Annotated in this window: 51 protein-coding genes and 2 tRNA genes; 24 read left to right on the top strand and 29 right to left on the bottom strand. The window is 71.9% G+C overall.

The features are described 5' to 3' along the window. Positions 1-123 precede the first annotated feature (123 nt). From ACZ4TR_RS42950 to ACZ4TR_RS42940, 3 genes are read right to left on the bottom strand one after another with little or no spacing between them, the layout of a single operon-like run. Complete coding sequence (locus ACZ4TR_RS42950; protein ID WP_465294041.1) at positions 124-894, bottom strand: alpha/beta fold hydrolase; 771 nt, start codon at positions 892-894, stop codon at positions 124-126. A 58-nt stretch (positions 895-952) separates the two neighbouring features. After that, a complete protein-coding gene (locus tag ACZ4TR_RS42945) occupies positions 953-1630 on the bottom strand; it encodes a uracil-DNA glycosylase (RefSeq protein ID WP_465294039.1) in 678 nt (225 codons plus the stop codon). Positions 1631-1660: 30 nt separating this feature from the next. Then, a complete protein-coding gene (locus tag ACZ4TR_RS42940; RefSeq protein WP_364529378.1) occupies positions 1661-2191 on the bottom strand; it encodes a gamma carbonic anhydrase family protein in 531 nt (176 codons plus the stop codon). 34 nt (positions 2192-2225) lie between these two features. Here ACZ4TR_RS42940 and ACZ4TR_RS42935 point away from each other — a divergent pair, with 34 nt between their 5' ends. Then, entirely contained in the window at positions 2226-3440 is a 1215-nt protein-coding gene (locus ACZ4TR_RS42935; RefSeq protein ID WP_465294037.1) for a glycoside hydrolase family 27 protein, read from the top strand. Here the strand turns inward: ACZ4TR_RS42935 and ACZ4TR_RS42930 are convergent. Both ACZ4TR_RS42930 and ACZ4TR_RS42925 read right to left on the bottom strand, forming a co-directional pair. Then, positions 3427-3906, bottom strand: coding sequence for a GNAT family N-acetyltransferase (locus ACZ4TR_RS42930; protein ID WP_465294035.1), 480 nt, complete (start codon positions 3904-3906; stop codon positions 3427-3429). The two genes, ACZ4TR_RS42935 and ACZ4TR_RS42930, sit on opposite strands and share 14 nt — an antisense overlap. A gap of 16 nt (positions 3907-3922) precedes the next feature. Continuing rightward, positions 3923-4879: a thiamine-phosphate kinase gene (locus tag ACZ4TR_RS42925; protein WP_364529387.1), complete on the bottom strand. Its 957-nt coding sequence runs from the start codon at positions 4877-4879 to the stop codon at positions 3923-3925. A 124-nt stretch (positions 4880-5003) separates the two neighbouring features. Between ACZ4TR_RS42925 and ACZ4TR_RS42920 the strand changes: the two genes are divergently transcribed. Both ACZ4TR_RS42920 and ACZ4TR_RS42915 read left to right on the top strand, forming a co-directional pair. Then, positions 5004-5237: an Lrp/AsnC family transcriptional regulator gene (locus tag ACZ4TR_RS42920; RefSeq protein WP_125306405.1), complete on the top strand. Its 234-nt coding sequence runs from the start codon at positions 5004-5006 to the stop codon at positions 5235-5237. 19 nt (positions 5238-5256) lie between these two features. Continuing rightward, the gene (locus tag ACZ4TR_RS42915) at positions 5257-5796 is read left to right on the top strand and encodes a DUF3515 domain-containing protein (protein WP_465294033.1); all 540 of its coding nucleotides are present in this window, start codon (positions 5257-5259) and stop codon (positions 5794-5796) included. Between the two features lie 7 nt (positions 5797-5803). On the opposite strand, the gene ACZ4TR_RS42910 is transcribed toward ACZ4TR_RS42915, so the two are convergent. Together ACZ4TR_RS42910 and pdxR are read right to left on the bottom strand one after the other, a co-directional pair. Next, positions 5804-6898: a D-alanine--D-alanine ligase family protein gene (locus tag ACZ4TR_RS42910; RefSeq protein WP_465294031.1), complete on the bottom strand. Its 1095-nt coding sequence runs from the start codon at positions 6896-6898 to the stop codon at positions 5804-5806. Positions 6899-7634: 736 nt separating this feature from the next. After that, positions 7635-9005: a MocR-like pyridoxine biosynthesis transcription factor PdxR gene (gene pdxR / locus ACZ4TR_RS42905; protein WP_465294029.1), complete on the bottom strand. Its 1371-nt coding sequence runs from the start codon at positions 9003-9005 to the stop codon at positions 7635-7637. 80 nt (positions 9006-9085) lie between these two features. Between pdxR and ACZ4TR_RS42900 the strand changes: the two genes are divergently transcribed. Next, complete coding sequence (locus ACZ4TR_RS42900) at positions 9086-9730, top strand: pyridoxamine 5'-phosphate oxidase family protein (RefSeq protein WP_465294027.1); 645 nt, start codon at positions 9086-9088, stop codon at positions 9728-9730. 24 nt (positions 9731-9754) lie between these two features. Here ACZ4TR_RS42900 and ACZ4TR_RS42895 read toward each other — a convergent pair whose 3' ends face one another. Together ACZ4TR_RS42895 and ACZ4TR_RS42890 are read right to left on the bottom strand one after the other, a co-directional pair. Next, entirely contained in the window at positions 9755-11182 is a 1428-nt protein-coding gene (locus ACZ4TR_RS42895) for a sensor histidine kinase (protein ID WP_465294026.1), read from the bottom strand. Then, entirely contained in the window at positions 11179-11895 is a 717-nt protein-coding gene (locus ACZ4TR_RS42890; RefSeq protein ID WP_364524959.1) for a response regulator transcription factor, read from the bottom strand. The genes ACZ4TR_RS42895 and ACZ4TR_RS42890 overlap by 4 nt, the downstream gene beginning before the upstream one ends. Positions 11896-12043: 148 nt before the next feature. Here ACZ4TR_RS42890 and ACZ4TR_RS42885 point away from each other — a divergent pair, with 148 nt between their 5' ends. The 6 genes from ACZ4TR_RS42885 (at position 12044) to ACZ4TR_RS42860 (ending at position 16893) form a co-directional block, all read left to right on the top strand. Next, positions 12044-13390 carry a ferredoxin reductase family protein gene (locus tag ACZ4TR_RS42885; protein WP_465294138.1) on the top strand — a complete coding sequence of 449 codons (1347 nt, stop codon included), beginning with the start codon at positions 12044-12046 and terminating at the stop codon, positions 13388-13390. 12 nt (positions 13391-13402) lie between these two features. Next, positions 13403-13855 (top strand): FMN-binding protein, encoded by a 453-nt coding sequence (locus ACZ4TR_RS42880; RefSeq protein WP_465294024.1) that lies wholly within the window; start codon positions 13403-13405, stop codon positions 13853-13855. Beyond that, entirely contained in the window at positions 13852-14631 is a 780-nt protein-coding gene (locus ACZ4TR_RS42875; RefSeq protein ID WP_465294022.1) for an FAD:protein FMN transferase, read from the top strand. Before ACZ4TR_RS42880 ends, ACZ4TR_RS42875 begins: the two co-directional genes overlap by 4 nt. 63 nt (positions 14632-14694) lie before the next feature. Beyond that, on the top strand, positions 14695-15075 hold the full coding sequence (locus ACZ4TR_RS42870) for a VOC family protein (protein ID WP_465294020.1): 381 nt from the start codon (positions 14695-14697) through the stop codon (positions 15073-15075). Further along, the gene (locus ACZ4TR_RS42865; protein WP_465294018.1) at positions 15072-15896 is read left to right on the top strand and encodes a class I SAM-dependent methyltransferase; all 825 of its coding nucleotides are present in this window, start codon (positions 15072-15074) and stop codon (positions 15894-15896) included. The genes ACZ4TR_RS42870 and ACZ4TR_RS42865 overlap by 4 nt, the downstream gene beginning before the upstream one ends. Positions 15897-15909: 13 nt before the next feature. After that, positions 15910-16893, top strand: coding sequence for an asparaginase (locus ACZ4TR_RS42860; protein ID WP_465294016.1), 984 nt, complete (start codon positions 15910-15912; stop codon positions 16891-16893). A gap of 103 nt (positions 16894-16996) precedes the next feature. Here ACZ4TR_RS42860 and ACZ4TR_RS42855 read toward each other — a convergent pair whose 3' ends face one another. The 3 genes from ACZ4TR_RS42855 to ACZ4TR_RS42845 all read right to left on the bottom strand — a co-directional run bounded on the left by ACZ4TR_RS42855 (position 16997) and on the right by ACZ4TR_RS42845 (position 19413). Next, the gene (locus ACZ4TR_RS42855; protein WP_465294014.1) at positions 16997-17476 is read right to left on the bottom strand and encodes a cysteine dioxygenase; all 480 of its coding nucleotides are present in this window, start codon (positions 17474-17476) and stop codon (positions 16997-16999) included. Positions 17477-17677: 201 nt separating this feature from the next. Further along, positions 17678-18694 (bottom strand): NAD(P)H-dependent glycerol-3-phosphate dehydrogenase, encoded by a 1017-nt coding sequence (locus ACZ4TR_RS42850; protein WP_465294012.1) that lies wholly within the window; start codon positions 18692-18694, stop codon positions 17678-17680. Then, positions 18694-19413 carry a lysophospholipid acyltransferase family protein gene (locus ACZ4TR_RS42845; protein WP_465294010.1) on the bottom strand — a complete coding sequence of 240 codons (720 nt, stop codon included), beginning with the start codon at positions 19411-19413 and terminating at the stop codon, positions 18694-18696. The genes ACZ4TR_RS42850 and ACZ4TR_RS42845 overlap by 1 nt, the downstream gene beginning before the upstream one ends. Before the next feature lie 536 nt (positions 19414-19949). Between ACZ4TR_RS42845 and cofC the strand changes: the two genes are divergently transcribed. From cofC to ACZ4TR_RS42830, 3 genes are read left to right on the top strand one after another with little or no spacing between them, the layout of a single operon-like run. After that, the gene (gene cofC, locus ACZ4TR_RS42840; protein ID WP_465294008.1) at positions 19950-20561 is read left to right on the top strand and encodes a 2-phospho-L-lactate guanylyltransferase; all 612 of its coding nucleotides are present in this window, start codon (positions 19950-19952) and stop codon (positions 20559-20561) included. Positions 20562-20603: 42 nt separating this feature from the next. Continuing rightward, on the top strand, positions 20604-22976 hold the full coding sequence (locus ACZ4TR_RS42835; protein WP_364524979.1) for an RNA degradosome polyphosphate kinase: 2373 nt from the start codon (positions 20604-20606) through the stop codon (positions 22974-22976). Next, complete coding sequence (locus ACZ4TR_RS42830) at positions 22973-23926, top strand: NUDIX hydrolase (protein WP_465294006.1); 954 nt, start codon at positions 22973-22975, stop codon at positions 23924-23926. The genes ACZ4TR_RS42835 and ACZ4TR_RS42830 overlap by 4 nt, the downstream gene beginning before the upstream one ends. A gap of 554 nt (positions 23927-24480) precedes the next feature. On the opposite strand, the gene ACZ4TR_RS42825 is transcribed toward ACZ4TR_RS42830, so the two are convergent. The 4 genes from ACZ4TR_RS42825 to leuC form a co-directional block, all read right to left on the bottom strand. Then, a complete protein-coding gene (locus ACZ4TR_RS42825) occupies positions 24481-27339 on the bottom strand; it encodes an AfsR/SARP family transcriptional regulator (protein ID WP_465294004.1) in 2859 nt (952 codons plus the stop codon). Positions 27340-28123: 784 nt separating this feature from the next. After that, positions 28124-28816, bottom strand: a complete 693-nt coding sequence (locus ACZ4TR_RS42820) for an HU family DNA-binding protein (RefSeq protein ID WP_465294002.1) — start codon at positions 28814-28816, stop codon at positions 28124-28126. A 229-nt stretch (positions 28817-29045) separates the two neighbouring features. After that, positions 29046-29648, bottom strand: coding sequence for a 3-isopropylmalate dehydratase small subunit (gene leuD / locus ACZ4TR_RS42815; protein ID WP_465294000.1), 603 nt, complete (start codon positions 29646-29648; stop codon positions 29046-29048). 22 nt (positions 29649-29670) lie between these two features. Beyond that, on the bottom strand, positions 29671-31104 hold the full coding sequence (leuC, locus tag ACZ4TR_RS42810) for a 3-isopropylmalate dehydratase large subunit (protein ID WP_465293998.1): 1434 nt from the start codon (positions 31102-31104) through the stop codon (positions 29671-29673). Positions 31105-31247: 143 nt separating this feature from the next. Between leuC and ACZ4TR_RS42805 the strand changes: the two genes are divergently transcribed. Continuing rightward, on the top strand, positions 31248-31949 hold the full coding sequence (locus ACZ4TR_RS42805) for an IclR family transcriptional regulator (RefSeq protein WP_051183801.1): 702 nt from the start codon (positions 31248-31250) through the stop codon (positions 31947-31949). A gap of 89 nt (positions 31950-32038) precedes the next feature. Here ACZ4TR_RS42805 and ACZ4TR_RS42800 read toward each other — a convergent pair whose 3' ends face one another. After that, a complete protein-coding gene (locus ACZ4TR_RS42800; protein ID WP_465293996.1) occupies positions 32039-32353 on the bottom strand; it encodes a nuclear transport factor 2-like protein in 315 nt (104 codons plus the stop codon). 99 nt (positions 32354-32452) lie between these two features. Between ACZ4TR_RS42800 and ACZ4TR_RS42795 the strand changes: the two genes are divergently transcribed. Together ACZ4TR_RS42795 and ACZ4TR_RS42790 are read left to right on the top strand one after the other, a co-directional pair. Further along, positions 32453-32704 (top strand): hypothetical protein, encoded by a 252-nt coding sequence (locus ACZ4TR_RS42795; protein ID WP_364524994.1) that lies wholly within the window; start codon positions 32453-32455, stop codon positions 32702-32704. 58 nt (positions 32705-32762) lie between these two features. Beyond that, complete coding sequence (locus tag ACZ4TR_RS42790; protein WP_465293994.1) at positions 32763-33338, top strand: hypothetical protein; 576 nt, start codon at positions 32763-32765, stop codon at positions 33336-33338. Between the two features lie 6 nt (positions 33339-33344). Here the strand turns inward: ACZ4TR_RS42790 and ACZ4TR_RS42785 are convergent, their stop codons facing one another. Next, positions 33345-35408: a glycoside hydrolase family 3 C-terminal domain-containing protein gene (locus ACZ4TR_RS42785; RefSeq protein WP_465293992.1), complete on the bottom strand. Its 2064-nt coding sequence runs from the start codon at positions 35406-35408 to the stop codon at positions 33345-33347. Between the two features lie 161 nt (positions 35409-35569). Between ACZ4TR_RS42785 and ACZ4TR_RS42780 the strand changes: the two genes are divergently transcribed. Further along, complete coding sequence (locus tag ACZ4TR_RS42780) at positions 35570-35995, top strand: hypothetical protein (RefSeq protein WP_465293990.1); 426 nt, start codon at positions 35570-35572, stop codon at positions 35993-35995. A 118-nt stretch (positions 35996-36113) separates the two neighbouring features. Here the strand turns inward: ACZ4TR_RS42780 and ACZ4TR_RS42775 are convergent, their stop codons facing one another. Genes ACZ4TR_RS42775 through ACZ4TR_RS42760 form a run of 4 tightly spaced genes read right to left on the bottom strand, consistent with a single transcriptional unit; the run spans position 36114 to position 43494 of the window. Then, on the bottom strand, positions 36114-37091 hold the full coding sequence (locus ACZ4TR_RS42775) for a hypothetical protein (RefSeq protein ID WP_465293988.1): 978 nt from the start codon (positions 37089-37091) through the stop codon (positions 36114-36116). Further along, complete coding sequence (locus tag ACZ4TR_RS42770; protein WP_465293986.1) at positions 37088-40555, bottom strand: AAA family ATPase; 3468 nt, start codon at positions 40553-40555, stop codon at positions 37088-37090. Before ACZ4TR_RS42770 ends, ACZ4TR_RS42775 begins: the two co-directional genes overlap by 4 nt. 1 nt (position 40556) lies before the next feature. Further along, complete coding sequence (locus ACZ4TR_RS42765; RefSeq protein ID WP_465293984.1) at positions 40557-41717, bottom strand: exonuclease SbcCD subunit D; 1161 nt, start codon at positions 41715-41717, stop codon at positions 40557-40559. 34 nt (positions 41718-41751) lie between these two features. Further along, complete coding sequence (locus ACZ4TR_RS42760; RefSeq protein ID WP_465293982.1) at positions 41752-43494, bottom strand: ATP-binding protein; 1743 nt, start codon at positions 43492-43494, stop codon at positions 41752-41754. 676 nt (positions 43495-44170) lie between these two features. Between ACZ4TR_RS42760 and ACZ4TR_RS42755 the strand changes: the two genes are divergently transcribed. The 3 genes from ACZ4TR_RS42755 to ACZ4TR_RS42745 all read left to right on the top strand — a co-directional run bounded on the left by ACZ4TR_RS42755 (position 44171) and on the right by ACZ4TR_RS42745 (position 46120). Then, positions 44171-44833 carry an HU family DNA-binding protein gene (locus tag ACZ4TR_RS42755; RefSeq protein WP_465293980.1) on the top strand — a complete coding sequence of 221 codons (663 nt, stop codon included), beginning with the start codon at positions 44171-44173 and terminating at the stop codon, positions 44831-44833. Positions 44834-45306: 473 nt separating this feature from the next. Then, the gene (locus tag ACZ4TR_RS42750; protein WP_364525013.1) at positions 45307-45498 is read left to right on the top strand and encodes a hypothetical protein; all 192 of its coding nucleotides are present in this window, start codon (positions 45307-45309) and stop codon (positions 45496-45498) included. 208 nt (positions 45499-45706) lie between these two features. After that, positions 45707-46120, top strand: a complete 414-nt coding sequence (locus ACZ4TR_RS42745) for a histone-like nucleoid-structuring protein Lsr2 (protein ID WP_364525015.1) — start codon at positions 45707-45709, stop codon at positions 46118-46120. 294 nt (positions 46121-46414) lie between these two features. Here ACZ4TR_RS42745 and ACZ4TR_RS42740 read toward each other — a convergent pair whose 3' ends face one another. Both ACZ4TR_RS42740 and ACZ4TR_RS42735 read right to left on the bottom strand, forming a co-directional pair. Beyond that, positions 46415-46939: an RICIN domain-containing protein gene (locus ACZ4TR_RS42740; RefSeq protein ID WP_465293978.1), complete on the bottom strand. Its 525-nt coding sequence runs from the start codon at positions 46937-46939 to the stop codon at positions 46415-46417. Between the two features lie 284 nt (positions 46940-47223). After that, the gene (locus tag ACZ4TR_RS42735) at positions 47224-47877 is read right to left on the bottom strand and encodes an HU family DNA-binding protein (RefSeq protein WP_465293976.1); all 654 of its coding nucleotides are present in this window, start codon (positions 47875-47877) and stop codon (positions 47224-47226) included. A gap of 519 nt (positions 47878-48396) precedes the next feature. Here ACZ4TR_RS42735 and ACZ4TR_RS42730 point away from each other — a divergent pair. The 3 genes from ACZ4TR_RS42730 (at position 48397) to ACZ4TR_RS42720 (ending at position 49512) form a co-directional block, all read left to right on the top strand. After that, on the top strand, positions 48397-48684 hold the full coding sequence (locus ACZ4TR_RS42730) for a hypothetical protein (RefSeq protein ID WP_465293974.1): 288 nt from the start codon (positions 48397-48399) through the stop codon (positions 48682-48684). Positions 48685-48901: 217 nt separating this feature from the next. Continuing rightward, on the top strand, positions 48902-49315 hold the full coding sequence (locus ACZ4TR_RS42725; protein WP_465293972.1) for a histone-like nucleoid-structuring protein Lsr2: 414 nt from the start codon (positions 48902-48904) through the stop codon (positions 49313-49315). Between the two features lie 2 nt (positions 49316-49317). Continuing rightward, a complete protein-coding gene (locus ACZ4TR_RS42720; RefSeq protein WP_465293971.1) occupies positions 49318-49512 on the top strand; it encodes a hypothetical protein in 195 nt (64 codons plus the stop codon). Between the two features lie 89 nt (positions 49513-49601). Here the strand turns inward: ACZ4TR_RS42720 and ACZ4TR_RS42715 are convergent. The 4 genes from ACZ4TR_RS42715 to gltX all read right to left on the bottom strand — a co-directional run bounded on the left by ACZ4TR_RS42715 (position 49602) and on the right by gltX (position 52325). Further along, a tRNA-Glu gene (locus tag ACZ4TR_RS42715) sits at positions 49602-49677 on the bottom strand. 101 nt (positions 49678-49778) lie between these two features. Next, positions 49779-49850, bottom strand: a tRNA-Gln gene (locus tag ACZ4TR_RS42710). A 59-nt stretch (positions 49851-49909) separates the two neighbouring features. Next, on the bottom strand, positions 49910-50644 hold the full coding sequence (locus ACZ4TR_RS42705; RefSeq protein WP_465294136.1) for an HAD family hydrolase: 735 nt from the start codon (positions 50642-50644) through the stop codon (positions 49910-49912). 202 nt (positions 50645-50846) lie between these two features. After that, positions 50847-52325 carry a glutamate--tRNA ligase gene (gene gltX / locus ACZ4TR_RS42700; protein ID WP_465293969.1) on the bottom strand — a complete coding sequence of 493 codons (1479 nt, stop codon included), beginning with the start codon at positions 52323-52325 and terminating at the stop codon, positions 50847-50849. A gap of 95 nt (positions 52326-52420) precedes the next feature. On the opposite strand from gltX, the gene ACZ4TR_RS42695 reads away from it, so the two are divergent. Then, complete coding sequence (locus ACZ4TR_RS42695; protein WP_465293967.1) at positions 52421-53668, top strand: FAD-dependent oxidoreductase; 1248 nt, start codon at positions 52421-52423, stop codon at positions 53666-53668. Between the two features lie 82 nt (positions 53669-53750). Here ACZ4TR_RS42695 and ACZ4TR_RS42690 read toward each other — a convergent pair whose 3' ends face one another. Beyond that, positions 53751-54521, bottom strand: a complete 771-nt coding sequence (locus ACZ4TR_RS42690) for a fumarylacetoacetate hydrolase family protein (protein WP_465293965.1) — start codon at positions 54519-54521, stop codon at positions 53751-53753. Positions 54522-54575: the final 54 nt, after the last annotated feature.

Genomic DNA, 54575 nt, shown 5'->3' with positions numbered 1-54575 from the left:
TCTTCTCTGTGGGTTGTGGGGCCGCCGGCACCCGGGGGTGGTTTTGGTGGGCCAAGACAAACCAGGTGGGTTCTTCGGTCCCCCCCACACACCCACCGCCACATTGGGGCGCTTGGGGCCTGCCTACTTGAGGAATCCGACCAGCAGGTCGCGCAGGGACTCCGGGTACTGGAGCACCCCGTGGTCCTGGCCCGCCAGGGTCTCGTGGCGGGCTCCCGGCACCAGTGACGCCGCCACGCGGGCTCCTGACTGCAACTCCTCCGGGCTGGCGCCGCCGCCGATGACCAGCGCCGGCACCGGGATGCGGGCCAGGTGGTCCGCACGCGGCCGGGCACCCGGGCCGCAGATCGCCAGGTCGTACGGCAGCGTGTGCGCCAGCGCCGTGAACCAGCCCCACACCGGGGCCGCCTTCATGCCCTCGACCATCTCCGCGGGAGTGCCCGCGACCATCAGGAACGTCGCCACCGCGCCGTCGCGATCACCCGCCGCGAGCTGCGCGCGCACCTTCTCCACGACGTCGGCCCGCGGGTGCTCCGGAGTCGCGTACGGCGGTTCGTACGCCACCAGCTTCTCGATCGGCAGGCCCGCGGCGGCCGCCTCCAGGGCCAGCACCGCCCCCGACGAGTGCCCGAACACCGACGCCGTCCCGCCGGCCTCGGCGATCAGCGCCGCGATGTCCTCGATCTCCCGCTCGATCGCATGACTACCGGCGTCGCCGCTGGAGCCGCGTCCCCGCCGGTCGTACGCGATCGTCGTGAAGTCCCCGGCCAGCACCTCGGCCAGGCCCGCGACGGTCGTCCGGTCGTTGAACGCGCCGCCGACCAGGATGACCGGCGCGCCCGCGCCGCGCCGCTCGTAGGCGATGGACGTGCCGTCCGCCGATGTGACGTTCATTTCTCCTCCAAAGGGTTCACCCCTGGTCGGAGCCGTCCCGCGGATCCGGACACCGGACCTAGGGGAGTTTCCAGTCGACCGGCGCCGCGCCCTGCTGCTCCAGCAGCTGGTTGGCCCGGCTGAACGGCCGCGACCCGAAGAAGCCGTTGTGTGCCGAAAGCGGGCTCGGGTGCGCCGACTCGATGCACGGCACCTCGCCCAGCATCGGGCGCAGGTTCCGCGCGTTGCGGCCCCAGAGGATCGCCACCATCGGCTCCGGCCGCGCCGCGAGGGCCTTGATCGCCTGCTCGGTGACCGCTTCCCAGCCCTTGCCCTGGTGCGAGTTCGACTTGCCGGGCTGCACGGTCAGCGACCTGTTGAGCAGCAGGACGCCCTGGTCGGCCCACGGCGTCAGGTCGCCGTTGGACGGCAGCGGGTGGCCGAGGTCGTCGGCGTACTCCTTGTAGATGTTGACCAGGCTCTTCGGGATCGGCCGGACGTCCGGCGCCACCGAGAAGCTCAGCCCCACCGCGTGCCCGGGCGTCGGGTACGGGTCCTGGCCGACGATCAGCACGCGCACGTCGTGGAACGGCTGCTTGAACGCCCGCAGCACGTGTTCACCCGCCGGCAGGTACGTCCGGCCCGCGGCGATCTCCGCGCGGAGGAACTCCCCCATCGCGGCGACCTGCGGCGCCACCGGTTCCAGGGCCTCGGCCCAGCCTGCCTCGACGATGTCCTGCAGCGGTCGTGCGGTCACGGCGCGCCAGCCTACCGGGCGTGGCCGGCGTCACCCGAGCGGGTCGAGCCGCCTCAGCTCGGTCCGGAACCGCTGCCCGCGTTCGACGTAGGAATCCACCACCAGCGCGATGTTCTCCGCGCTGAACGACTTGTTCTCTCGCGTCTTCGCGGGCACGCCGAGCGCGATCTCGCCGGTCTTCACGTGCGAGCCGTACGACAGCACCGCGCCCGCGCCGACCATGCCGCCGTCTTCGACGACCGAGCCGTTCAGCACCACCGAGCCGGACGCGATCAGGCAGCCGGTGCCGATCGTCGCCCCCTCGACGTGCACCGCGTGCCCGATCGCCGACGACGGCCCGAGGATCGTCGGGTGCCGCTCGGTGCAGTGCAGGACGCAGCCGTCCTGGACGTTCGACCGCTCGCCGATCTCGATGTACCCGTGGTCGCCGCGCAGCACGGTCTGCGGCCACACCGACGCGAAGGCGCCGATCCGGACGTCACCGATCACGGTCGCGTCCGGGTGGACGTAGGCGTCGGGGTGGATCGTCGGTTCGAGGGAACCGAGCGCGTAGATCGGCATGCCGCCTCCGTGGGTGACCGCGGTTTCACTTGCCGTGCGATTGGATCACGGCATCGCCGCGAACCGGAACGCCAGTACCGGGAGCACGGGCCTCGTGCTCCTGCTCATCGTGCTGACCTGGCTGCTCAGCCTGCCCGGCGCGTCCCCGGCACTGGCGAACGGTCTCGCCGCGACCCCGCCGATGGGCTGGAACAGCTGGAACCAGGTCCGCTGCCACGACCTCACCGAGGACGTCGTCAAGCAGGCGGCCGACGCGCTGGCCGAAACCGGCCTGCGGGACGCCGGCTACCGCTACGTCGTCGTCGACGACTGCTGGCAAGCCCCGAAGCGTGCCGCCGACGGCTCCCTGGAGGCCGATCCGACGCGCTTCCCGCACGGCATCGCCGACCTCGCCGACTACGTCCATTCCCGCGGCCTGCTGTTCGGCATCTACGCCGTGCCCGGCAGCCGGACCTGCGCGATGGCCAACGACGCCTACGCGGCGGCCGGCATCGGCTCGCTCGGCCACGAGCGGCAGGACGCCGAGACGTTCGGCCGCTGGGGCGTCGACTACCTCAAGTACGACTGGTGCAACGCCGACACCGTCGACGGCCTCGACCGGAAGGCGGCGTTCGAAAAGATGCGCGACGAACTCGCCGCGCTGCCCCGCCCGATCGTCTACGCGATCTCCGAATACGGCGTCTCCAGCCCGTGGACCTGGGCGCGGCCGGTGGCGAACCTCTGGCGGACGACCAACGACCTGGGCCCGACCTGGGACTCGGTGCTCACGACGATCGACCAGCAGGCCGCCGTCGCGCCCCACAGCGGCGGCCCGGGCGGCTGGAACGACCCGGACATGCTGCAGGTCGGCAACGGCACGCTGACCGCGGACGAGGCCCGCGCGCACTTCAGCGTCTGGGCCGTGCTGAACGCGCCGCTGTTCGCCGGCACCGACCCGGCGAAGCTGGGTGACGACGACCTCGCGACCCTCGCCAACCCCGAAGCGATCGCCGTCGACCAGGACTTCGCGGGCGGGCAGGGCCGGCAGCTCGCCGCGGGTCCCGGCTACCAGGTGTGGGGCAAACCGCTGACCGGCGGCGGGTTCGCGGTGGTGCTGCTCAACACCGGCACCACCACCGCGACCGTCTCCGCGGCGATCCCGGGCGCGTGGAACGTCCGGGACCTCTGGGCGCACCAGGACGTCGGGAGCGACGTCTCCGCGTCGCTGCGGCCACACGCCGCGGCGCTGCTGAAGCTCACACCGAGGTGAGCTCCTTGCCGAAGCACCGGCTTTCGGGCTCGTTCTTGTACACGCCGAAGTTCGGGATCTCGGCGTACCCCGACGACGTGTAGAGCGCGATCGCCTCCGGCTGCAGGGTGCCGGTCTCCAGGACCGCACGCTTGCGGCCGCACAACGCCGCCGTGCGCTCCAGCTCGGACAGGATCATCCGCGCGAACCCGCGGCCGCGCGCCGAATCGGCGACGTACATCCGCTTGAACTCGGCGTCGCCCTCGTGGAAGTCGGGCGCGGGTCCATCGTGGGCGCGCCACGCCCCGCAGGCGACGGCCTCGTCGCCCTGGTAGCCGACGAGGAAGACGCCCTGCGGCGGGTCGAAGTCCGCCGGGCTCATCGGGGTGGCGTCTTCACTGCCGTAGCGCTCGACGTACACCTGCTGCACCGCGGCCATGAGCTTGGCCGCGTCGGGATGGTCGAAGGGGACCGGAACGATTCTCACGTCCACCGACTTTAGTTCAGCGCCAGTGCGTCCAACCGCTTTCTCGCGTAAAAGGCTTGCCGTCCACGGTGATCCCCGAGTCCGCCATCGTCACCACGCCGATGGTGCGCCAGCCCTCAGGAAGCTCGGCGAACGGCGGGAAGGTCGCCACCAGCGCGTGGTCCTCACCGCCGGTGAGCACCCAGTCCAGGGGGTCGGCGCCCAGGGCGGCGCCGACTTCGGTGAGCCGCGCCGGGATGTCGAGGTCGGCGGTCCGGACGTCGAGGCCGACGCCGGAGGCCTCGCCGATGTGGGCGAGGTCGGCCAGCAGGCCGTCGGAGACGTCGATCATCGCGGTGGCCCCGGCGAGGGCGGCGCGCGGACCGGCGTCGTAGGGCGGCTCCGGGCAGCGCTGGGCGTTGACGACACCGACCGGGGAGCGGAACCCGCGCCCGAGCACGGCGAGGCCGGCGGCGGCCCAGCCGAGCTTCCCGCACACCGCGACGAGGTCGCCGGGCCGGGCGCCCGAGCGCGTCACGGGTTCGCGGTCGCCGAGGTCGCCGAGCGCGGTGACGCTGATCACGAGCTGGTCGGCGCGGACCATGTCGCCGCCGGAGACGCCGATGCCGGCGCGCTCGGCCTCGGCCCACATGCCGTCGGCGAGCGCGGTGACGAGCTCGCGCGGGGTGTCGGGCGGGCAGGCGAGGCCGACCAGGACGGTGGTCGGGGTGGCGCCCATGGCGGCGATGTCGGCCAGGTTGACCGCGACGGCCTTGCGCCCGACGTACTCGGGCGGCGACCAGTCGAGCCGGAAGTGGACACCCTGGACGAGCACGTCGGTGCTGGCCACCACGCGGCCGTCGGGCGCGGCGACGACGGCGGCGTCGTCGCCCGGACCGAGGAGCGTGCCCGGGGGCTGGCGCCGTCCTTCGGTGACGGCGCGGATGAGCGCGAACTCGCCGGTCTCGGCGACCGTCGCGTCGTTCGGTGACACCGGTCACCTCTGCTTTCTCTACCGGGACAAAGATCGATCACCGATAGTCGGATGCCCTATGTTTTTCGGTGAGCTGGCTATACGTTCCTACCTGAGCTGACCGATCCCGACGAAAGGGCGCGCCGTGGTCCACGCATACATCCTCATCCAGACCGAGGTCGGCAAGGCGGCCGCGGTGGCGGCCGAGATCTCCAGCATCCCGGGTGTCACCAGTTCGGAGGATGTCACGGGACCGTACGACGTGATCGTCCGCGCGGCCGCCGACAGCGTCGACCAGCTGGGCCAGCTCGTGGTCGCGAAGGTGCAGAACGTGGAAGGCATCACCCGGACGCTGACCTGCCCGGTCGTGCATCTCTGAGCAGTGGTGTAGTGAGGGGGTGCCTGACTCCGATACCGGTGCCCCACCCAGGGTGGTTCTCGTCACGGCCACCGCGCTCGCCGTGGCCCTCGCGGTCGCCGTCGCCGTTTTCGCGCTGACGCTGCGCTCCTCGGACTCCGACGCCTCCGGACCGCTGCCGCTGGTCCCCGTGCCCGCGCCCTTCGCGGGGTCGCCTGGCTGCACGACGTTGCTGGGCGCGGTGCCGACCGAGCTGACGTCGAACGGCACCCAGCTGAAGGTGCGCACCCTGGCCGACCCGGCGCCGCCGGCCACCGTGGCCTGGGGCTCGGACGACCCGCTGGTGTTGCGCTGTGGCCTGGACCGGCCCCCGGAGCTGACGCCGACCGCGGCGCTGCGGCTGGTCAACAAGGTGCAGTGGCTGCAGGTGCCGGGCGACGGCGCGTCGACGTGGTACGTGGTCGACCGCGAGGTCTACGCGGCTTTGACGGTGCCGGACAGCGCCGGGACAGGGCCGCTGCAGCAGATCTCGGACACGGTCGCGGCGAAGCTCGCGCCTCGGCCGCTGCGGTTCTCCTGACCTGTTCTCAGCGCAGGCCCGTGCCCCGCGCGACGGCCGTCTCGATGAGGGTGGTCAGCAGGGTCGCGTAGTCCACGCCGGTGACCTCCCACATCTTCGGGTAGGCGGACTTCGTCGTGAAGCCGGGCATGGTGTTGACCTCGTTGATGGTCAGCTCGCCGTCGGCGCCCACGAAGAAGTCGACGCGCGCGAGGCCCTGGCAGTCGAGCGCCTGGAACGCCTTCACGGCCATGGCGCGGAGCTTCTCGGTGAGCGCGTCGTCGAGCTTGGCCGGGATGTCCAGCTCCGCGTCGTCGCCGAGGTACTTGGTTTCGAAGTCGTACCAAGCGTTTTCGTCTTCGGAGAGGACGCGGATCTCGGCGGGCAGCGAGGCTTCGACGCGGCCGTCCGGGAACTCGAGCACCCCGCACTCGACCTCGCGGCCGACGACGGCGGCTTCGACGAGGACCTTGGGATCGGTGGCGCGCGCGAGTTCGATGGCGGCGTCGAGGTCGTCCCAGTTCGTGACGCGGCTGATGCCGACGGACGACCCGGCGCGCGACGGCTTGACGAAGACGGGCAGGCCGAGCTTGGCCTTGTCCTGCTCGTCCAAAGTGGACTGATCGCGCCGGAGGGCGGCGAAGGTGCCGACCGGAAGCCCTTCGGCGGCCAGGAGTTTCTTCGCGGTTTCCTTGTCCATGGCGGCGGCGCTGGCGAGGACGCCGGGCCCGACGTACGGGATGCCGGCCAGTTCGAGGAGGCCCTGGATGGTGCCGTCCTCGCCGAAGGCGCCGTGCAGCACCGGGAAGACGACGTCCACCTGGGAAAGCAGCTCGCTTTCCCGCCCGGCTTCGACGGCGACGAGGCCCTGGCTGGAGGGATCTCCGGCGAGGACGAGCGACTTGCCGTCGTCGACGGACGGCAGTTCCCGTCCCCGGATGGCGAGCTGCGCGGAGTCCCCGGTACCGAGCACCCACCGGCCCGCGCGGGTGATCCCGACCGGCACGGCTTCGAAGCGTTCCGGATCGAGGTTCCCCAGGACGCTGCCGGCGGACAGGCAGGAGATGGTGTGCTCACTGCTGCGCCCGCCGAACACGACCGCCACCCGGATCTTCTCGCTCATGGTGAGCCACCGTACCCGGTGACCTCGGCGAACAGCCGAGGCCGGTGCGCCGGAAGGACGCCCCCGGGCGACGAGCGCAACCTGCGCGGGCCTTGCCGCGTCTGGTACATCGAGGGACCGGTGGGCCTGGGCTCGGCCTTGTCCCCGAGTCATCGGCCGCCCCGGGCGAAGCCCGCCCTCCCCTCGGGGGCCACCGCCTGCACCAGCGTATCGGCGACAACCAAGACAAAGCCGGGAAAGCCGCCTGGGGTGGGCACGTTGTCCACATCACGGCCAGGCTGTGGACAACCAGACCAGGTCCTCGACGCCGCGCCTCGCTTCGCACCTTGCTCCGCGCGCTTCGCACCTTGCTCCGCGGCCTTCGCGCCGCGGCCTTCGCGCCGCGCGCCTCGCGCGCCGCGCCCCACCGCTTCGCTCCTGACGGCACCCGAGCGCCCCAATGTGGCCTTGGTTGCGTCTCACGCACCGAAGGCCGCCCTGGGTGCGTCTCGCGCACCGAAGGCCGCATTGGGGCGCTCGAAACCCGACCTCAAGGCCGCGCCGGCGCTGGACCCGGGGCCAGCCGGGCGGATTGCCCGGAGCTGGAGCAGCGCCGGACCACGGCGGAGCCCGCCCTCCCCTCGGGGGCCACCGCCTGCACCAGCGTATCGGCGACCACCAACACAAAGCCGCGAAAGCCGCCTGGGATGGGCACGTTGTCCACATCACGGCCTGCCTGTGGACACCAGCCCGAACCTCACCGCAGCAACGAAACCAACGTCGGCAAAGCAGCCACCAACGCCTCCCGCGCACAACCCGCATACCCGATCGCCACCCCGTGCGACGACGGCTCCCCGGCGAAATGCCGAGCCAACCCGTCCAACCGGATCCCCCTCCGCTCGGCGGAAGCGATCACCGACACCTCCACCGCAGCCGACGGGAACGGCACCACCAGATGCGCCCCCGCGTCGTCGCCGCGGACCGGCACCCCCGCCGCGGCCAACGCTCCCGCCAGCAACGTCCGCCGCTCGGCCATCTCCCGGCGAAGTTTCCGCAGGTGACGTCCCAAATCCCCGTTCCGCGCGAATTCGTACAGCACCCGCTGCCCCGCCGGTGACGGCCGCGTCCCGGTCGAGTCCCGATACGCCAGCACCGCCGACGTGATCGCCTCCGGGGCCACCATCCACCCCGCCCCCAGTGTCGGCGTGAGGATCTTCGACGTCGTCCCCAGGTGCGCCACCACGTCCGGTGCCAGCGAAGCCAGCATCGGCAGCGGCGCCACGTCGAAACGCAGCTCGCCGTCGTAGTCGTCCTCGATGACGAGCATCCCGGCCGAACGCGCCCGCTCGACCAGCGAAACCCGCCGCGCCGCGCTCAGCCGGCTGCCCATCGGGTACTGGTGCGCCGGCGAGCAGTACACCGCCCGCGCACCCGCCGGGATCGCGTCCGGCCGCAGCCCCTCGTCGTCCACCGGTACCCCCACCACCCGCATGCCCGCGCGGAGGAACGCCTGCACCGCGCGCTGGTAGCCGGGCTCCTCGACGGCGACGACGTCCCCGCGTTCGAGCACCGCCGCGGCCAGCTCGACGACCGCCGCCGTCGTCCCGCCGGTCGCCAGCACCGAACCGGCCGCCAGTCCGCGGTGACGCAGCAGGTGCTCCGACACCGCCGCGCGGTACTCCGGCAGCCCGGCGCGGTGCGCGCGGACCAGCGGGTCCGGGTCGGCCGCCGCCCGCCAGGCCCGGCGCCAGGCCGCACGGTCCAACCCGTCCGCCCACGGCGTGCCGGGGCCCAGGTCGAGCAGCGACGGCGCTTCGGCCTCGGGCGCCGGGACCGAAGGCACCGGGACCTGCGACGCCGAGTACGAAGGCGGCGTCGTCACGTACGTGCCGGAGCCGTGCCGCCCGGAGATCCACCCTTCGGCGTGCAGTTGCTCGTACGCCGCGGACGTCACCGTGCGGCTGACGCCGAGGCGCCCGGCCAGGGCCCGCGTCGACGGGAGCCGGTCGCCGCCCCGGAGGTGGCCTGAAGCGGCGGCTTCGCGCAGCGCGTCCGCGAGCTGGACGGCCAGCGGCGTGACGGCCGCCCGGTCGAGGCTCACCGGGAGCGCGGTGTCGGCGTGGGTCACGGGACCTCCTCAAGTGGACTTCCCAAGTGTACGAGAAGTGGACGTTTTCAGATGCCACTATGTTGGGAGACGCTGATCGCATGCTGTCCACCACGCCCCGCACCACGCTCGGCCGCAAGAAGCACCGGGCCGTGACCGACCGCTCGATCCTCCACCAAGTCCTGGACGAGGGCCTGATCTGCCACCTCGGCATCGTCCGCGACGGCGTCCCCCTGGTCCTGCCGACCGGCTATGGCCGCGACGGCGACACGCTGTACCTGCACGGCTCGACCGGCGCGTCCAGCCTGCGCGCGGCGTCGCGGGACCTCGACGTCTGCGTCACGGTCACGCTCCTCGACGGCATCGTCTACTCGCGGTCGGTGAACAACCACTCGATGAACTACCGCAGCGCGGTCATCTTCGGGAAGGCGACGCCGGTCGTCGACCCCGAAGCGAAGATGCACGGCCTGAAGGTGCTGACCGACCACCTCGCCCCGGGCTCGTGGGAGCACGCGCGCGAGGTCAACGCGAAGGAGTTCGCCGCGGTCAGCGTGCTGGCGCTCGACCTCGCCGAGGCGTCGGTGAAGATGCGCGCCGAGGGCCCGGACGACGAGCCGGAGGACCTCGAAGCCGACGCCGCGTGGGCCGGGGTGCTCCCGGTCCGGACGGTCTTCGGCGCACCCGAACCGTCGGAAGACCTCTCCCCCGGCTGGACGACGCCCGAGCACGTCAGCGGTCGTGAGTGAGAAACAGGGTCAGCACACTGTTTCTCACTCACGACCGGCGAGCGGCAGCCGGACCGTGAACGTCGTCCGACCCGGCTCCGAGGACACCGTGACCGTGCCCCCGTGCGCCGTCACCAGGGACTGGACCACCGACAGCCCGAGCCCGGTGCCGCCGTTGCCGCGGGTGCGGGAGTCGTCGACGCGGAAGAACCGGTCGAAGATCCGCTCCTGGTCCCCCGGAGCGATCCCGGGCCCGGCGTCACTCACCCGCACCACCGCCTGAGGACCGTCGACCGCCACCGAGACGTGCACCGCGGTCCCGGGCGGCGTGTGCACGGCGGCGTTGGCCAGCAGGTTGTCGAACACCTGCCGCAGCCGCACCGGGTCCGCGCGGACGAAAGCCGCATCGAGGGAAGACGTCAGCGGATGGTCGGGACGCCCGGCGGCGAACGCGTCCGCCGCGTCGCCGGCCAATTCGGCCAGGTCGACGCGCTCGGGCCGCAACGGCGTCTCGGCGGCCCGCGCGTCGAGCCGCGCCAGCAGGAGGAGATCGTCGACGAGCACGCTCATCCGCGCCGTCTCGGAGCGGATCTTGGCCAGGTGCGCTTCCCGCTCCGCCGGCTCGTTCGCCGCCGCGTAGCGGAAAAGGTCGGCGTAGCCCCGGATCGACGTCAACGGCGTCCGAAGCTCGTGCGAAGCGTCCGCGACGAACCGGCGCAGCCGCTCGTTCGCCTCGGTCTTCGCCGCCAGGGACGTGTCGATGTGCGCGAGCATCACGTTGAACGCCGTGCGCAGCTCGTCGACTTCGGCGCCGCCGCCGGTCCCCGCCGCGCGGACCGGCAGGGCGGGGTTCGCGGTGAGGTCGTGCGACGCGATGTCGTGCGCGGTGCCGGCCATGTCCGCCAGCGGACGCAGGCCCCGGCTCAGCACCAGCCGCCCGACGACCAGCAACACGGCCAGCGCGAACGCGAACGCGCCGACCTCCACCCAGATCAGCTGCTGGACCGTGCCGTCGAGGTCCTTCTGCGGCGCGGCGGACAGCAGCACCGAACCGTTGTCGACCGGGCAGGCGCGTACCCGGTACGGCCCGTCGTCGTGCAGGTAGATGTTCCGCGTGACGTCGCCGTCGACCGCGTCGGCGGCGATCTTCGCCAGCTGCTTGGCGTCGCCGGGCAGCTGGCCGCCGGGCTGGGGCGTCGCGACGCCGTCGCGCACCTTGTACAGCGCCGAGTACCACGAGTACACCGACTGCGGCGAGCCGTGCGTCTCGCGCAGCTGCGGCAGCTGCGTGTTCTGGCTCTTGGACAGCTGCTCGTCGAGCCGCCGGTCGAGGTAGCCGTGCATGATCCCGACCGTCGTGACGCCGACGGCCGCGAACACGACCAGCGCGAGCGCCCCGAGGCCGAGCGTGATCCGGGTGCCCAGCCGCGTGCGCTGCCAGGCCCCGTACCACTTGCGGAAGAAGCGCTTCACCGGTTGACCTGGCGCACGACGTACCCGACGCCGCGGACGGTGTGGATCAGCGGCTCGCCGCCGCCCGCGTCGACCTTGCGCCGCAGGTGCGAGATAACGAGCTCGACCACATTGGACCGGCCGCCGAAGTCGTACTCCCAGACGTGGTCGAGGATCTGCGCCTTCGTCAGCACCGCGGGCGAGCGGCGCATGAGGTAGCGCAGCAGCTCGTACTCGGTCGGCGTCAGCTCGGCGGGCGGCCCGTCGCCGCGGCGGACCTCGCGGGTGTCCTCGTCCAGTGTCAGGTCGCCGACGCGCAGCACGGCCCCGCGTGCCGCCGCCTGGTGCGCGACACCGGTGCTGCGCCGCAGCACCGCCCGCAACCGTGCCATCAGCTCCTCGACGGAAAACGGTTTCACGAGGTAGTCGTCACCCCCGCGGGTGAGCCCGGCGATCCGGTCGGCCGTCGCGTCCTTGGCCGTGAGGAACACCACGGGCACCGCGCTGCCGTTCTCCCGGAGGCGGTCGAGCACGGTGAAGCCGTCCAGGTCGGGCAGCATCAGGTCGAGCACGACGATGTCCGGCCCGAACTCCGCGGCCTGGGCCAGCGCGGCCTTGCCGGACCCGGCCGTGACCGCCTGCCAGCCCTCGTACCGGGCGACGGTGGCGACGAGGTCGGCGATGTGCGGCTCGTCGTCGACGACGAGCAGGCGCACGGGTTCGGAGGGCTGCACCGCCCCATCTTCTCCCGGCGCCCGCGCGAGCGGCGAGGCGGTGACGCGGGCCGACAGGAATCCGACAGCCCGTACCCAGACTCGCCACAGGCTGAGTGGCGAGGCTGAGCTTCGTGAACCGAACCCGAGGGGGATCCGTGTGACCAGCATGACGCAGACCGCCGAGGCCACGCGCCCGGCGATCCGCCCCCGGATCGCCGCGAAATCCGGCCTCTTCCTCTTCCTGGGCGCCAACGTGGCGGCCGTCACGGTGCTCTTCGCCGAGGCCGGGCTGTCCCAGAACGTGCTCATCGGCATCGGCAGGCTCGCCGGGCTGTACGGCGCGCTGGCGATGGCCTGCCAGCTGCTGCTCGTGGCCCGGCTGCCCTGGCTGGACCGCCGGATCGGCATGGACCGGCTCACGACGTGGCACCGGTGGACCGGCTTCACGATCCTCTGGACCTTGCTGGCGCACCTGGTGTTCATCTCGTTCGGGTACGCGGAGGTCACGAACCAGGGCGTCGTCGACGAACTGGTCGAGATGGCCAACACGCTCGAAGGGATCCTGCGGGCGCTGGTCGCGTTCGCCGTCATCCTCATCGTGGGCGCGGCGTCGGCGAAGTTCGCGCGCAAGCGGCTGGCGTACGAGACGTGGCACTTCATCCACCTCTACACCTACGCCGCGGTCTTCCTGGCGTTCACCCACCAGATCGCGCTCGGCACGTCGTTCGCGAGCGCCCCGGCGGCCAAGGCCTACTGGTGGACGCTCTGGCTGGGCGCCGGCGCCGCCGTGCTCGCCGGGCGCGTCCTGCTCCCGCTGTGGCGGAACCTGCGCCACCAGCTGCGCGTCACCGCGGTGGTTTCCGAGGCCCCGGACGTGGTTTCGGTCTACATGACCGGCAAGCACCTCGACAAGATGCCGGCGCGGGCGGGCCAGTTCTTCCTCTGGCGGTTCCTCACGAAGGACCGCTGGTACCAGGCCAACCCGTTCTCGCTGTCCGCCGCGCCCGACGGCCGCACGCTGCGCCTGACCGCGAAGGCGCTCGGCGACGCCAGCGCGTCGCTGCGCAACCTGCGGATCGGGACGCGCGTCTTCGCCGAAGGCCCGTACGGCGCGTTCACGACGATCCACCAGCAACGGCCGAACGCGCTGCTCGTCGCGGGTGGCGTCGGGATCACGCCGATCCGCGCGCTGCTGGAGGACATCGACGGCCACGTCGTCGTCCTCTACCGGGTGCGCACGCAGGCCGACGCGGTGCTGCTGCCCGAGCTGAACGGGCTCGCCAAGGCGCGGGGCGCGGTGGTGAGCGTCCTCGCCGGGGCTGACCAGGCGGTCGGCCCGCGCGGGGCGATGCTCGGCCCGGCGAACCTGCACATGATGGTGCCGGACGTGCACGAGCGGGACGTGTTCGTCTGCGGCCCGCCGGGGATGACGTCGGCCGTGCTGCGCAGCCTGCGCGAGCTGCGCGTGCCGAAGGCCCAGGTCCACGCCGAACGCTTCAGCCTCGCGGCCTAGGGGGACATTCCAGTGAAGAGGACCATCTTCGTCGTCGCGCTGTCGATCGCGGGGTTCATCGCGGTCTGGCGGTTCGAGCCGGGACCGGTGCACAACACCGCCGTCGCCCAGGCGCCGCCGAGCGTCACGGCACCGTCCACATCGGCCGCGCCGCCGGCCTCGACGGCCCCCACCCAGTCCACTCCGGACAGTGCGAACGCGACGGTCACGACCCAGGGCTCCGCGGAGTCCAGCAACTACGGGACCGTGCAGGTCGAGGTCACGTTCACCGGTGCCCGGATGGTCGCGGTCACGCTGCTGCAGGCCCCGGACGACGGCCGCGCGCTCACCGCGTTGCCGCGCCTGCAGCAAGAAGCCATGAAAGCCCAGAGCGCCGACATCGACACGATCACCGGGGCGACCGAGACGAGCGAGTCGTACAAGACGTCGCTGCAGGCGGCCATCGACGCCCGGGGCACCCGATGACCACGCGCGTCGAGCAGGTGATGGGCCTGCCGATTTCCCTCGACCTGCGGGACGAAGGGGGCTTCGCGGAGATCGTCGACGAGGTCTTCGCCTGGTTCCGCGACGTCGACGCCCGGTTCAGCCCCTTCAAGGAGGACAGCGAAGTCAGCCGCTACGACCGCGGCGAGCTGACGGCGGCCGAGCTGACCGACGACCTCCTGGAGGTCCTGGAGCTCTGCGCGTACTACGAACAGCTTTCCGGCGGCGCGTTCCGCGCGCGGCTGCCCGGCCGCGGGCTCGACCCGTGCGCGGTCGTCAAGGGCTGGGCGGTGCAGCGCGCCGCCGACATGCTCAAGGCCGAGGGCGCGACGACGTTCTGCCTCAACGCGGGCGGCGATGTCGTGACCGCCGGCGAGCCGGCGCCGGGGCGGGCGTGGCGGGTCGGCGTGCGCCACCCCGAGCAGCCCCTGGCCGTGTGCGCGGTGCTGGAGTCGCGCGACGGCGCCATCGCGACGTCGGCGGCCTACGAGCGCGGCTCGCACATCCTCGACGGCCGGTCGGGGACGCCGGCGACCGGCCTGCTGAGCGTCACCGTCGTGGCCGGCGACCTGATCACCGCCGACGCGCTGGCCACCGCGGCCTTCGCGATGGGTGCCGAGGGCATCACCTGGGCGGCCGACCGGCCGGACTGCGAGATCCTCATCGTCGACGACCGCCGCCGCGTGCACCGGACGGCCGGGCTCGCCCTGGCGGCCGGGGAGCCGGAGCGTCCTCACGCGAGCGCCCGGGCGTCCTGAAATCGGTTCGCCCTCCCCCGGCGGCTCGGCCAGAATCGGCGGCACCCGACCTCGAGGAGTGCCATGCCGTCGTCCGTCCTGCACGTGTCCGTCGACTGCGCCGACCCGTACGCGCTTTGCCAGTTCTGGAGCCAGGTCACCGGGAAGCCGGTCCCCGACGAGGACCAGCCCGGCGACGACGAGTGCGGCATCGCGCTCGACGGCGGGATCGATCTGCTGTTCCTGCGCGTTCCCGAGCCGAAGACGGTGAAGAACCGGCTCCACGTGTGCCTGCAGCCGGACGTCCCGCGCGACGACGAGGTGAAGCGCATCCTGGACCTCGGCGCGACGCTGGTGAACGACCTCCGCAAGCCCGACGGCACCGGCTGGGCCGTGCTCGCCGATCCGGAGGGCAACGAGTTCTGCGTGCTGCGGAGCGCGGCCGAACGGGCCGCGACGTCGTGACGGATTCGTTCGCCGTCAACAAGGCCAACTGGGACGAACGCGCGGTGTTGCACGCGGCGTCGCCGGACTACGGCTTCGAGACCTACGTTTCGGATCCGGAGCACCTGAGCGGCGTCCTGCGGTTCGACCGGCCCCGCCTGGGCGACCTCGGCGGGCTGCGCGCGGTGCACCTCCAGTGCCACATCGGGACGGACACGGTTTCGCTGTCCCGGCTGGGTGCCTCCGTGACGGGCTTGGACTTTTCCGGACCGGCGCTGGAACAGGCGCGGCGGTTCGCCTCCGCCGCGAACGCCGAGATCGACTTCCACGAAGCGAACGTCTACGACGCCGTCGAGGTGCTGGGCGCCGGGCGGTTCGACCTGGTCTACACCGGGATCGGCGCGTTGTGCTGGCTGCCGTCGATCGCGCGCTGGGCTGCGGTGGTCGCCGGGCTGCTGCGGCCGGGCGGCCGGCTGTTCATCCGCGAAGGGCACCCGATGCTGTGGGCGCTCGACGAGACCGCGGACCCGGCGTGGCCGCGGTACCCGTACTTCGAGCACGCCGAACCGCTGGTGTTCGACGAGCCGGAGACGTACGTCAGCACGGACCGTCCGTTGCGCAACAGCGTCAGCCATTCATGGAACCACTCGCTGGGCGAGATCATCACGGCGCTGCTGGACAACGGCCTGACGCTGACCGCGTTCACCGAACACGACAGCGTGCCGTGGAACGCGATCCCCGGGCAGATGACGCGCGACGAGGCCACGGACGAGTGGCGGATGACGGACACGCCGTCGCGGATCGCCGCGAGCTACACGCTCCAGGCGGTCAAGGGCGGCTGAATAGGGTGGCGGCATGGCACGTCCCCTGATCGCCGTCGCCACGCTGGGCGGCACCATCTCCATGGCCCCCGTTTCCGGCGAAGGCGGCGCCGTCCCCCGCCTCGGCGCTTCGGAACTGCTCGGTGGTCTCGGCGATCTCCCGATGGACGTGCTGGCCGAGACCCTCGCCGGGATCGGCAGCGCGTCGATGGACTTCGCGACGCTGCTGCGGTGCCGCGAGTGGGGGCTGCGGCAGGACGCCGACGGGTTCGTCGTCGTGCAGGGCACGGACACCCTGGAGGAGACCGCCTACTTCCTCGAGCTGTGCTGGCCGTCGGAGATCCCGGTGGTGATCACCGGGGCGATGCGCAACGCGGGCCTGCTCAGCCCGGACGGCCCGGCGAACCTGCGCACCGCGCTGACCGTGGCGGCCGATCCACGCAGCCGCGGGCGGGGTGTGCTGGTGACGCTGAACGACGACGTCCACGCGGCGCGCTGGGTGCGGAAGGCGCATTCGAGCCACCTGGAGGCGTTTTCGTCGGCGCCGGCGGGCCCGCTCGGCATGGTCGTCGAGCGCGCGGTGCACTGGTTCCACCCGTCGCCGCCGCGGTTGCCCGCCTTGGCCGGAACGGACTTTTCGGGGCTGGTGCCGGTGGTCGAAGCCGGTCTGGACGACTCGGGCGCGGTGCTCTCGTACGCCGCTTCGCAGCCCGGAGTGCGCGGAATCGTGGTGGCGGCGACGGGTGCGGGCCACGTGTCGTCGGGCACGGCCGACGTGGTGGCGCGGCTGGTCTCCGAGTTGCCGGTGGTGGTGGCTTCGCGGACGGGCGCGGGCCCGACGCTGCGGTCGACGTACGGCTTCCACGGTTCGGAGTCCAGCCTGATCGCGATGGGCGCGACGATGGCCGGCTGGCTGGACGCGCGCAAGTCCCGCATCCTGCTGCACACGCTGCTGGCGGCCGGCGCGGACCACGAGACGATCGAGCGCGAGTTCCGGGCCCGCGGCGACCTGGACTGACCAGGGTTCCCTGCGCCCCAATGTGGCGTTCGGTGCGTGACACGCACCCAATGTGGCGTTCGGTGCGTCAGACGCACCCAACGCCACATTGGGGCGTTCGGGGTCAGTCGAGGACCGGGCCGCCCAGCGGGTCCAGGTGGTACGAGCGCATCTCGCGCTCCGCGTCGCGGTAGACGTGGATCGAGACCGCCGGGTCCGGGCCGTCGTTGCGCACCTCGTGCACGTACCCCGGGCCGAACACCCGCGACTGCCCCGCCGAGAGCGCGTGCAGCTCGGTGACCGCGCGGCCACCCGGCGCGCGGCGGGCCACCGCCTCCGTCAGGCGCCCGCTGACCAGCGTGAACGCGCCGCTCGCGAACGCGTGGTCGTGCAGGTCGGTGCGCTGGCCGGGCAGCCAGCTCATCAGCCAGACCTCCTGCTGGTCGTCCTTCTCGACGAGCGCCGCGAACCGCTCGTCGGGGTCGTAGCGCAGCAGGTGCTTCCAGCGGTCACGATCGGCTGCGACCTCCAGCGCGACGCGCACCGGGTGGCGCAGCGCGGGGTTCTCGGGACGCAGCAGGGTGTTGTCCGGAACGGCGAACATGAGGGTCCTCACGGCAGAGAAAGGGGTGTCGAGCTGGGCCGGGGCGAGGTTCACCGACAACAGCGACACGCGCACATGACGGCGCGAAGGCCGTGGCGGCCCCGCAGCTCAGTCATCACGCACGCGAACATGGCGCCCAGCGTTCCGCACCGCCCCGGCCCGGTCAAGCCGCTCCCAGCATCCGGGCGGTAGGTCACACGTTCAGGACCACTCGTGCTTCTGCGAGCGCCCCAGCAGCTCCGCGCCGGCCTGCCGCGGGTCGACGCCTTCGTGGCACACGCGGTGCATCGCGTCGGTGATCGGCATGTCGACACCGACGCTCGCGGCCAGCGCCCGGATCGACGAGCACGACATGACGCCCTCGGCGACCTGCCCGCCGGCCGCGGCCTGCGCCTGCTCGAGGGTTTCGCCGCGGCCGAGGCGCTCGCCGAACGTCCGGTTGCGCGAAAGCGGCGACGAGCACGTCGCGACGAGGTCGCCGACCCCGGCGAGCCCGGCGAACGTCAGCGGGTCGGCGCCCAGTTTCGCGCCGAGCCGGGCCATTTCGGCGAGGCCTCGGGTGATCAGCGTCGCCATCGTGTTGGTGCCGAGGCCGAGGCCCGCGGCCATCCCGGTGCTGAGCGCGATGACGTTCTTGCACGCGCCGCCGAGCTCGCAGCCGACGACGTCGGTGTTCGTGTAGGGGCGGAAGTAGGAGTTGGCGCAGGCGCGCTGGATCGCGACGGCGCGTTCGTGGTCGGCGCAGGCGAGCACCGCCGCGGCCGGCTGCCCGGCGGCGATCTCCTTGGACAGGTTCGGCCCGGTGACGACGACGACGTCGCCCGGGTCGATCCCGACGATCTCGCCGATCACCTCGCTCATCCGCTTGAGCGTGCCGAGCTCGACGCCCTTGGCGAGGCTGACGAGGACCGCGTCCGGCGGCAGCAGGGGCCGCCACTCCGAGAGGTTGGCCCGCAGGCTCTGGCTGGGCACGGCGAACACGACGGCTTGGGCTCCTTCGAGGGCCTTCGCCGGATCGCTGGTGGCGGTGATGTTCTCCGGCAGGCCGACGCCGGGCAGGTAGGCGCTGTTGACGTGCCGCTCGCGGATGTCCTCGGCGACCTGTTCGCGGCGCGCCCACATCGTGACGTCGCGGCCGGCGTCGCCGAGCACCTTCGCGAAGGCGGTGCCCCACGAGCCGGCCCCGAGCACGGTGACCCGCTGGACGTCGGCGCGCATCAGACGGGGTCTCCCGGCTTCGCCGACGGCGGTTCCTCGTGCCGGATCTCGCCGAGCAGGCGGGTCACCTCGTCCATCATGACCTTGGTGACCTCACGCAGCTTCGAGGCGCTGCGTGAGCTGCCTTCGCGGTAGGCCGAGAGGTCGATCGGGTCGCCGACCTTGTGGGTGATGGTCTTGCGGGGGAAGGGCTTGAACTTCTTGGTGTAGCCGTTGAAGAGCTCGCTGGTGCCCCAGCGGGCGATGGGGATCACGGGGACGTCGTTCTGCAGCGCGAGCCGCGCGGCGCCGGTGAAGGACTCCTTCGGCCAGCCGGCCGGGTCCTTGGTGATGGTGCCCTCGGGGTAGATGACGACGATCTTGCCCTCTTGCAGGGCCTGGTGCGCGGCCTTGAGGCTGTCCCCGGCGGCGGCCGAGCCGCGCGAAACCGGGATCTGCCCCGAACCGACGAAGACCTTCCCGAAGACGGGGGTCCGGGTGAGGCTCTCCTTGCCGAGGAACCGCGGCACGCGCTTCGCCCGGTGCACGAACACGGCGTCGACGACGGGATCGAGGTGCGAGACGTGGTTCAGCACGAGCAGGGCGGGACCGTGCCGCGGAACTCTTTCGTCCCCGACGTAGACCCGCCGCGCGATCGCGGTGAGCGGGTAGAACACAGCGGCGGCCAACCCCACCCAGAAGCCGCCCTTCTCACGCCGGGCCACGATCTCCTCCTCCACGCGTCACGTCCGCCCCAGATCCTGCCGCGCCGGGGTGAGAGCAGTCCAGGGAGGGTGCCTTCGCCGAGGTCGAAGCGGTGATCAGCGGGTGTGCCGCGGGTCCGGACGTCATGAACGGGCCCGGGCGACACGGGCCGGCAGCGCCCGGTCACGGCGGATCTTCGGCGGACGCGGGTCGGCGGCCTCGCCGGCGGTTGTCTTGAATGAGTCGTTCAGGGCGTCCGAGGTCCTGAAAGACTCATTCAAGACGTTCGGCCTGGGCACCACACCCGCCGGCCAGCGCGGGAAACTGTCGGCGAGTGGCCGCCACAGCCCGCCCCAGCACAGCCCGCCCAGCACAGCCCGCCCCAGCACAGCCCGCCCCAGCACGCGGCCCACCCTCCCTGGGGGCCACCCCGTCTCGAGCGTATCGGCGCCCACCGACGATTCCCGTCCCGAAAGCCCACCGGACCCGGACTTGTCCACAACACCCTTCACCTGTGGACAACCCGCCCTCCCGCCGACACCCACCCGCCGTTTCGGGTAAAGATGGACGGGTGGACGTGGACCTGGTCGTGCCGATGAAACACCCCCGCGACGGCAAGTCGCGGCTGCGTGGTGCCATCGAGGCCGAGCGTCACCCCGGCCTCGTCCTCGCCCTCGCCGCCGACACCCTCGCCGCCGTCACTTCGGGCGCGCACGTCCGGCGCGTCCTGCTCGTCGCCGCCGATCCCGGGGCCGTCGCCGGACTCGCCGAGCTCGGGGTCGAGATCGTCGCCGAACCCGCCGAGCGATCCCTCAACGCCGCCTTCCGCCACGGCGCGGAACTCCTCCGGAGAGACGACCCGCGAGCGATCGTCGGCGCCCTCCAAGCCGACCTCCCCGCCCTGCGCGCCGGGGACCTGGCCGACGCCCTCGCCGAAGCGGCGGGAAAACGCGCCTTCGTCGCCGACCGCCAGGGCACCGGCACCACCCTCCTGCTGTCGGCCCCCGGCGCACCCCTCGACCCGCACTTCGGCCTGGGCTCGGCCCAAAAACACACCGCGTCCGGCGCGGTGCCGCTGCGAGGCCCGCTCCCGAGCCTGCGCAGCGACGTCGACACCCCGGAAGACCTCGCCCACGTGCGCGCGCTGGGTGTCGGAAAACACACCGCGGAGCTGTTCATCTGACCTTCACCGCGGCCAGAGCAAATCCGCCGGGCTTAGTGAAGAATGGGGGCCGTGAGCACAGACGACGGCAGCACGCCCGCACCGCGGAGGCGACGGAACCCGGCCAGCGGATCTTCGGAAACGGCGAAGAAGTCCACCGCGGCCAAACCGGCGGCGGCCAAGAAGGTCCCGTCGAAGTCCACAGCTCGCGACACCGCCGCCCGTGCCACCGCCGGGAAGGCCAGAGTCCGCAAGAGCACGCCCGCCGCGTCGACACCACGCCGTCGCAGCGCCGCGCAGGGCAACGCGCGCGGCGCCGAGGAGTTCCGCGCCGTCCCGTCGGCGCCACCCGCGGTCACCGCCGCGCCGACTGCCGTCGAGACGCTGCCGGACGACCGGTACTTCAACCGCGAGCTGTCGTGGCAGGACTTCAACGCCCGGGTGCTCGCGCTGGCCGAGGACGAGTCGCAGCCGCTGCTCGAGCGCACGAAGTTCCTCGCCATCTTCGCGTCCAATCTGGACGAGTTCTACATGGTCCGCGTCGCCGGCCTGAAGCGCCGCGACGAGACCGGCCTGCTGGTGCGCAGCGCGGACGGCCTCACCCCGCGCGAACAGCTCGACTACATCGCCAAGCGCAACCAGGACCTGGTCGAGCGGCAGACCGGCGCGTTCGAGAAGCACCTGCGCCCGCAATTGGCCGAGCACGACATCCTGATCGTCGGCTGGGCCGACCTTTCCGGCGCCGACCAGCTCCGGCTGTCCAGCTACTTCTCCGAGCAGATCTTCCCGGTGCTGACGCCGCTGGCCGTCGACCCGGCGCACCCGTTCCCGTACATTTCGGGCCTTTCGCTCAACCTCGCGGTCACGGTCCGCGATCCGGAGGGTGGCACCGAGCGCTTCGCCCGGGTGAAGGTGCCGAGCAACGTGCCGCGCCTGATGCGCGTCGAGACCGAGCGCACCAGCCGGACGGCGACGTTCCTGCCCCTCGAAGAGCTCATCGCCGCGCACCTCGGCGAGCTGTTCACCGGCATGGACGTCACCGAGCACCACGTCTTCCGCGTCACCCGCAACGCCGACTTCGAGGTCGACGAAGACCGTGACGAAGACCTCCTGCAGGCCCTCGAGCGCGAGCTGGCGCAGCGCCGGTTCGGCCCGCCGGTGCGCCTCGAGGTCGCGCTGGACATGAGCGAGCACATGCTCGAGCTGCTGCTGCGCGAGCTGGACGTCGATCCGGCCGACGTCGTCGAGGTGCCCGGGCTGCTCGACCTGACCTGCCTGCACCAGCTGTCCGGTGTGGACCGCAAGGAGCTGAAGGACCGGCCGTTCGTGCCGGCGACGCACCCCGCGTTCGGCGAACGCGAGACGCCGAAGAGCGTCTTCGCGACGCTGCGCGAAGGGGACGTGCTGGTGCACCACCCGTACGACTCGTTCTCCACGAGCGTGCAGCGGTTCATCGAGCAGGCGGCGGCCGACTCGAAGGTGCTCGCGATCAAGCAGACGCTGTACCGGACGTCGGGCGACTCCCCGATCGTCGACGCGCTGATCGACGCGGCGGAGGCGGGAAAGCAGGTCGTCGCGCTGGTCGAGATCAAGGCGCGGTTCGACGAGCAGGCGAACATCACCTGGGCGCGGACGCTGGAGCGCGCAGGCGTCCACGTCGTGTACGGCCTGGTCGGGCTGAAGACGCACTGCAAGGTGTCGATGATCGTGCGCCAGGAGGGCTCGACCATCCGCCGCTACTGCCACATCGGCACCGGCAACTACAACCCGAAGACGGCGCGGCTCTACGAGGACATCGGCCTGTTCACCGCCGACCCGAGCATCGGCGCGGACGTCACGGACCTGTTCAACGTGCTGACCGGCTACTCGCGGCAGGACACCTATCGCACGATCCTCACGTCGCCGCACGGCATCCGCCGCGGCATCGTGCGCGCGATCGGCGAGGAGATCGAGCTGGCGCGCGCCGGGCAGAACGCCGGCATCCGGATCAAGTGCAACTCGCTGGTCGACGAGCAGGTCATCGACGCGCTCTACCACGCGTCGCAGGCGGGGGTACCGGTCGAGATCGTGGTGCGCGGGATCTGCACGCTGAAGCCCGGTGTCGAAGGGCTTTCCGAGAACATCCACGTTCGCTCGATCCTGGGCCGGTTCCTGGAGCACTCGCGGGTGTTCCACTTCCGCGCCGGCGGCACGCACTGGATCGGCAGCGCGGACATGATGCACCGGAACCTGGACCGGCGGATCGAGGCTCTGGTGCGCGTCAAGGACCCGAAGCTGACCGGGCAGCTCGACGACATCTTCGACTCGGCGCTCGACCCGGCGACGCGGTGCTGGGTGCTGACCGCGAGCGGCGAGTGGTCGCCGTTCCCGGCGGACGGTTCGCGGGTGCGCGACCACCAGCTGGAGCTGGCGAAGCTGCACGGGGCCGCCGGATGACCCAGGAGGTACGGGCGGCCGGCGCGGTGCTGTGGCGCGGCGCCGGGAAGGCGACCGAAGTCGCCTTGGTGCACCGCCCGCGGTACGACGACTGGTCGTTGCCCAAGGGAAAGCTCGACCCGGGCGAGACGACCGCCGAAGCGGCCGTGCGCGAAGTGCGGGAAGAGACCGGGTTCGACGCGGTCCTGGGCCGGTACCTGGCCCGGACGGCGTACCCGGTGCCGGCGCGCACCGGCACCGGGACGGTCCCGAAGACGGTCGACTACTTCAGCGCGGAAGCGGTGTCCGGCGCGTTCGCCGCGAACGACGAGGTCGACGAGCTGCGCTGGCTCGAACCGACGGCGGCGGAGAAGCTGTTGACGCGCCTGGAGGACGTGCGGGTGCTGCGCGCGTTCTGCGAGGTGCCGGTCGGCCTGACGACGCTGATCCTGGTGCGCCACGCGAAGGCGGGCAAGCGCGACGAGTGGACGGGCGACGACGACCTCCGGCCGTTGTCGGAGGCGGGGTCGCGGCAGGCGTCGGCGTTGCGGCGGGTGCTGGCGCTGTACGGGCCGGACCGGGTGCTGTCGGCACCGCGCCTGCGGTGCGTGCAGACGGTGCACGGCGTCGCCGACGACCTCGGTGCCGAGGTGCGGCACGAGCCGCTGCTCTCGGAAGAGGGGTATTGGCCGGACCCGGTGCTGGGCGTCGCCCGTCTGCTGGCGATCGCGGGCGACGGCGGGACACCGGTGGTGTGCAGCCAGGGCGGCGTGATCCCGGACCTGATCAGCACGGTGGCCGACCGCGACGGCGTGGAGCTCCCGTCGGCGCGAGGTGGCGTGGTGCCGAGCAAGAAGGGCTCCTTCTGGGTGCTGTCGTTCCGAGCCCCGACGGCGGAGGAAGGCCCTATCCTCCTGGCGGCCGACTACCACCCGAGCGCGTTGCCGACCCCCTCCCCGACCCGCTCCTGACCCGGTTGTCCACACGTCGGTCGTGATGTGGACAACCGGGCCCCGCCAGCGGCCTTTCCCGGCTTTTCGACCGACACCCCCGATACGCTGGACAAGGGCACGCCCCCCAGGGAGGGCGGGGGCCGCTCTGGGCGGGTCTGGGCCCTGCAAAGTCGGGTGGCGCGGCTGGGTCGTTGCAGCGGCGGTCACTCGGACGTCTTGAATGACTCATTCCTGTCGTCGGATGAGGTGAATGGGTCATTCACGGCGTCGTGACCACGTCTTCGAACCACGCCTTTCGCGCCATCGAGACTTCGGCCCGAAGCTCTGCCGGGCCCGGCTACAGCGCCCAGGCCCGGACCCGGCGAAAGTCGCGGCCGTCCGGCGCGGGCGGCGACAAACTCGAACGTCTCGAAAGACTCGTTCATGTCGCCGGACGAGGTGAACGAGTCGTTCCTGACACCTCGGCGACAAAGTCCCAAGCCGGGCAGGCCAAGACCCTCCGTCACCACAAGACAGTGCGGTGACAGTCGATCTTGGTGTACTGGGTCCGGGTCCCGCTGGGCTGCGCCGGGCTAGGGGTACGGCGCATCCCGGGCCGGGGGCCCGTCTGTCGGCACCGTTGCCAGCAGGGCCCGGATCTCCGGGATACGGGGGTCGCCGAGGCGCTGGCAGACGGTCAGCGCCTCGGCCCAATGCTCTCGCGCCTCGTCGCCGCGGCCGGTGCGGAGCTTGAGGCGGCCGAGGGTGATCCGGACGTCGATGGTGCCGTATTCGGCGTTCAGGTCCTTCAGCTCGGTGAGCGCTTCCAGCCCGGCCTTCTCCGCTTCTTCCTGCCGGCCGGCCCCTTCGAGCGCCTCGGCGACGTTTCCCAGCGCCAGCGCCGCGTGGTAGCGGTCGCCCAGGTCGGCGAACGCCTGGTGCGCCGCCTGCGCGGCTTCGGCGGCGTTGTCGTAGTTGCGCAGGCCGATGCGGCTGGCGCTGACGTTGAGGAGGGCGTGCGGCACGAACGTCCGCTGGCCGTGGTCGCGCGCGAGGCGAACCGCCTGGAGGGCGTAGCGCTCGGCTTCCGCGTACTCCGCGCGGACGTAGTACGCGCCGGCGAGGTTGGAGAGGATCGCCACCGCCAGTGCGGTGCCGTCGCCCGCCTCGGACGCCGCGCGCGCCTCCTCCAGGGCTTCGAGGGCCTTGTCGGGCTGGAGGGTGCGCAGGTAGGCCGACCCGAGGTTGTTGGCGCTGTACTGCAAGCCGAGGTTGTCGCCCGCGTCGCGGGTGGCGGCGACGGCCGTCCGGGCGGTCGTGATCCAGTCGTCGCGGTCGTGGCGTTCGGCGAAGAACCCGCGCAGCAGCCACGCGAGCTTCCAGGCGTGGGCGGTGAAGCCGTGTTCGGCGGCGACGCCGACGAGCGCGGTCAGGACCGTGCGTTCGGTCGTGTACCAGGCGATCGTCTGTTCGTGCTGGGTGAACCGGATGGCGGGCACCGGCGCGGCGCCCAGCGTGATGTCGTCGTTGAGCAGGTCGGGACGGACCAGCTTGGTCGCTTCGGCGACGCTCGCGAGGTACCAGTCGAGGAGCCCGCGCCGGGCGGCCGCGCGTTCGGCCGCCGTCGTCTCGGTTTCGACGAGCTCGGCGGCGTAGACGCGCAGGAGGTCGTGGAACTGGTAGCGGTCGGTGCTGGGCTGGTTGAGCAGGTGCGCGGCGGCGAGCTGGTCGGCGAGCTCGCGGGCTTCCCGCAGATCCGCGCCGGCCAGCGCGGCGGCCGAGGACAGGCTGAAGCCGTGGCCGGGGTGCAGGCCCAGCAGCCGGAAGAAGCGCGCGGCGGCCGGGCGCAACGCCTTGTACGACCACGAGAACGCGGCCCGCAGGTCGGTGCCGGCGTCCTGCGGGTCGCGCAGGGTGTCGAGCCGCAGGCGCTGGTCACGCAGCTCTTCGACGATCCCCGCGAGCGAGACGCCGGAAAACCGCGACGCGCGTTCCCCGGCCAGCGCCAGAGCCAGCGGAAGCCGGCCGCAGAGCTGGACGAGCTCGGCGACGGCGGCGGGTTCGGCGGCCAGCCGCTGCGGGCCGACGCTGCCGGCGAGCAGCGCGGTGGCGTCCTGGTCGTCGAAGGAGCGCAAGGCGATCCGGCGGGCGCCGTCGCGCGCGACGATGCCGCGCAGCTGGTTGCGGCTGGTCACGACGACGAGGTTGCCGGGGCCGGGCAGGAGCGGACGGACCTGGTCGGCGTCGCGGGCGTTGTCGAGCAGCATGAGCGTGCGGCTGCCGGCCAGCCGGCTACGCAGGAGCGCCGAGCGTTCCTCCACTGTGGAAGGCAGCGCCTCCGGCGGCTCGCCGAGGGCGCGGAGGAATCCGGCCAGGGCGGCGTCCGGGGCGACGGGCGTGTCCGCGGAGTGCCCGCGCAGGTCGAGGAACAGCTGACCACCGGGGAAGCGGTCGCGGACGCGGTGCGACCAGTGCACGGCCAGCGACGTCTTCCCGACCCCGGCCGTCCCTTCGATGACGACGATGCCGGACGCGCCGCCGGGCGGGAGCCGGTCGAGTGCGGCGAGTTCGGGGCCGCGGCCGGTGAACCCGGCGACGTCGAAGGGCAGCTGCCGCGGCACAACGTGCCCAGCCGGCCCGGTGTCGGCGGTGAGCAGTTCGGCGTGCAGGCGGCGCAGGTCCTCCCCCGGCTCGACGCCCAGCTCGTCGGCCAGCAACGCGCGCAGCCCGGCGTAGCGGGCCAGCGCTTCGGCGCGGCGGCCGGACCGGGCCAGGACGCGGACCAGCCGTTCCCACAACGATTCCCGCAGCGGGTGCTGGGCGACGAGGTCGGTGAGCTCGGCGACGAGCCGGGCGTCGGCGACCAGCCCGGCATCGAGGTCGATGCGCTGCTCCACGGCGAAGAGGTACCGCTCGGTCAGCAGCGGGCCCCATTCCGCGGCCAGCGCGGGGGAACCGACCCCTTCGAGGGGCGCGCCGCCCCAGGCGGCGAGCGCGGCGGTGAGCAGGCCGCGGCGGCGGGTGGGTTCGGTCTCGGCGGCGGCCTGGTCGAGGGTGCGGAGGAAGCGCAGGGCGTCCACCCGGGACGGGTCGACGACCAGCCGGTACCCGTCCGGTTCGGTGACGACGGTTTCTTCGCCGCACAGCCGCCGCAGCCGCATGACGTAGGTCTGCAGGCTGCCGCGGATGTGCGCGGGTGGCTCTTCGCCCCAGACGCCGCGCGCGAGCGCGTCGATCGACACCAGGCGCCCCGCGGACAAGGCCAGTGTCGCGAGCAGCGCGCGCTGCCGGGAACTGGTCAGCACGACCGGCGAACCGCCGACGAGCACCTGGAACGGGCCGAGCAGCCGGATCTCGATGGTGGTCGCCCCCAGGTTCGCGCGCGCCGCAGGGCACCCGCCGGACGCGGACCCCGAGGAACGCAGCGTGGCATCACTCGGCCGGGCGCTCAAGCAACTTTGCGAAATTGGGCGGAACCGGTCCCGGGGCGCGCGGGTGCTCCGAGCGGGTGGTGCACGGGTCCCGTTCGGACGGCGGATCTTGGCAGCGGGTAACGCCGGTGCGCTCGAACGGCCGGCTCACATTTCCCGCCCGGCCGGGCCACGTACCCGGGCGGTCGGCTCGCGTACCCAGAGGGTCGGTTGGCGTACCTGGGCAGTCGGTTCACGGACTCGGAGGGTCGGCTCGGTACCCAGGGAGTCGGCCCGCGTGCCTGGACAGCCGGTTCGCGCGCCCGGACAGCCGGTTGGCGAGCGCCATTCCGAGGACTCGATCCGACTCCCCGAGTTCGCAAGCCGACTCTCTGAGTACGCGAGCCGACTCCTCAGGTACGCAAGCCGACCCTCCGGATACACGAGCCGACCGCCCAGGTACGCGAACCGACCCCCCAAGCACGCAAGCCGACTCCCCGAGTACGCAAGCCGACTCCCTAGGTACGCAAGCCGACCCTCCGAGTACACGAGCCGACCGCCCAGGTACGCGAGCCGACTTCCTGAGTACGCGAGTCGACTTGCCGGGTGCGCGAGCCCGCTCACCTCGGACTTGACCCGCTTGGGAGTGCTGCGATCCCGACGGTCGCCGCCGGGCTCGCTTCTCCCCTACCAGCTCCGGAAACGCGGCAGGGCCCCGCGCATCGTGCGCGGGGCCCTGGCCGGAAAGTCGCGCGCCCACCAGAGGTAACCCCCAGGGGGTCCCCCGGATTTCACGTTACCGCAGGGGTACGACAGTTTCGGGCGGTCAGCTCTTCTTCGCCGCGGTGGTCCGCCGGGCAGGAGCCTTGGCGGCCGTGGTCTTCCGGGCGGTCGTGGTCTTCGCGGCCGTCGTCGTCGACTTCGCGGCCGTCGTCTTCCGTGCCGTCGCCGCCGGCTTGGCGGCCGTCGACTTCGCCGCCGTCGACCTGGCCGCCGTCGCCTTCGGAGCCGCCGCTGCCTTCGGGGCCGCCTTCGCCCGCGTCGTGGTCGTCTTCGGGGCCGCCTTCGTCGCCGTCGCGCGAGCAGCAGCCGGTTTCGCCGCCGTCGCCCGGGTCCGCGTCGCCGTCGCGCGAGCGGTGGCCGGCTTTGCCGCCGCAGCGCGGGGCGTCGTCGCCCGCGTCGGCGTGGACGCGCGGGTGCCCGCGGTCGCGCGCTTGGCCGGTGCTGCTTTGGCCAGCTTCTTCGCGCCGGAAATGACGTCCTTGAAGGTGGTCCCGGCGCGGAAAGCGGGCACGGTGGTCTTCTTGACCCGCACGGCCTCACCGGTCCGCGGGTTCCGGGCCGTCCGCGCCGCGCGAGCGCGCTTCTCGAACACCCCGAAGCCGGTGATGTTGACCTTTTCGCCCTTGTTGACCGTCCGGATGATGATGTCGACCAGACCGTCGACCGCCTCGGAAGCGGCCTTCTTGTCGCCCAGGCGCTCCGTCAGCGCCTCGATCAGCTGGGCCTTGTTGGCCATACCAGTCCTCCAAGAAGGAAGTACTCGTGCACGGCCGCGCAGGGCCGACTAGCGACACGGTATTACCAAGGCAGCGCAAATTCCAGACGGGACGCGGAATCCTTCCCTTGCCCGGGGGCGGGTTCCGCCTCGCGAAGCGGCCCTCGAAGGAATCGCGGGAGGTCCGTTCGACGAAAGACGACAAAGGCGGAATCCCTTGCCTGACAAGGGATTCCGCCTCCGTCGAAGACTAGCTCGCGGCGACCGGCATGGTCGTCGGCTTCCAGGACGGGCGGGCCGACTCGTACGCGTCGATCTCACCGGCATGGCGCAACGTCAGAGCGATGTCGTCGAGGCCTTCGAGCAGCCGCCAGCGGACGTAGTCGTCGATCTGGAAGGGCGCGGTGAAGTCCTTGGCCCGCACGGTCTTGGTCTCGAGGTCGACCGTGACCTCGGTACCGGGCTCGTTCTCCAGCAGCTTCCAGAGCAGTTCGACGTCGTGCTGCTCGCACTGCGCGGCCACCAGGCCGCCCTTGCCGGAGTTGCCGCGGAAGATGTCGGCGAACCGGGCGGAGATGACGACCCGGAAGCCGTAGTCCATCAGCGCCCAGACGGCGTGCTCGCGGGAGGACCCGGTGCCGAAGTCCGGCCCCGCGACCAGCACGCTGCCCCGCGAGAACGGCTCGGTGTTGAGGATGAAGTCCTGGTCACCGCGCCAGGCGGCGAACAGGCCGTCCTCGAAGCCGGTCCGGGTCACCCGCTTGAGGTAGACCGCCGGGATGATCTGGTCGGTGTCCACGTTGGACCGGCGCAGCGGGACGCCGATGCCGGTGTGCTGGGTGAACGGTTCCATGGCAGTAGCTCCTCGGGGTGGGTCAGCGGGCGGCGGTCAGCAGGTCTTCCGGCGACGACAGCGTGCCCCGGACGGCCGTGGCGGCGGCCACGAGCGGCGAGACCAGGTGCGTCCGGCCGCCCTTGCCCTGCCGGCCCTCGAAGTTGCGGTTCGACGTCGACGCGCTGCGCTCGCCCGGCTTCAGCTGGTCCGGGTTCATGCCCAGGCACATCGAGCAGCCGGCCTGGCGCCACTCGGCGCCCGCGGCGGTGAAGACCTCGTCGAGGCCCTCCTCCTCGGCGGCCTTGCGGACGCGCATGGAGCCGGGAACCACCAGCATGCGGACCGAGTCCGCCACCTTCCGCCCGCGCAGCACCTCGGCCGCGGCCCGCAGGTCCTCGATCCGGCCGTTGGTGCAGGAGCCGAGGAAGACGGTGTCGACCGAGATCTCCCGCAGCGGCGTCCCGGGCTTCAGGTCCATATAGGACAGGGCCTTCTCAGCGGCGATGCGGTCGTTCTCGTCCGGGATCTGCTCCGGGTCGGGCACGTCGGCACCCAGCGGGAGGCCCTGGCCGGGGTTGGTGCCCCAGGTCACGAACGGCGTCAGCTCGCTCGCGTCGAGGTGCACCTCGGCGTCGAACTCCGCACCGTCGTCGGTGCGCAGCTGCCGCCAGTTCTCGACCGCCACGTCCCAGTCGGCGCCCTTCGGCGCGTGCGGGCGGCCCTTCAGGTATTCGAACGTCGTCTCGTCCGGGGCGATCATCCCGGCGCGGGCGCCGGCCTCGATCGACATGTTGCAGACGGTCATCCGCGCTTCCATCGACAGCGCCTCGATGGCCTTGCCGCGGTACTCGAGGATGTAGCCCTGCCCGCCACCGGTGCCGATCTTGGCGATCACCGCGAGGATGATGTCCTTCGCCGTGACGCCGGGGCGCAGCTCGCCGTCCACCGTGATCGCCATCGTCTTGAACGGGCTCAGCGGCAGCGTCTGGGTCGCCAGCACGTGCTCGACCTCGGAGGTGCCGATGCCGAAGGCGATGCCGCCGAACGCGCCGTGCGTGGAGGTGTGGCTGTCGCCGCAGACCACGGTCATCCCGGGCTGGGTCAGGCCGAGCTGCGGGCCGATGACGTGCACGATGCCCTGCTCGGCGTCACCCATCGGGTGCAGCCGGACACCGAACTCCTTGCAGTTGCGGCGAAGGGTGTCGACCTGCGTGCGCGAGACCGGATCGGCGATCGGGAGGTCGATGTCGACGGTCGGGACGTTGTGGTCCTCGGTCGCGATGGTGAGGTCGGGGCGGCGCACCGGCCGCCCGGCCAGGCGGAGGCCGTCGAAGGCCTGCGGGCTGGTCACTTCGTGCAGCAGGTGGAGGTCGATGTAGAGCAGGTCCGGTTCGGCGCCTTCCCCCCGGCGCACGAGGTGGCTTTCCCACACCTTCTCCGCGAGTGTGCGGGCCTTGCCGGTCGAGCTGGTCATCTCCGGCTCCTTCCACGGTTCGACGTCGGAACTCGGGCGCGCACCGCGGGGGCGAATGCGAGCCGCGAAGGAGGGGCGCAGCTCGAGTTCAGGGGTTTCCCAGATACTGGACTTCCCAAAGTGCGGGACGCTAGTATCGGTTCGTGGGACAGCATAGCGGTATCGGAGTACTGGACAAAGCAGTGGCCGTTCTGCAGGCGGTCGCGGACGACCCCTGCGGCCTGGCGGAACTGTGCACGCGGACCGGCCTGCCCCGGGCCACCGCGCACCGGCTCGCGGTCGGGCTCGAGGTGCACCGGCTGCTGCGCCGGGGTCCCGACGGCCGCTGGCGTCCCGGGACGGCGCTGGCCGAACTGGCCGGCGGTTCGACGGACCCGCTGCTCGACGCGGCCGGCGTGGTGCTGCCGAAGCTGCGGGACGTCACGGGCGAAAGCGTGCAGCTCTACCGCCGCGACGGCGTGCAGCGCGTGTGCGTCGCGACGGCGGAGCCGCCGAGTGGCCTGCGCGACACGGTCCCGGTGGGCTCGCGGCTGCCGATGACGGCGGGCTCGGGCGCGAAGGTGCTGGCCGCGTGGGCGGATCCGCACACGCAGCGCACGATCCTGGCGGACGCGGTCTTCGGCGAGCGGACGCTGCTGGAGGTGCGCCGCCGCGGCTGGGCGCAGAGCGTGGCCGAGCGGGAGCCGGGCGTGGCGAGCATTTCCGCGCCGGTGCGCGATTCGGCGGGCACGGTCGTGGCGGCGGTGTCGGTGTCCGGCCCGATCGAGCGCATCGGCCGCAAGCCGGGTGCTCGCTGGGCGGCGGACCTGCTCGCGGCGGCGGATGCGTTGCAGGAACGGCTGTAACTCCCGCCCCAGGAGTCACAGCTGTGGTCATGAACGAGTCGTTCACCGCGTCCGGCGCGGTGAAAGGGTCGTGCACGCCGCCGCGTGGGTCAGGCCTGGCCCGTTTCGAAGCGCGCCACCTTGCCGTCGCGAACCGTGAACGCCCACCGGGTCCGCATGGCGCCCCAAGTGGAGTTCGAGTAGTTCGCGACGAACGCACGACCGTCGTCCTCCGCGGTCTCCACCTCCAAGTGGCCCTGGCTGGAGAAGATCTCCTTCTCGGTCCACTCCGCGAGGTCCCGGTCCCTGCCGTCGTCCGCCATCGTCGCGTCCGGGGTGAGCGCGGCCTGGAACGCTGTGCGGTCGCCCGCGTTCAGCGCGTCGATGAACGCGCGCACCGCCGGGTCGCCGATCGAATTTGTCATGGGGTCATGGTGCACCGTTCGGGCGAACCTCGCGAAAACCGCGTATTCGGTGACCGTGGTCACGTCTCCTTCAGGACAGCACCACGGAGGGGGAACGACATGGTGAACAGAAGGGCGCTGGCGATGCTGAGGGCCGTCGGCGCGGGGCGGGCCGAACTGACCTGCAGCTGCGAGCCGGACCTGCGCGTCGACGGGCTGGCGTGCTGCGACCAGGCGACGTCGCACGAGCTGGTGCGGGCCGGGCTGATCCGGCCGGTGCGGGGACCGGTCGTGGCCGTCGGGCAGTGGACGCGGGCGGAGCTGACCGACGACGGGAGGCTCGCGCTGGGCGAGACGCTCGCCGCGGCCTGAGGCAACCGCCGGACCGCCTCGCGCGTGTACCCGCAAAGCGTCACCGCGAGGGGAAGCCATGAAGATCGCCACGGGACTGCTCGGCGCCTGCCTGCTGCTCACCGCGTGTTCGGAGCCACGCCCGGTCGCGCCGCCGACCGTGACGGTGACGGCCCCGGCCCTCACCCCGGCGCCGGCCGTCGACCCGGCGACGCTCGGCTGGATGGACGGCTTCTGCTCCGCCATCCACGGCTACCGGAAGCGCACCACCGAAGAAGTGGGGCCGGGGGAGCCCGAGCCGCACTCGGTCGCGGACGCGCAGAAGGCGTTGAGTGAGCAGCTGGGCGGCATCGCGGACCGCACGGGCGAGGTCGTCGACCGGTTGGCGGCGCTGCCGAAGGCCCCGGTGCCGCTGGCCGAGACGGTCCGGGAGGCGTTCGCCGGCAAGTACGCGACGGCCCGCGACCGCGCCCGCGACGCGAAGACGGCCCTGGACCGCGCGAAGCCGGGCGACGTGGCTTCGCAGGATCCGGCGATGACGGCGCTGCAGCAGGCCCAGCAGGACGTCGACGGCACGTACGACCCGGTGGCGCCGCTGGCGGAGTCGCCGGAAATGCTCGCCGCGGCGGCGAGCGCACCGGGCTGCAAGGCCTGACGCCGGTCAGCGCCGGGTGAGGGACGCCTGCAGCGGCAGCGAACGCGACGAATCGCCCACCTGCACCGTGAACCCGCCCCGCACCGGCTGCCACGCGTGGCTGCCCGTGTCCCAAACCGAAAAGTCGCGCGCGGCCAGCTCGATCGTCACCCGGTGGGCCTGCCCCGGCGCCAGCTCCACCCGCGAGAACCCCTTCAGCTGCCGCGGTGGTTCGCCTGCGGCCGCCGGGAAGCCCAGGTACAGCTGCGCCACCTCGGCGCCCGCCCGCCGGCCCGTGTTCCGGACCGTGAACGTCGCCGTCGCGCCGTGGCCGGTGTTGTGCACCGACAGCCCGGAGAACGCGAACGTCGTGTACGACAGGCCGTACCCGAACGGGAACAACGGTGTGCGGCCCTGAGCGTCGAACCACCGGTAGCCGACCTGCAGCCCCTCGGAGTACGTCGCGACCCCGTTGACGCCCGGGAACTGCGCCGCGGTGTTCGCCGGGGTGTCGGCGTCCGCCGCGGGGAACGTGATCGGCAGCTTCGCCGACGGGTTGACGTCGCCGAACAGCACGCTCGCCACCGCGGCGCCGTCCTGCTGGCCCGGGTACCACGCCTGCAGGATCGCCGGTACGGACGACGCCCACGGCATCAGCACCGGCCCACCGCTCTTCACGACGACCACGGTGTGCGGGTTCGCCGCGGCGACCGCCGTCACGAGCGCGTCCTGGTCGCCGTCGAGGGCCAGGCTCGGCCGGTCCTTGCCCTCGGTTTCGTTGTCGCCGACCATCACGACGGCGACGTCGGCGGTGTGCGCGAGAGAGGCCGCCCGCGCCGGGTCGCTGCCGTCGTCGAGCGTCACCACGGCTCCCGGAACGCGCTGCTGGAGGCCGGGCAGAGGGTCCACTGTGGACGTCGGGATGACGGCGGAGCTGCCCCCGCCGCCGGTCTTGGCCCGGGTCGCGAACGGCCCGATCAGCGCGATCGACTTCATCGCACGGTCGTCGAGCGGCAGCTGGGCGTGCTCGTTGCGCAGCAGCACCATGCCGCGCTCGGCGAACTGCTTCGCGGCGGCGTCGTGGCGCGCGACCGGCAGCGGCGTCAGCACCGGCGGGTGGTCGAACTGCCCGAACGCGAACATCGTGCGGAACCGCGGCCGCAGCAGCTCGTCGACGCGCTGTTCGCTCACCTGCCCGGCGAGCACAGCTTGCTTCATCTTCTCGCCGTACCAGGTGCCGTCGATCATTTCGAGGTTCATGCCGGCGTTCGCCGAGCCGACGGTGCTGTGCGCGGCACCCCAGTCCGACTGGATGAAGCCCTTGAACCCCCAGTCGTCGCGCAGCTTGTCCTGCAGCAGCGCCGGGTTCTCGCACAGGAACACGCCGTTGATCTTGGGGAAGGCGCACATGACCGAGCCCGCGCGGCCTTCGGTGACGGCCTGCTCGAAGTGCGGCAGGTAGAGCTCGTTGAGGGTGCGCTCGTCGATGTGCTCGTCGATGGTGAAGCGCTGGGTCTCCTGGTTGTTCGCCGCGTAGTGCTTGACCTCGGCGATGGTGCCGTTCTCCTGGATGCCGCGGATGTCGGCGGCGCCCAGGGCCCCGACCAGCACCGGGTCCTCCCCCATTCCCTCGAACGTCCGGCCGTTGCGCGGGACGCGGGCGATGTTGACGTCGGGGCCTTCGGACACGTTGTGCGCGAGCGCGCGGGTTTCGTCGCCGATCAGGCGGCCGTAGCGGCGCGCGAGGTCGGTGTCGAAGGTCGACGCCAGCGCCATCGTGGCCGGCAGCGCGGTCGCCGGCTTCTGCGGTTTGTCGTCGGCGGGTCCCATGCCGGCCGGCCCGTTGGCGATCCGGAAGCCGGGCACGCCCAGGCGTGGGATCGGCGGCACGAACCGCTGGTGCTCGGCGTCGGGCTGCAGGTGCAGCTGGGAGATCTTCTCGTCGAGCGTCATCGCGGCGACGAGCTCCGCGGCGCGGCGGTCGGGCGGCTGACGGGCGTCGCGCCAGGGCTGCGCGTCCGCGGTGGCGGTCGCGGGCGCCGCGAGCGAAAGTCCCAGTACCGCGGCGAGAACGAGCCGGCCGTTGCGCATGGGGTCTCCTCGTCACCGAACGGGATCGACGGCGGACAAGCTAACGCATACGTGACCAGTAAACATAGATGCGATAGTCGTTCACGTACTTGAACATCGCTGTGGCTCAACCGTTTCCCCGGCTCAAGCGTGGAGAGGGCACGCAGACGAGGGGATGCACGATGCTGAAGAAAACACTGATCGGAGTAATGGCCGCGGGGGCCGCGACACTCGCCCTGGCGGCACCGGCGCACGCGGACCAGGCCGTCGTGTGGTCGCTGACCCAGCAGGTCGAGCCCGGCGGGCAGGTCCAGGCGGTCGTGTTCGCGGAGTGGGACGTGGGCTGCACGCCGAGCGGACCGGTCACCTCCCGGGGCTTCACCGCACCGCTGCAGTGGACCGAGGGCGGGAACTGGGGCCGGCACGCCGGGTATGCGACGGCGGTCTCCCAGCCCGGCATGTACCTGGCGGTGTTCCCGTGCACCGACGGCCGGACGGCCACCGGCTCCTTCGCCGTCACGAATCCCCAGCCGCCGAGCGGCACGACCCGCCTCGAGCCGGCGAAACCGCAGGGGGCGGCCAAGCCGGGCGGCGCCACGGCAGCCTGACCATCCACAAAGGACACCCCGGGGCGGGCGCGTGCCCCCAGGCAGCCGCCCCGGGGACCCGCCCACCCCAGAGGGCGGGTCCGGCCCGGCGGGAGCGGATCGCCCCGCCGGGCCGGTCTCAGCGGGCCGCGGCCAGCCGCAGCGCCCGGTAGACGAACTGCTGGTCCCCCAGCCGGTGCCGCAGATCGCGTTCCAGCCCGGCGATCGGGTAGAGGTTCTGCGGCGCCCGCGAGTCCTTGTAAGCCACCGAGGCGAACCGTCCCAGCACCGACTGCGTCAGGTTCGCCAGCTCGGCCACCTCCGCCCGCCCGAGGTGCGGCGCCGCTTCGACGCGGACCACGCCCGACCACGGCGGCCCGCCCACCGACGGCAACCGCAGGTACCACGAATGCCGGACCCACGTCGTGCCCATCAGGAACACCGGGGTGCGCTGGTGCGGGCCCAGCCGGCCGACCATCGCGTTGAGCTCGCCGGGCAGGTACGTCGTCTGGTGGCTCTTGATGAACCCGACCGCCCGGGGCAGGTGCGTGCGCCCGCTCAACGGGCCGTCCACGACGAGCAGGTCGGTGCCGACGTGGCCGGCGATCGCCCGGCGCGCCTCGGCGGCCGTGTCCAGCTCGGCTTCGGCCAGCTGCTCCTGCAACGCCGACGACAGCACGACCGCCAGCGGCTTGTCCTCCTTGGCCGCGGAGCGGAACGCCCGGTAGACCCCCGCCGAGGTGGGGATGTCCCCCGCTTCCGAAGCCACCGTGAACACCCCGCGGCGGACGTCGGTCGCGACGACGTGCGCCCGCCCGTCGCAGCAGCACACCACCCCGGCCGCGTAGGACGCGCAGAGCCCGATGGACGCCGAGTTCATCCCCGCCGGGTCGTCGATCCAGACGCGGGCGTCGATCCGGCGGACGCCGTCGACGAACAAGATGGCCTCGGGCGGCGAAACCGGTCTCGGGTCGATCGGCGCCCACTCTTCCGTGGGCATCTCGACTTCGAGCTCGACCTCGGCTCCGGATCGCGCCAGCTCCTCGGCCTCCATCGAACTGCCGTAGCCCGGGTCCCACGAGTCGATGCTGAAGTTCATCCCGGCCAGCGCCGTCATGCGCCCTCCCTGCTGATGTGCGAGCCGGAGCCGTCGCGGGTGACCTGGAACCGCACCGGCACGCGCTCGGCGAGCGCCGGCACGTGCGTGATCACCCCGACCATCCGGGAGCCGGTGGCCGACAGGTTCTCCAAAGTGGACGCCACGACGTCCAGGGTGGCCTCGTCCAGCGTGCCGAACCCCTCGTCGAGGAAGATCGACTCGAGCTTGGTCGCGCCGTCGGCGGCCATCGCCCCGAGCTGGGACGACAGCGCGAGCGCCAGCGAAAGCGACGCCTGGAACGTCTCCCCGCCGGACAGCGTCTTCACTGGCCGCCGGGCGTCGGCCTCGTTGTGGTCCACCACGAGGAAGTCGCCCTTGTCGTGGGTCAGCTCGAACTGGCCGCCGGACAGCTCCAGCAGCGACGCGGACGCCTCGGCGACGAGCGTGTCGAGCGCCCCGGCGATCAGCCAGCGCGGGAACTTGTCCGAGCGCAGGAGATCCGCCAGCAGCCGGGCGACCTGCGCTTCGGACTCCGCGGCCGCGATGTCGCCGTGCAGGCCCGCCACGCGCGCCACGCGCCGCTTCATCTCCGTGTGGTCGGCCTCGGCGCGCGCCCGGGCCGCGGCAACGGCCACCGGGACCCGATCGCGCACCTCACCGGTTTCGTCCAGGGAGATCCCGAGCGCGGTGACGTCGTCGACGACCGCGCGTTCGGCCACCCGCAACGCGTCGGCGGCTTCGCCCTCGGCGGTCGTCGCGGCGGCCAGCCGTTCGCGGTGCCGGTTCGCCTGCCCGGCCGCCCAGTCCGTGAGCGCGGTCCAGGCGCCGAGGAGGCTCTCCCCGGCTGTGACAAGCGGGGCTTCGCCCCGGGCCGGGGGCTCCGCCACCCGGGCCCCCGAAAAGCCGTCGATCGGCGGGGCGCCAAGGCCGACCAGCGGGTCGCGCGCCCGGGACAACCGCTGGCGTTCGGCGTCGACCTGCTCGGCGATCCGCGCCTGGGCTTGCGCGGCTTGTTTCGCGGCCGCCCGGGCGGTCCGCAGGTCCGCGTCGGCCGTCTTCGCGGCTTGTTCGAGTTCGGCCACCTTCGCCAGCTGTTCGGCGACCACCTCGGCGGACGGCGCGCCGTCCAGGATCTCGGCCAGTTCGCCGTGGCGGCGCCGGGTGTTCGCCCACTCGGTGCTCGCCGACTGTTCCGCGAGCGCCGCCTCCGAAGCGCGCTTGCGCCGCTGCTCGGCGTTCCGTTCGGCGGAGGCGAGGTCGTCCGCCGCGACGACGGCTTCCTTGCCCGCGGCTTCGGCGGCCGCTTCGAGGGCGGCCAGCACCGTCCGCCGCTCCTCGAGCGCCGCCGCCGCCCAGGCGGTCAGCCGCTGCCAGCCCGCTGGGACGTCGTCGCCGCCGATCGCCGGTGCGCCCAGCTCCACCAGCGGATCCCGCGCCGCGCGCAACGCCTCCCGCGCCGCCGCGAACGACTTTTCGACTACGTCGGCTTCGTTCTGCGCCGCCACGCGCTCGGCGCGCGCCGCCGCCAGTTCCTTGTCGGCGGCGTGCGCGACCTCGGCGACGCGGGCACGGCCGTCGATCGTCGCGGACAGCCATTCGCCCCGCGCGCGCACCGCCGCGACGAGGTCCGCGTAGTCCTGCTCGGCGAACGCGGCCTCGACCGGGCGCAGCAGCACCGGCGACTCCGGCGGGCCGTCGACACCCGCGAGCGCCACGCGCAGTTCTTCCGCCTGCGCGGCCGCGGACACGGCCGAGTCGCTGTCGCGGTCCACGGCCCGTTCCAGCTTGCGCAGCGCGGACTCGGCGGCGGCGCGGCCGGATTCGGCCCGCTCGAGGCGCTGCCTCGCCTCGGCCAGGTGGGCGTGGCCGCCGGCGTCGGGCAGCGTCGCCACTTCCTGCTCGCAGACCGGGCACGGGTGCCCGACGGCGAGCCCGGCACGCAGGCTCAGCGCCTGCCCGGCCCGTTCGGCTTCGGTCACCGCCGACTTCGCCGCGGTGACTTCGGTGTCGGCGCGGGCGAAGGCGGTTCGCGCCGCTTCGAGTTCCTTGCGGCGCGCGGCCTGCTCGGGCGCCGCCTTCCGCTGGGCTTCGCACACCGCGTAGAGCGTCCTGGCGTCGGAGCGGGCGGCGGCGAGCGGGGCGACGTCCGGCTGCGCGGCCAGCACCGCGCGCGCTTCGGCGTCGGCGGTCTCGGCGCCACGCAGCCGGGCGTCGGCGTCCGCCGTGCGCTTCGCCACCCGCGCCGCCTCTTTCGACAGGTCCCCGAGATCGGCCGGCGGCCGCAGCCCGGCCAGCCGATCGCGGTCCTGCCGGACGCGCGCCGCTTCGGCGGCCGCGTTCTCCGCGGCACGTGCGGTCCCGTCCCTGGCTTCCCGGGCCACGTCGACCGCGGACACGGCCTCGGTGACCGCCGCGGCGGCGGCCGCTTTCGCCTCCGACGCCGCGGTCGCCGTCTCTTCCCGGCGCGGGAGTGCCTGCTCGACCTCGGCGAGCTCGGTGCGAGCGGCGCGGATCCGTTCCAGCTCGCCGCGAGCCGGAGCGGCGGCGAGGGCGGCCCGCGCGGCTTCGTCCGCCGCTTCGGCCCGCTCCAGCCCGGTTCGCGCCGTGGTGGCCGCCTCCACCGCGGCCTGGCGCCGGGTTTCGAGGTCTTCGACGCCGTCCGGACGTTCCAGCGCGTCGAGGACACCCAGCTCCCGCGTCAGCGACGCGACGAGCTGCCGCGCTTCGGTGTGGGCGCGGGTGGCGTCGGACAAACCCGGCAGGGCCGCGTTCACGCGCGCGTCGAGGTCCGCGAGCGCCGTCATCCGCGCGGAAAGCTCTTCGACGGCCTCCTCGGTCGCGTCGGCGTAGCTGCCGAGCTGTTCGGCGAGGACGGCGGCGCGCTGCTTCTGCTGCTCCGCCGTGACGCCGGCGCGGCGGCCGATCCGTTCGTAGACCTCCAGGCCCAGCAGCTTGATGAGGATCTTCTGCCGGTCGGCGGCCTTGGCGTGCAGGAACTCCGCGAAGTCGCCCTGGGGCAGCGCCACGCAGGTGCAGAAGTGCTTGAACGTCAACCCGAGCAGGCGCTCGATCGCCGGGGTGACCTCGGAGTCCGCGGCGATCGGGTCGGCGTCGTCCTCCGCGCCGCCGAGCGCGGTGGGGTCGGCGAGCCGTTCCAGCCGGACGTTCTTGACGCTGACCGTGGGTTTCTTCCCGCCGCTGCGCCGGACTTCCCGCACGACGTGGTAGCGGACGCCGCCCGCGTCGAACACCAGCCGCACGGTGGCCCGGTTCACCGTCGGGGCGAGCGCGGGCGCGACGAGGCCTTCGTGGTCCCAGCGCGCGACAGAGCCGTAGAGGGCGAAGGTGAGCGCGTCGATCACGGTGCTCTTGCCGGCGCCGGTCGGCCCGACGAGCGCGAAGTAGTCGGTGTCCTCGAAGCTGACTTCGGTCTTGTCGCGGAACGACGCGAAGCCGGTCATCTCGAGCAGTACAGGCCGCATGTCACACCCCGCTCGTCTCTTCGTCGTGCAGCCGCGCGAAGAGCGACTGCACGCGCTTGTCCTCGACGGTGCGCTCCTCGCAGTAGGACGCGAACAGCTCCCCCGGCGAACGGTCCGCGATCGCGCGGTCGCCGCCCGCCGTCGTCACCGGGGCGGCGAACTCCGGGTCGATGCGGATCTCCAGGGCGTTGGGCAGGGCTTCCTGGATCTCTTCGCGCAGCCCGGCCCTGGTCGCTTCGCGGACGTAGACACGAAGGTAGTCCTCGCCGAACTCCCCGGCCCGGCCGACGAGTTCCGCCACCGTGCCGTGCACGGTCCGCAGCCGCCGTCCCGCCGTCATCGGGATTTCGGTGATCTTCGCCGGCGTCGTGGGCGTGACCTCCACGGCCAGGACCACGCTCTTGTTGTCCTGTTCACCGAAGTCCACGGCGAACGGCGAGCCGCTGTAGTGCACCGGGCAGGCGGCGGGCAGGGACTGGCGCCGGTGCAGGTGGCCGAGGGCGACGTAGTGCGGGTCGGCGCCGAACGCCGTCGCGGGCACGTGGTACTCGAAGATCGACTGCGCCGCGCGCTCGCCGCCGCCCATCGTCCCGCCGGTCACCGTCAGGTGCGCCATGACGAGGTTCACCGCGCCGGCGGTGAACCCGGACTTGAGGTGCTCCAGGATGTCGCGCACGCGCTGGTCGTACTCGCCGACGTTGTCCGCCGGGGTCCCGGCGAGCAGCTCGGCGGCGCGGACCGCGTAGCGCTGGGAAAGGAAGGGCAGCACGGCGACGTTGACGCGCTCGCCGGTCGAGCGGGCGTCGAACGACACGACCCCGCCGTCCGCCACCGGCCGCGGGTTCCCGGTGAGGTGGATGCCCGCTTTCCGCAGGAGCGGCCGGTACGCCTCGAACGTCGCCGCGTGGTCGTGGTTCCCGGCGATCGCGATGACCTCGGCGCCGGTGTCGCGCAACGCCATCAGCGCCTGGACCACGAGCTCCTGCGCGGCGGCCGACGGCGCCGACGTCTCGTAGAGGTCGCCCGCGACGAGGATCGCGTCGAAGGCCTCGTCCCGCGCGATCCGGACGATCTCGCCGAGCACGGTGCGCTGCTCGTCCAGGCGGTTGCGGCCCTTGAGCGTCTTGCCGACGTGCCAGTCGGAGGTGTGCAGGAACTTCACGCGGCGTCCTTCCGTTGCGAAGATCGGGAGCGGCTCAGAACGGCGGCGGGTCGTCGCCGAACGGGTCACCGCTGCCCGTCGGCAAGCCCGCGAAGGGATCGGACTTCTTGGCCGCCGCCGAGGTCGTCGGCACCTTCCCGGCCTCGGAAAGCCGGGTGGCCCAGGCCGGGAACGGGAAGCCGACGGCGATCGGCACCGGGATCTCCGGCTGGCTCACGAACATCGTGCCGGGCGTGGCGAGCGTCGCGCGGACCCGCTGGCTGGCCGGGAGGAACCCGTACTCGGGGCGCGAGGCCTCCGCGGCGTCGAGGCGGCCGACGATCCGCACCGAGCTGTTGCTGACGATCCGGCGCTCGACCTCGCTGGCGGTCTGCTGCGCACCGATCAGGATGACGCCGAGGGACCGCCCGCGCTCGGCGATGTCCAGCAGCACCTCCTTGATGGGGCTGCTGCCTTCGCGCGGCGCGTACTTGTTCAGCTCGTCCAGCATGGTGAACAGGAGCCCGCCCGGGCCGGCGGCTTCCTTGCGCGCGGTCTCCGCGGCGAGCGTGACACCGACGACGAACCGCTGCGCGCGCTCGACGAGGTTGTGGATGTCCACGACGGTCACCTGCTGGTTCTCCGTCGACAGCTGACGCGCGGGGTGATCGGTGAGGTCGCCGCGGATCAGGCCGTTGAGCGCGCGCTGGCTGGAGCGCAGGCGGCGGATGAACGCGTTGACCGTGCCGGCCCCGGTGACCGCGCCCGCCCAGCTCGCGCGGGTTTCCTCGTCGGTGACGCGCTCGCAGATGACGTCGACGAGTTCGGCGTAGGTGCGGCACAGCACGCCGTCGACGTTCGCGGCGCCGTCCTTGCCCGCGGGGGTGCTGTCGAGGCGCAGCCGGTTCGCGACCTGGTGGATGACCATCGTGTACTGGTTGCGCTCGTCCTCGGCGTCGGCGAAGACGTAGGGCAGCAGGTCCTTCGCGCAGAACTCCGCGATGGTCCACCAGAACGCCCCGACACCAGTCGTGCGCCCGGTGACGTAAGGCTTCCCCGTGGTGTCCGACGGCGTCGGCGGCGCGTAGAAGCCCACGGACGCGAAGGGCTCCGCGGGCAGGCCGAGCTTGGCGTACTCGGCCTTCAGCTTCTCGTCCAGGTGGACGTTCGGGGTGTCGAGGAACAGCAGGTCCTCGCCCTTGACCGAGAACACGAGGGCCTTGGCGTTGTGGGCGTTCGGCAGGGCACCGCCGCGGAAGATCGAGTGCAGCAGGAACAACGCGAACGACGTCTTCGTCGCGACGCCGGAGACGCCGCTGATGCTGACGTGCGCGCCCCGGGTGCCGTCGAGGAAGTCCATGTTCAGGAAGACGGGTTCGCCGTCCCGCCCCAGGCCGACCGCCACCTGGCGGGTCATGTTGTCGAAGTACAGCGCCTGCGCGCGATCCTCCCCCACGGCGCGCTGCACGACGGCCCCCGGCCGCGGCGGCACGTAGCACTCGGGCTCGACGCGGGTGGTCGCGATCTCGGCGATCTCCTGCACCTGCGCGGGCAGGACGCCGTCGGAGATCAGGAAGACGTCGCTGCCGAAGCTGGCGCCTTCGTGCCGCGCGCTCACCTGCGTCACGACGCCGAAGGACGTGACTTCGCCCAGGCCGGGGAGTTCCCGCCGGGTGACGACGACGTCGTCGAGCTGCAGATAGGCCTCGGGATCGATCGCCACGTGGAACTGCAGCGGCGTCGAGTCCTCGGTCCCGGCCACCCGGCCGACCACGGTCGTGAGTGTGTCCTGGTCCACGGTTCTCCCTGTCGCACCCGGCGCTTCTTCCGGCGGCAGACTAGCTCGCCGGACCGACAGTCCCGCGCCCAACACGGCGTTGCGGGCACCGGGTACCGGACACGGCACGTGCGGTCGCGGCTGGGCCGAACGAGTGAGTTCACCCTACGGGGAAGATCTTTTTCGCCGCACCGTAACTTCCGGCGCGGGCGCCACCGGTTGCGCCGCAACGGACCTCGCCGCACCCCGGAGAGGTCGCACCGGGCGGGCCGGGCGTTACTGCGTTGGCCCCACGGCGAAGTGGCTCCGCCGGCCCCTCGCCGCACCCCGCGACGGCCCCGCCGGCGGCCCCGGGAACCGCCGCCGCCGCGCGGGATCGGGCCCGGAGTGGCACCGGACACACGCCGGAGGCCCCTCTCCCGGCGTGTCGCGGAAAAAAGCTCCCGAAGGGCCTCCAGTCCTATATGGACGACCACTGTGGACGGCTCCGCTATAGGGTTTTGCCTGCTCAGGGCCATGGTCGACGTTCGGTTCCCATTCCGGGGCACGTCTCACGAAGGCTCTTCGGGCGGCGGAACCAGCGCCCTCGCAAGGAAATATTTCGGTCCTCGGTTGGATTTTGTGCGGTATTGGTAATACCGTGTGCAGTGTCGGCCGAGATGGGCCGTGACTAGATGTTCCACTATGGAGGACTGGAATGACGAACAAGGCCCAGCTGATCGAGGCGCTGTCGGAGCGTCTGGGCGACAAGAAGGTGGCTTCGCAGGCCGTTGACGGTCTGGTGGACATCATCATCCGGACGGTCAACAAGGGCGAAAAGGTCAACATCACCGGCTTCGGTGTGTTCGAGAAGCGAGCCCGTGCCGCGCGCACCGCCCGCAACCCGCGCACCGGCGAAGCCGTGCGCGTGAAGAAGACCAACGTGCCCGCCTTCCGCGCCGGCACGACGTTCAAGGACGTCATCTCCGGCTCCAAGAAGCTCCCGAAGGCGACTCCGGTCAAGCGCGCCACCGCCGCCGGCACGACCACCCGTGCGACGACCGCCAAGGCGGCCGCCCCGGCCAAGGCCACCACCACGCGGGCCACCTCGACCCGTGCGGCCGCGGCCAAGCCGGCCACCGCTCGCGCGACGACCACGCGGACCCGCGCCGCCGCGGCGAAGCCGGCCGCGAAGGCCACCGCCGCCAAGGCGGCCCCGAAGACCGCGGCCAAGGCTCCCGCCAAGGCCACCGCGGCCAAGGCCACCACCACGCGGGCGAAGGCCGCCGCCAAGCCGGCCGCCACGAAGACCGCCGCGGCGAAGAAGCCCGCCGCCGCCAAGGCTCCGGCCAAGCGCACGTCGGCTGCCAAGAAGAAGTAACCAGGGTTCATCCCGGAAGGGCCCCGCACCAGCCTGGTGCGGGGCCCTTCGGCGTTCCCGGGCCGGCGGGCGAACAGCGTTCACCGGCGATCGCGCCGCAGTGCCTTACCCGGCCGGGGAACGCGGAACCGGTCCCGGCCACCTTCACCACACCGCGGCCGGACCAGCGGAAGAATTCACGAGACCGCCTCGCCGACAATCCCGGACCGGTCCCCGGCCTCTCGCGGGTCCGCGTCACCGGACCACCGGGCCGGGTGGGCTGAGCCGGGGCCCAGGAACGCCGTCACGCACCCGGACGGCGCCTGGACGTACTCGGGCAGCCACGGCCGTCCGCGCCGCCCTCAGCCCCTCTCCGGGATTCGGGTTTCCGGAATTGCGGCGCCGGGGAAACACACCCGGCCGTGACGGTTGCGTTCCCGCCCCGACGGGTAGCCGGAACTCGAGAATTGCCCGAAGACCCGCGAGGAGTGGTGATGGCGGCGAACGAGAAGCAGGAAGACCCCGACGCGGAGCTCGCCCGCTCACGGCAGCACATCGAGGAGGCCAAGGAGGCCGCCGCGAAGGCGGACCTCGCGGACCCCGCCGAAGGAGCGGCCGACGAGGCGCTGGAGACGGACCCGCCGTACCACCAGGGCGAGCAGGGCTCGACGCCGTCCGGAACGTAGGCCGGGAAAGGCGGGATCACCGCGCCGGACCGCCTCGGTGGAACCGGCGCGGTGCGTCCTATCAGGACTCCGGAATCGCGGGAAGCCCCCGGGGAAATTGCCGTACCGATCCCCGGGTGGATACACTCCACCGAAGAACGTCGGCCATTGTGCATCTTGTCACACGTCACGTTCCCCCGGACGCACATCCAGCTTGAGGAGCATTCCCGTGGCCCAGAAAGTCCTCGTCGAGATCCTGGACGACATCGACGGCTCCACCGCCGCTCAGACCGTTCAGTTCGGGCTCGACGGTGTCACCTACGAAATCGACCTTTCGGACGACAACGCCTCCGCGCTGCGCGACGAGCTCGCCCGCTACATCGCGGCCGGCCGGCGCATCGGCGGCCGCAAGGTGCGGGTCGCGACGGGCCAGTCGACCACGACGAGCACGACCGACCGCGAGCGCAACCAGCAGATCCGCGCCTGGGCGAACGCGAACGGCTACGAGGTCTCCGAGCGCGGGCGCCTTTCGTCCGAGGTGATCGCGGCCTTCGAGCAGGCCCAGGTGGCCGAGACCGAAGCCCCGGCGGCGGCGCCGCGCAAGCGCGCCCCGCGCAAGAAGGTCGCCGCCGCCCGGAAGTGACGGCGGTGGCCGGCAGATCACTGGGGAGAGATCAAGGCGCCCGGCCCGCCGGCGGCGAGGACGGTTCGTCCTCGCCGCCGACGGAGACCGTTTCCGCCCGGTCACGCGGGTCGCTGACCCGCCGTTCGTGAATCACCGGGGTGCGTGTCGAACCCCGCCGGGCGACGCCCCCGGCTCCCGCTCACGCGAAACCGACCAGCCACTTCTGCGCATCGCTCGAGTTACACGGCCACAGCCGCACCTCGACCCCGGACGCGGTGTCCAACCCCACCGGGCAATGCCCCCGGCTCCCGCTCACGCGAAACCGACCAGCCACTTCTGCGCGTCAGTCGTGTTGCACTGCCACAGCTGCATGGCCAGCCCCGGGATCGCCTGGTTCCCCGGCACGTCGATGCAGAAACCGGTGTCCCGGAACCCCACTCTCGACATCAGCGTCACGAGGTCGGGCAGCCCCCTGCTGCTCTTCCACTGGTCGTTGCTGATCGCCGCGCACTGGTTCTGCAGGAGGCGCGCACCGTTGAAGGCGCCGTCGAAGGCGTCGAAGCACAGGTGGCTCGCCTCGTTGGCGAACTGCCACCGGTTGGTTCCCCCGAACCCCTGCGGGAACCAGCGCTGCACGGCACTCCCGGTGCACGGCACCTGCACGATCGGCGCGAACAGCTCGAGCGACCCGCCCTCGGGCTGCAGGCAGAAGCCGTTGCCGGCGTTCCTGATCGGGTGCGGCTCGGCGGCGTGCGCGACGCCCGCACCCACCACGCTCATCCCGGCGGCCAGCAGGCCCGCCGAAATCGCCGCGATGACCTTGCTGCGAATCCTCATGTCTCTCCCTCTTTCCGGTTGGCACCAGATCGAGGCGGCGGCCCCGCCCGCCGGCCTCGGAGGCATCCTCCGGCCGCCCGTCGACAATCGTTCGACAACCGGTCGACACCGGATCCGGCCCAGGCGCGGACAGTCCGGAGGTGGCCACGCGGAGCGCGACTGCTCGCGGCGAGTCGTTCGCGGCCCGGTGAGGACGTCGCCCGAGCTGCGCCGGCGTTCCCGGGCCCGGGAACGCCGAAGGGCCCCGCACCTGCCGGTGCGGGGCCCTTCCGGTCGTAGTACTGCTACTTCTTCTTGGCGGCCGAGGTCCGCTTGGCCGGAGCCTTGGCGGCGGCGGGCTTCTTCGCCGCGGCGGTCTTCGTGGCGGCCGGCTTGGCGGCGGCCTTCGCCCGCGTGGTGGTGGCCTTCGCGGTGGTGGCCTTGGCCGCGGTGGTCTTCGCCGCGGCGGTCTTCGGGGCCGCCTTGGTGGCGGTGGCCTTCGCGGCCGGCTTCGCCGCGGTGGCACGGGTCCGGGTCGTGGTGGCCGGCTTGGCCGCGGCGGCCCGCGTGGTGGTGCGGGTCGCGGTCGCCTTGGCCGGAGCGGCGGCGGCAGCGGTCTTCGTGGCGGTCGCGCGGGTCGCGGTGGCGCGCTTGACCGGGGTGGCCTTGGGCAGCTTCTTGGAGCCGGAGATGACGTCCTTGAAGGTGGTGCCGGCGCGGAACGCGGGCACGTTGGTCTTCTTGACCTTCACGGCCTCACCGGTGCGCGGGTTGCGAGCGGTACGCGCCGCACGGGCCCGCTTCTCGAACACACCGAAGCCGGTGATGTTGACCTTTTCGCCCTTGTTGACCGTCCGGATGATGATGTCCACCAGACCGTCGACGGCCTGCGCAGCCACCTTCTTGTCGTCGCCCAGGCGCTCCGACAGCGCCTCGATCAGCTGGGCCTTGTTCGTCATTCCAGTCCTCCATAGTGGAACCAACAGTCAGGCCCATCTCGGCCGACGTCACACAGAGTATTACCAGGACGGCCGAAAATCCAAACAGGGGTGGCCGAAACTTCGTTGTGTCGCCGAAGAAGTCCGGGCTCGACGTCGCCGGCCCCAACCCTCCCCATTCGGCACGGACAGTCAATGATCGGGCGCTGACCTGCGCACATGCCGGGAAAATGAGCGACATGTCCATATAGGACAGGGTCGGGACGGGCTTTCCAGTCGCTCAGTTGTTCGACCATGAGGACGCGAAAAACCCAAGCGGCTCAACGGAGAACCTCGCGGGAACGAAGACCGCGGCAGCGCGGTCAGGCCCGCGACGGCGGCGATCGCGGCGGTGAACAGCCCGGCGCGGCGGCGTCAACCGGTCCGGCGGACGATCGCGGCCGGCCAAGGAGCCACGCTCGACGAAGCCACGCCGTTCCCGCACCGCCGGCCGGAAGCCGTCCCAAGTGGACTTCACCGACCTGACCCGGGGCGGTCGGGATGCCGGGCGCCGGCACGCCGAAGCTCGCCGCCCGGTGCGCGACGCTGCCCGGCGCGGGCGGTCGGGACACGGGCGGTCAGGCGGGCACCGGCTCGGACGGCGACCCGGTCCCGGACGGCACGTTCCGCGCCGTCGAACCCGGCGAGCACGGGATGGCTTCGACGGCCGTCCACCGGGGCGCCGCCCTCCTGGTGATCGGCGGCGACCTCGTCCTGCCGACGCGGCAACGTGCCCGGCGCGCGGGCGTCTCCCAACGGATCGGCAGGTCCTCCCTACCGTCCGGATAGGACGTTCCGCCGACCGGCCGGATCGTCGTGCTGGTGGTGAATACCGGTTCGACCGGCGCACCCGACAATTCTCCGAGGCGGGTTCCCGTTTCCGATACCGGCGAGGAGATATCTCCCCAAACCGACCGGTATGGATATACTCCGCGGAGGAGCGGCACATTCGTGCGCTCGGTCACCGCCACCGGTTTACTGGTATATACCGTTTCAAGGAGCAGGAATGGCCCAGAAGGTCCTCGTCGAGATGCTCGACGACATCGACGGAACGCCCGCCGCCCACACCGTCCCGTTCACCCTCGACGGCGTCATGTACGAGATCGACCTCTCCGACGAAAACGCCGCCGCCCTGCGCGACGAACTCGCCCGCTACATCGCCGCCGGCCGCCGCACCGGTGGGCGCAAGGTCCGCGTCGCGACCGGCCAGTCGACGACGACCAGCACGAGCGACCGCGAGCGCAACCAGCAGATCCGCGCCTGGGCGAACGCGAACGGCTATGAGGTCTCCGAGCGCGGCCGGCTGTCGTCCGAGGTGATCGCCGCGTTCGAATCCGCTCAGGCCGCCGAGGCCGCGGCGCCGGCAGCGGCCGCGCGCAAGCGTGCCCCGCGCAAGAAGGTCGCCGCCGTCAAGAAGTAGCCATGCTGACGGCAGATCACTGGGGAGAGATCACCGCGGTCGTTCCGTTGACCCGTCGGCGGCGAAGAAACCCACCTTCGTCGCCGACGGCTGCTTCTCCGCCCGCCCGGCCGGACGAGCTCCTGAACCGCACCACGATCGTCCCCACCGGCCCCGAGGCACCCGAGGCGTCCCTGCCGGGCTTCTCGCCCGAGTGAACCCCCTTGAGCCGCGAGTGGGATCTTCGTCTTTCAGCGCACCAAAAAGCCCGCCTGACCTGGGTCAGACGGGCTTGGGTGGTAACTGCTGGTACCCCCGATGGGATTCGAACCCACGCTACCGGCGTGAGAGGCCGGCGTCCTAGGCCGCTAGACGACGGGGGCTTAGGATCTTCCCTGGTTTCCCAGGGGCTTTTCAGTTTTTCTTGCTGGAGAGAACTTACCAGAGGCGATTTCTCGCTCTGCAGGGGGGTTACTCTCCGCAGCTGGGGTACCAGGACTCGAACCTAGACTAACTGGACCAGAACCAGTCGTGCTGCCAATTACACCATACCCCAGTGAGGTACCTACCGACCCGATCAGGCCCGGCCGGTTCAGCACCGCACGAGGAGAAATACTAGAGCACGCCGTTCCGGACGGTGAACGCGGGGGTGCCACTTCCGCGCTGGGCGGGGACACCGATCGTCGCGTACTCCGAAACCAGCAGCTCAGGCAGCTCGGCCAGGCCCGCCACCCGGTGGACGCCCTCGGGCACGCGCTCGCCGATGTCGTCGCGGTCGAGCCAGACCGCGCCGAGGCCGGCGTCGCGGGCGCCGATCGCGTCCGTGTCCAGTTTGTCGCCGACGTGAACGGCCTGGGCGGGTGCGCAGCCCAGGCCGAGGCAGACCGTGTGGAACATCACCGGATCGGGTTTGGCCACCCCGAGTTCCCCGGCGATGGCGACGTGGTCGAAGAACGGCGCCAGCCCCAGGTCGGCGATTTTCTTCCGCTGGTGACCACCCGACGCGTTGGTGACGGCGGCCAGCATCAGGCCGGCGGCGCGCAGCCATTCCAGGCAGTCGAGGACGTCGCCGAACAGCTGCCACGAGTGGTCGAGCAGCTCTCTTCGGCGCCGTTCGAACGAGCTCACCTGCTCGTCGTCGGCGAGGATACCGAGCTCCGCGAGGAAGCAGCCGGTGCGCCGCTGGTGCATCGTCGCGTAGTCGAGTTCGCCGGCGACGACGAGCGCGACGTGCTCTTCGGTGATCAGGTCCCACAACGGCCACAGGTCGCCCCGGCCGGTCAGGATGTGGAGGCTGCGGCGGATCGCGGCGGTGCAGTCGATCAGGGTGTCGTCGATGTCCAGGCACACCAGCCGCAGCTCCGGCGGCGCCCAGGGCTCGGACGCCGCCTCGGCGGGGACGGTTCGCGACGGGGTCCGGGGTGCCAGGGCGAAATCCACCCAGTGAGGCTAGGGCAACCGCAGCGTTCGCGACGCTGCCAAAGAGGTGATTGCCGCGCCCCCGTTCCGGCGCACCGGCTCTACTCCCAGTTGGCGAGCCGTCTTCTCTCGGTTATCCGACCAATGCGCGGCGAAGACGTCCCAACGAGACATCACGGCCGAGCAGTTCCATCGATTCGTACAGCGGAGGGGAAACCGTCCGCCCGGTCACGGCGACCCGGACCGGCGCGAAAGCCTTGCGGGGCTTGAGACCCAGACCGTCCACAAGGGCGTCCTTGAGCGCCTGCTCGATGGCCTCGGTCTCCCACGACGGCAGCGCTTCGAGCGCGGCGACCGCCGCGGCGAGCACCGGCTGCGCGGATTCGCCGAGGTTCTTCGCCGCGGCGTCCTCCTCGGGCGCGAACGCGTCTTCCGCAACGAAGAGGAAACGCACCATCGGGGCCGCGTCCGAAAGCACCGTGACGCGTTCCTGAACCAGCGGCGCGATCGCGTTCAGCCGGGCCAGCTGGTCCTCGCCCGGCGATTCCGGAAGGACACCCGCGGTGACGAGATAGGGCGTGACGCGCTTCACGAACTCGGCCGCGGGCAATGCCCGCACGTGGGTGCCGTTGATCGCTTCGGCCTTTTTGAGGTCGAACCGCGCCGGGTTGGCGCTGACCTTGGTGACGTCGAAGGCGGCGACCATTTCCTCGACGCTGAAGACGTCGCGGTCGTCGGCGATCGACCAGCCGAGCAGGGCCAGGTAGTTGAGCAGGCCCTCGCGGATGAAGCCGCGGTCGCGGTAGTTGAAGAGGTTCGACGAAGGGTCGCGTTTGGACAGTTTCTTGTTGCCCTCGCCCATGACGTACGGCAAATGGCCGAACTGCGGCGTGAACCCCGCGACGCCGACGCGCTCCAGCGCGGCGTAGAGCGCGATCTGCCGGGGCGTCGACGGCAGCAGATCCTCGCCGCGCAGGACGTGCGTGATCTTCATCAGCGCGTCGTCGACCGGGTTGGTCAGCGTGTACAGCGGCTCACCGTTGGCGCGCACGAGCACCGGGTCCGGGATGGTGTTCGCCGGGAAGGTGATGTCTCCGCGCACCAAGTCGGTCCAGCCGAGGTCGGTGTCCGGCATGCGCAGCCGCAGCACCGGCGCGCGTCCCTCGGCGCGGTAGGCGGCGCGCTGCTCGTCGGTGAGGTCACGGTCGAAGTTGTCGTAGCCGAGCTTGGGGTCCAGGCCGGCGGCCTTGCGCCGCGCCTCGACCTCCTCGTTGGTGGAGAACGCCTCGTACAGCTCGCCCGCCTCGAGCAGCTTCGCGGCGACGTCGGCGTAGATCGCGCGCCGCTCGCTCTGGCGGTACGGCCCGTACTCGCCGCCGGCCTCGGGACCCTCGTCCCAGTCGATGCCGAGCCAGCGCAGCCCGTCGAGCAGCTGCTCGTAGGACTCCTGCGAGTCGCGGGCGGTGTCGGTGTCTTCGATCCGGAACACCAGTTGCCCCTGGTTGTGCCGGGCGAAGGCCCAGTTGAACAGCGCCGTGCGGATCAGCCCCACGTGCGGGGTGCCGGTCGGCGAAGGACAGAAGCGCGCGCGAACCACCGATGTCTCACTCATAGCCCGATCAGCGTATCCGCCGCCACATCGCTTGACGCCGGGGACCGGGCGGGTGCATCCTCGGCTTATTCAACAGGCGATGAATAGATGGGGAGATGGTGGAGATGACCGAGCGCACGAGCTGCGTCGTCATCGGTGGCGGGCCGGCCGGAATGGTCACGGGGCTCCTGCTGGCCCGGGCCGGCGTCGAGGTGACGGTGCTGGAGAAGCACGCCGACTTCCTGCGGGACTTCCGCGGCGACACCGTCCACCCGTCGACGCTCACGCTGCTGGACGAGCTGGGTCTCGGCGAGAAGTTCCACGCGCTGCCGCACAGCGAGCTGACCGCGGCCGGGTTCCCCCAGGAAAACGGCGAGATGATGAAGCTTGCCGACTTCACCCGGCTGAAGGTCGCCCACCCGTACATCGCGATGGTGCCGCAGTGGGACTTCCTCGACCTGCTCGCCGAAAGCGCCCGCAAGGAGCCGACGTTCGTCCAGCGGATGGAGACCGAGTGCACCGGCCTGGTCCGCGAACACGGGCGGGTCGCCGGCGTCACCTACCGCACGACCGCCGGGGAGACCGGGGAAATCCGTGCCGACCTGGTGATCGCCGCCGACGGCCGCTGGTCGCCGGCCCGCCGCGAAGCCGGCCTGGTGCCGCGCGAATACGACTGCCCGTTCGACGTCTGGTGGTTCCGCCTCTCGCGGAAGGAAGGAGACGTCGCCACGATGCTCCTGCCGAAGATGCGGGACCGCCGCTTCGCCGTGCCGCTCCCCCGGCCCAACTTCTTCCAGGTCGCCTATCTCGGGCCGAAAGGTGACGACCTGCGCAAGCAGGGCATCGAGGCGTTCCGCGACAACGTCACGCAGATCTGCCCGGAGTTCACCGACCGGGTGCACGAGCTCGAGACGATGGACGACGTCAAGTTCCTCGACGTGCGGCTCAACCTGCTGCGCAAGTGGCACGTCGACGGGCTGCTGTGCATCGGCGACGCGGCGCACGCGATGTCGCCGATCGGCGGGGTCGGCATCAACCTGGCGGTGCAGGACGCGGTCGCGGCGGCGACGCTGCTGGCCGAGCCGCTGCGCCGAGGCCGTCCCACGGAGGCGGATCTCGCGAAGGTGCGCTCCCGGCGGCTCGCGCCGACGCTGCTGGTGCAGGGGCTGCAGCGGCTGCTGCACCGCGGCGTGATGCGCGCGGTGATGGCGGGCAAGCGCAACGGCCCGCCGGCGCCGATGATCAAGCTGTGGAGCCGGTTCCCGGTGCTGTCGTACCTCCCGGCCCGGCTGCTCGGCCTGGGCCTGCGCCCGGAACACGCCCCGGCCTACGCCCGGCGCCCGATGGAGCCGGTCCAGCGGTAGGTCCCCGGAAAGCCGTGAATGTCGCATTGAGGGACTTGAAGTCCCTCAATGCGACATTCACGGACTTCGGCCGTCGGAACGGCTAGATGCTTTCGACCGGGTTGGTCAGGGTGCCGATGCCTTCGATGGTGATCGAGACGCTCTGGCCGCCCTCGATCGGGCCGACACCCTCGGGCGTGCCGGTCAGGATGACGTCGCCGGGCAGGAGCGTCATGACGCCGGAGACGAACTCGACCAGCTCGGGGATCTTGTGGACGAGGTCGGACGTGCGGCCGTCCTGCTTGAGCTCACCGTCCACCTCGGCCCGCAGCGCCAGGTCGGACGCGTCGAGCGACGTCTCGATCCACGGCCCGAGCGGGCAGAACGTGTCGAAGCCCTTCGCGCGGCCCCACTGGCCGTCGGACTTCTGGAGGTCGCGCGCGCTGACGTCGTTGGCCACGGTGTAGCCGAGGATCGCGCTCGCGGCGCGGGCGGCGGGCACGTTCTTCACCGGCTGGCCGATGACGATGGCCAGCTCGCCCTCGAAGTCGACCCGGCCGATGCCGGACGGACGCCGGATCGGCGCGTTCGGCCCGACGACCGTGGTCGACGGCTTGAGGAACAGCATCGGGGCGCTGGGCACCTCGTTGCCGAACTCGGCCGCGTGCTTGGCGTAGTTCCGGCCGACGGCGATCACCTTCGACGGCAGGATCGGCGCGAGCAGCCGGACGTCGGCCAGCGGCCACCGCTTGCCGGTGAAGTTGGGCTGGCCGAACGGGTGCTCGGCGATTTCCAGGACCTGGGCGTCGTCGCCGTCCCCTTCGACCGAAGCGAACGCGACACCACCGGGATGAGCAATACGGGCTAGGCGCACGGCGTCAGTCTACGTCTGCCCACCCGACGGCTTTCGGGGGTTCCGGGTGGCGGA

It is taken from the genome of Amycolatopsis sp. NPDC028719, from assembly GCF_055565395.1.
Note: the sequence above shows the minus strand (reverse complement) of the source record. Positions and strands in the feature narration are given on the sequence as shown.

Excerpts from the sequence above, each read along its gene's own strand:
- leuC (WP_465293998.1), bottom strand. The coding sequence starts at position 31,104 with ATGACCAGCTCGACCGGCAAGGCCCGCACACTCGCGGAGAAGGTGTGG.
- ACZ4TR_RS42735 (WP_465293976.1), bottom strand. The coding sequence starts at position 47,877 with ATGACGAACAAGGCCCAGCTGATCGAGGCGCTGTCGGAGCGCCTGGGC.
- ACZ4TR_RS42830 (WP_465294006.1), top strand. The coding sequence starts at position 22,973 with ATGACCCAGGAGGTACGGGCGGCCGGCGCGGTGCTGTGGCGCGGCGCC.
- ACZ4TR_RS42855 (WP_465294014.1), bottom strand. The coding sequence starts at position 17,476 with ATGTTCGCCGTTCCGGACAACACCCTGCTGCGTCCCGAGAACCCCGCG.
- leuD (WP_465294000.1), bottom strand. The coding sequence starts at position 29,648 with ATGGAACCGTTCACCCAGCACACCGGCATCGGCGTCCCGCTGCGCCGG.
- gltX (WP_465293969.1), bottom strand. The coding sequence starts at position 52,325 with ATGAGTGAGACATCGGTGGTTCGCGCGCGCTTCTGTCCTTCGCCGACC.
- ACZ4TR_RS42755 (WP_465293980.1), top strand. The coding sequence starts at position 44,171 with ATGACGAACAAGGCCCAGCTGATCGAGGCGCTGTCGGAGCGTCTGGGC.
- ACZ4TR_RS42885 (WP_465294138.1), top strand. The coding sequence starts at position 12,044 with ATGACGCAGACCGCCGAGGCCACGCGCCCGGCGATCCGCCCCCGGATC.
- ACZ4TR_RS42780 (WP_465293990.1), top strand. The coding sequence starts at position 35,570 with ATGCTGAAGAAAACACTGATCGGAGTAATGGCCGCGGGGGCCGCGACA.
- ACZ4TR_RS42770 (WP_465293986.1), bottom strand. The coding sequence starts at position 40,555 with ATGCGGCCTGTACTGCTCGAGATGACCGGCTTCGCGTCGTTCCGCGAC.
- ACZ4TR_RS42910 (WP_465294031.1), bottom strand. The coding sequence starts at position 6,898 with ATGAGCGAGAAGATCCGGGTGGCGGTCGTGTTCGGCGGGCGCAGCAGT.
- ACZ4TR_RS42725 (WP_465293972.1), top strand. The coding sequence starts at position 48,902 with ATGGCCCAGAAGGTCCTCGTCGAGATGCTCGACGACATCGACGGAACG.
- ACZ4TR_RS42800 (WP_465293996.1), bottom strand. The coding sequence starts at position 32,353 with ATGACAAATTCGATCGGCGACCCGGCGGTGCGCGCGTTCATCGACGCG.
- ACZ4TR_RS42740 (WP_465293978.1), bottom strand. The coding sequence starts at position 46,939 with ATGAGGATTCGCAGCAAGGTCATCGCGGCGATTTCGGCGGGCCTGCTG.
- ACZ4TR_RS42790 (WP_465293994.1), top strand. The coding sequence starts at position 32,763 with ATGAAGATCGCCACGGGACTGCTCGGCGCCTGCCTGCTGCTCACCGCG.
- ACZ4TR_RS42850 (WP_465294012.1), bottom strand. The coding sequence starts at position 18,694 with ATGCGCGCCGACGTCCAGCGGGTCACCGTGCTCGGGGCCGGCTCGTGG.
- ACZ4TR_RS42785 (WP_465293992.1), bottom strand. The coding sequence starts at position 35,408 with ATGCGCAACGGCCGGCTCGTTCTCGCCGCGGTACTGGGACTTTCGCTC.
- ACZ4TR_RS42950 (WP_465294041.1), bottom strand. The coding sequence starts at position 894 with ATGAACGTCACATCGGCGGACGGCACGTCCATCGCCTACGAGCGGCGC.
- ACZ4TR_RS42695 (WP_465293967.1), top strand. The coding sequence starts at position 52,421 with ATGGTGGAGATGACCGAGCGCACGAGCTGCGTCGTCATCGGTGGCGGG.
- ACZ4TR_RS42875 (WP_465294022.1), top strand. The coding sequence starts at position 13,852 with ATGACCACGCGCGTCGAGCAGGTGATGGGCCTGCCGATTTCCCTCGAC.
- ACZ4TR_RS42750 (WP_364525013.1), top strand. The coding sequence starts at position 45,307 with ATGGCGGCGAACGAGAAGCAGGAAGACCCCGACGCGGAGCTCGCCCGC.
- ACZ4TR_RS42730 (WP_465293974.1), top strand. The coding sequence starts at position 48,397 with ATGCCGGGCGCCGGCACGCCGAAGCTCGCCGCCCGGTGCGCGACGCTG.
- ACZ4TR_RS42835 (WP_364524979.1), top strand. The coding sequence starts at position 20,604 with ATGGGGGCCGTGAGCACAGACGACGGCAGCACGCCCGCACCGCGGAGG.
- ACZ4TR_RS42940 (WP_364529378.1), bottom strand. The coding sequence starts at position 2,191 with ATGCCGATCTACGCGCTCGGTTCCCTCGAACCGACGATCCACCCCGAC.
- ACZ4TR_RS42795 (WP_364524994.1), top strand. The coding sequence starts at position 32,453 with ATGGTGAACAGAAGGGCGCTGGCGATGCTGAGGGCCGTCGGCGCGGGG.
- ACZ4TR_RS42860 (WP_465294016.1), top strand. The coding sequence starts at position 15,910 with ATGGCACGTCCCCTGATCGCCGTCGCCACGCTGGGCGGCACCATCTCC.
- ACZ4TR_RS42775 (WP_465293988.1), bottom strand. The coding sequence starts at position 37,091 with ATGACGGCGCTGGCCGGGATGAACTTCAGCATCGACTCGTGGGACCCG.
- ACZ4TR_RS42720 (WP_465293971.1), top strand. The coding sequence starts at position 49,318 with ATGCTGACGGCAGATCACTGGGGAGAGATCACCGCGGTCGTTCCGTTG.
- ACZ4TR_RS42900 (WP_465294027.1), top strand. The coding sequence starts at position 9,086 with ATGCTGTCCACCACGCCCCGCACCACGCTCGGCCGCAAGAAGCACCGG.
- ACZ4TR_RS42870 (WP_465294020.1), top strand. The coding sequence starts at position 14,695 with ATGCCGTCGTCCGTCCTGCACGTGTCCGTCGACTGCGCCGACCCGTAC.
- ACZ4TR_RS42820 (WP_465294002.1), bottom strand. The coding sequence starts at position 28,816 with ATGGCCAACAAGGCCCAGCTGATCGAGGCGCTGACGGAGCGCCTGGGC.